Consider the following 57,671-nt stretch of genomic DNA (forward strand, 5'->3'; position numbering starts at 1 on the left):
GTTTTCAATTGCTTTATCAAAGTCTCCTTCAGCTTCTACCAAAGCTTTTTTACAGTCCATCATTCCTGCTCCTGTAATGTTTCTTAATTTCGCTACATCTGCAGCAACCGGTGTATACATATATTTATTTTTTTATATTAAAATTTTGATTAATTTAGCTTTTTTAGGGCGGTGCAAAGATAATAAATTTCACACAAACTAAAAAGAAGATTTACTCGTTCTAACTAAAATTGTATCCGCTAAAAAATCCTTGTTTTTATGTACAAATATTTATTCATTTTCGGCCTGTTTTTTTCTTCGTTAGCTTGTGCGCAATCTACCTATACTGCTGGACAAGTTGAAAAAAGTACAGATCCACAAGTTATCGCTAATTTCATTAAATTCAATCCAACCCATCCCAGAACTCCAGAATTTAAAAGAAAGTTATTGGCAGTAATCAATAATGATAAATCACCTGCTCAAAAGGCTGCAGTGGCAAAACCTACCGTGAAAGCCATTAATACAGAAAAATTGGAAAAGGCGGTTAACCGAGGCAATGCAAAAGGAGAATCTTCAGAAAAAAATAAAAGAACTGCCGAATTGCTTACGCATATTTTCAGTAACGATGTTTCCGGAACTACTGCGTATGTGCAGATTATCAATAAATCGAAGTGTAATTTGATCGTAAAAATCAGCGGAAAAAAATTCTACAATTTAGATGTTCCTGCTCGCAATCAGAACTTTGTTTTAGTTGATAAAGGAAATTATATTTTGACAACTTCCGTTTGCGATGCGAAATATTCTTCCAGCAAAAACATCAACAAAGATATTGTTGTAACCCTGAATCCTCCCAAATAAAAAGGATTTTTCTTATTTTGGAAAGTGATGAAAATCTTTGGTCAGTTCCAAATATTCCTCACTATAAACGCGGGGAGATTTTTCAATCGTAAATTCTTCTTCTAAAATCTCTTTTTGATCAAAACCAAATTCGAGAATTAACCGCTTAGGTGAAGAATTTTTGATGCCAAAAATCTGAACTTTTCGGGAAAGAAAGAGCTTGTTTTTGTGACAAATTTCAATAAATTCAACGCCAGATTCAGCTGGAATAATCACCGACAATTGGCCTTTTTTTGATAATTTTTCAGCAGATTTTTCAATTAAATTTTCAAAGGTAAGTTCAGTTTGTTGTCTTGCCAAAATATCTTTTCCCGAGGAATTTTCTTTAAAATAGGGCGGATTTGAAATAATTAGATCAAATTTGTTTCTTGATTGAAAGTTTTTGAAATCCTGCAATTTTGCCCCAAGTCGCTCATGAAAAGGAGATTTATTGAAATTTTCTTCTGCGAGATTCACGGCATCTTTGCTGATGTCTAAAGCAAGAATTGTTGCGGTGACATTTCTTTGAGCCAACATCATCGCCACTAAACCAGTTCCTGTTCCTACTTCCAGAATTTTTTGCGCGTTTTCTACCCTTGATAAAGCGCCCAGTAAAACACCATCAGTTCCTACACGGAAAACGAGTTGTGACTGATTGATGCTGAAGTTTTTAAACTGGAAAATTTTCATCTAGGAATTATACATTACAAATTGGTTGGAAGTAAAATCGTAAACGTTGTTCCATTTCCCACGACCGATTTTACTGAAATTTCACCTTTATAATCTTCAACCATTTTTCTCACCATCGTTAAACCAAGTCCTGTTCCGCTTGTTTTTGAGGTGAAATTAGGCTCAAAAATGCGATCATATAAATCCTCGGAAATTCCGATTCCATTGTCTTCAACAGTTATGATTATTCGTTTTTGGCGTTGTTCCAAATCAACATTTATGATGTTTTCACGGTCGTCGTGGCGTGCTTGTCTCGCGTTTGCAACAAGATTTGTAACAATTCGGGATAAATATATTTTATCCATTTTAATCATAATATTTTCAGCGTTTGCATGAAAATAAATTTTTTCGTCACTAAAAATATTGATGATGTTTTTTATTTCCCGGTTAAGATTGAAAACCTTGTTGTTTTTTTCGGGGAGCTGTGCAAACTGGGAAAAAGCGCTTGCAACTTTCGCAACCAAATCAATCTGATCTGCAATAGTTTTGCTCAAATGTTTTACTTTTTCTCTAATTTCGGGATCATTGGGATCAAATTTTCGCTCAAAATTTTGAATGGTCAATTTCATCGGTGTTAATGGGTTCTTCACTTCATGTGCGACCTGTTTTGCCATCTCGCGCCACGCTTCTTCTTTTTCCTTGAAACTGAGGCGCTCCTTCTGTTCTTTGATCTGAAGAATCATTTTGTTGTAGGCTTTCACCAATTGACTTAACTCATCACGCTCATAATAGCGAATTGCTTGTGGATCTTTATCGAAAAGAGTAATTCGGTTAATTAATTCTGAAAATTTGGTCACTGCTTTGGTTAAATTGTTAGAAATAATCCAACTTAACCAAATTGCAAATGCGATGATAAATAAATTGACGATTAAAATGTAATTCACATACTTGTTGAACACATTAAAATAGGATCCATCATTATGATAAAAAGGAAAATATACAATTGCAATGGGTTCCAGCATATTGTTTTTGAGAATCATGTAAGACGAGGTGATGTTCGCATCGGTCTTTTTATCGTATTTCTGAAAATCAACTCTTCGATCACTTGTGAGAACTTGATTGACAATAGAAAGCGGTATTTTTTTCTCCGCCAAAAGATGGCTGTCTTTGTTGGAAATTAAAAGGTTTCCGTTCAAATCATAAATCACGATATCCTGATTATTGGTATCAGCGATTTCGAAAATTTCATTGTTTAAAATAGTGGATAAATCTGCCGTTTCTACTTGAGTGTGGCTCACTCCATAATCCAATGCAGACATCATCGATTCCGAATTTTTCTGCATATCTGTGCGGCTTTGTTCTACCGCATTATTTTTTAAAATAAAGAAGGAAAGAATAGAAGAAGCTAAAATACTAAGCAGACAGATGAGCATAAACCCACCGAATACTTTGTTTCTTAAGCTATAACCTTTGTATTTAGAGAACGACATTTTTTTTCATCAATTTTGTTACATATTTACCAATGATGTCGAATTCGAGGTTAACCATTTCACCAATTTTTAAATTTTTCATATTGGTAAATTCCCATGTGTAGGGAATTATTGCAACTGCGAATTGACCTGTATTACTTTCGGCAACCGTCAAACTTATTCCATTTACCGTAATTGAACCTTGAGGAACGGTGGTAAATTCGTAATTTTCATCGTATTGAATGGTAATTAGATAACTGCCTTCCTTATCTTCAATATTTTTTACCGTGCCGGTTTTATCAACATGACCTTGAACAAGATGTCCGTCAAGTCTTCCATCGAACTTCAAACAACGTTCCAAATTCACTTCAGTTCCTATATTCCATTCCTTAAGGTTGGTTTTTTCTAAAGTTTCTGCAATGGCGGTTACGCTGTATTGATCATCTGAAATTTCAACGACAGTAAGGCAACAACCGCTGTGCGCTAAACTTTGATCAATTTTTAATTCTGCCGTAAATGGGCAGCTTAAGGTAATGTGAATGTTTTCTGCGCGTTTTTCAATTTTTTCAACGATAGCAGTAGCTTCAATAATTCCTGTGAACATAAAATAAAGTTTTTTGGTGAAAAATTGTAAGTTTAGAAATAAAATGACATAGTTATTTCTATTTTCCTAAATTTGTGAAATTCTATTAATTTTCAAAGATAATTAAAAATGAGTCCGAAACAGCATAAAGTAAGAGTGGGAATTTCAATTGGAGATTTCAATGGCATTGGTCCCGAAATCATCATGAAAGCTCTAAAAGATAAAACAATTACCGATTTTTTCACTCCAATTATTTTTGGTTCTGGCAAGTTGTTTACCTATCAGAAAAATATTTTTAAACTGAATCACAACTTTAATTATATCACCGAAACTTCGCAAGCGCAAAGTGATAAAATCAATATGGTGAATCTTTGGAAAGATAATGTGAACGTAGATTTGGGAAAACCGACGGAAGAATCTACCAAAATGGCAATCGATTCATTGGAAGCGGCAACAATGGCTCTCATCAATGGCGAAATTGATGTTTTGGTTACGGCGCCCATCAATAAAGAAGAAATGATGAAAAATGGTTTTGTTCACGCAGGACATACTGGTTATTTGGAAGAAAAATTTGGTAAAAAAGGATTAATGTTTTTGGTCACTGATGATTTAAAAGTTGCAGTATCTACCCATCATATTCCAATTGTTCAAGTCGCTGAAAATATTTCGAAGGAAAAAATAAAAAAACAAATCAAGATACTTAACCAATGTTTGATTGAGGATTTTCAAATAGAAAGGCCAAAAATAGCGGTTCTAGGTTTAAATCCGCATGCAGGAGACGGTGGTGCGATTGGGAACGAAGAAATTGAAATCATCGAGCCTGCAATTCGTGAATTGTTCGAGAACGGGATTTTAGCTTTCGGACCTTTTCCGGCAGATAGTTTTTTCCAGCCCAATAAGTATAAAAATTACGATGCGGTTTTAGCGATGTACCACGATCAGGGTTTGGCTCCATTTAAAACTTTGGCTTATGAAGAAGGGGTAAATTTCACTGCGGGATTACCATTTATCAGAACCTCACCCGATCACGGAGTTGCTTATGATATTGCGGGAAAAAATATTGCAGATGAACAAAGTTTTAGCGAGGCAATTTTCATGGCAATCAAAATTTTCAAAAACAGATTAGAGTATAACGATTTGATGAACAGCAGGATGCGACCAAGAAGAAACAATTCTTCGCATGTTGTAGACGAAGATTTACCACCCGAAAAGAATCATTAAAAATAAGAAAATAGTAATTCTGCAATATTTGTTTTGAAAATCATTTGTAATATTAAAAAATTTGCATATTTTTGCACACTCATTTTATGGACAGACTAAGAAACTACGATGTCGTGTTTTCGGGACTGAAAAACGGAAAACACCAATTCCAATTTGAGATAGATAAGAAGTTCTTTCAACTTTTCGATACGGAACAGGAATTTACAGAACCACAGATTGTTGCTGATGTTTTAATGGAAAAACACACAACTTTCTTAGAATTTTGGATTAAAACTGAAGGTACGGTTAATCTGATTTGTGATCTCACAAATGACCATTTTGATCATCCTTTAGAAAACGAAATGAAGGTTTTGGTAAAATTCGGAGAAGAATATGATGACAGTGAAATTTATGTAATTACAATTCCAAGCAAAGACCACGCATTCAATATAGCGCAGTTGATTTATGAAAATGTAATGTTATCGATACCAATGAAAAAAGTTTCTCCGCATATTTCTAAAGAAGATTTAGAAATATTAGAAAAATTCAGTCCGAAAGTAGAAATGGTAGAAGAACCGAAAAGCGACCCGAGATGGGAAGCATTGAAGCAATTAAAAGATAATAATAAATAGTTTAAAATGATGAGGATTGAGCAATCAACGACTCATCGCTCATCAAATTAAAAATATAAGAAATGGCACATCCTAAAAGAAGACAATCCTCAACAAGAAGAGATAAGAGAAGAACACACTACAAAGCAGTAGTTCCTCAATTGGCAAAAGACGCAACTTCAGGTGAAATGCACTTGTACCACAGAGCACATTGGTCTGATGGAAAAATGTATTACAGAGGCAAAGTTGTAATGGAAAAAACAGCAGAAGCTACAGAAGAAAACTAGGCCTAAAAATTAGATAAACTTCGGTTTTATACTAAAACCACTCGATTTTTTCAATTTTGAGTGGTTTTTTGTTGTTTTTTAGTATCTTTGGCATTATAAATAAATACCAATTATATGGACATTAAAGACATACAGAATCTTATTAAATTTGTGTCTAAAGCGGAAGTTTCCGAAGTAAAATACAAAACTAAAGATTTCGAAATCACCATTAAAACTCCACTTGGAGGAAACGAAATGACGTATATGCAGCAACCTGCTGTTTATCATTCTGCACCACAGCAACACGTTTCGCAGGCACCTGCTCAAGTTTCTGCACCGGTTGCAGATGCACCTGCAGCAGCAAATGTTTCTGATGATAGCAAATTCGTTACCATTAAATCTCCAATGATTGGGACTTTCTATAGAAAACCCGCTCCAGACAAGGACGTTTTTGTAAATGTTGGCGACGAAGTTTCTACTGGTAAAGTAGTTTGCGTTATCGAAGCAATGAAATTATTCAACCAAATCGAATCTGAAATTTCAGGAAAAATCGTGAAAATTTTGGTAGACGATATGACGCCTGTAGAATACGATCAGCCTTTATTCTTAGTAGATCCTTCTTAAAAAATTTTAAATTATAAATTGTAGATTTTAAGTGAAATTTCATTTAAAATAATTTAAAATTCAGAATTTAAAATTTAAAATATCAAAAAGATGTTCAAAAAAATATTAATAGCCAACCGCGGTGAAATTGCAATGCGGATTCTTCGTACCTGCAAAGAAATGGGCATTAAAACCGTTGCGGTTTATTCTACTGCTGATAAAGACAGTCTTCACGTACGTTTTGCAGATGAAGCAGTTTGTATCGGTCCTCCTGCGAGTAAAGATTCTTATCTGAAAATTTCAAATATTATTGCAGCTGCAGAGATTACCAATGCAGATGCGATTCATCCAGGATACGGATTTCTCTCAGAAAATTCAAATTTCTCCAGAATTTGCCAGGAAAACGGAATTAAATTTATTGGCGCAACTCCAGATCAAATCGATCGAATGGGAGACAAAGCCAATGCAAAAGCGACCATGAAAGAAGCCGGCGTTCCTTGTGTTCCCGGATCTGAAGGTTTGATCGATGGATATGAACAAGCTGCAGTTTTAGCTGCAGAAATGGGTTATCCTGTCATGATTAAAGCAACAGCAGGTGGTGGCGGAAAAGGAATGCGCGGTGTTTGGAAAGCGGAAGATCTTCATGAATTATGGGATTCTGCAGTTCAGGAAGCAACTGCTGCTTTTGGAAATGGCGGAATGTACATGGAAAAACTGATTGTGGAACCGCGACATATTGAAATTCAAATTGCGGGTGATCAATACGGAAAAGCTTGTCACTTATCGGAAAGAGATTGTTCTGTACAGCGTAGAAATCAAAAATTGACAGAAGAAACACCTTCACCATTTATGACGGATGAACTTCGTGAAAAAATGGGCGCTGCTGCAGTAAAAGCTGCAGAATATATCGCGTATGAAGGAGTAGGAACCATCGAGTTCTTAGTGGATAAAGACCGCAATTTCTATTTCATGGAAATGAATACCAGAATTCAGGTAGAACATCCGATCACAGAGCAGGTTGTTGATTATGATTTGATTCGCGAGCAGATTCTATTAGCTTCGGGAACCGCAATTTCAGGAATTAACTATTTGCCAAAACTTCATTCAATCGAATGTAGAATCAATGCAGAAGATCCTTTCAATGATTTCAGACCTTCACCAGGAAAAATTACAGAATTGAATATTCCCGGAGGACATGGAATTCGTGTAGATACTCATGTTTACTCAGGTTACACGATTCCGTCTAATTACGATTCGATGATTGCGAAGTTGATTACCACTGCACAAACACGTGAAGAGGCGATCGCAAAAATGAAACGTGCATTAGAAGAATTTTACATTGAAGGCGTGAAAACGACCATTCCTTTCCATAGACAATTAATGGAAAATCCTGATTATTTGGCAGGAAATTACACTACAAAATTCATGGAAGATTTTGTGATGGATAATAAATTTAATTATTAGAAGTTTTTTTACTTTATTTATAGATGCCTCTTTTTTGAGGCATTTTTTGTTTTATAAAATTTCGATTATTATCATTAAATTTGTAAAAAGTAAATTTATGTCAGAAATAGAAGTCTTAAAAAATTCTCAATATTATATTGATTTAGAAAATCAACACGGCGCTCATAACTATCATCCACTTCCCGTGGTTTTAGAAAAAGGAGAAGGTGTTTATGTTTGGGATGTCGAAGGAAAAAAATACTATGATTTTCTTTCCGCTTATTCTGCGGTGAATCAAGGTCATTCTCATCCAAAAATTTTGGCAGCATTAATTGCACAGGCGCAAACTTTAGCTTTAACTTCCCGTGCTTTTTACAATAATGTTTTAGGTCCTTACGAAAAATATGTTACTGAGTATTTTGGGTTTGATAAAGTTTTGCCCATGAATACTGGCGCCGAAGCTGTAGAAACCGCCATTAAATTATGTCGAAAATGGGCTTATGAAAAAAACGGCATTGAAGAAAATGAAGCAACAATTGTGGTTTGTAAAGGAAATTTTCATGGTAGAACAACCACCATTATTTCTTTTTCAGATGATGACAACGCTCGAGATAATTTCGGTCCATACACTGGTGGATTTGTAAGTATTCCTTACAATGATATCAAAGCTTTAGAAGAAGTAGCGAAAGATAAAAATGTCATCGGATTTTTGGTAGAACCTATCCAAGGTGAAGCCGGAGTTTACACACCAGATGAAGATTTTATTGCAAAAGCGCAAGAAATTTGTCATGCTAATAATATGTTATTTATCGCAGATGAAGTTCAAACCGGAATTGCCCGTACTGGAAGTTTATTGGCAGTTTGCGGAAATTGTTCTTGTGAAAATCAATGCGAACGACAATTGACCTATACCAAACCAGATATTTTGATTTTAGGAAAAGCACTTTCCGGCGGAGCTTATCCAGTTTCTGCAGTTTTAGCAGATGAACACATTATGGAGGTTATCAAACCTGGTCAACATGGTTCTACATTTGGGGGAAATCCTATTGCTGCGAAAGTAGCAGTTGCTGCGCTGGATGTAGTTGCGGAGGAGAATTTAATTCAAAATGCACGTCGATTAGGGAATTTATTCCGACAAGAAATGAATCGCATCATCGAAAAGACAGATTTAGTTGTAAAAGTTCGGGGGAAAGGTTTGTTAAACGCAATCATCATCAATGATACTCCAGAAAGCGAAACCGCTTGGAATCTTTGTGTAAAGTTGAAAGAAAACGGATTACTCGCAAAGCCAACACATGGAAATATCATTCGTCTTGCGCCACCTTTGGTTATTACAGAAGAGCAAATTTTAGAATGTGTAGCCATTATCGAGAAAACGATTATGGAATTTAAGAAGTAGATTTTTTTAAGATCGCTTCATAAAATTGTAGATAATTATTGGACATCACTTTATAATCATATTGTTTTGTCCAATTTTTTATTTTTAAGGATATTTCTTCTTTATTTTCCCCGTAAAATTTCATTTTATTTTTAAAGAATTCCGCCATTATTTGAGGCTCGAAATTTTCAAAATAAAAAGCAACATCACCACCAATTTCCGGAAGACTTGTAAAAGTCGACAGAAAAACCGGTTTCCCAAAAGCCATCGCTTCAATGGGAGGAATACCAAATCCTTCCGCAATGCTTGGGTGACACATCGCACTACAGTTTTGAATAAGCGCATATTTTTCCTCTTCAGAAACATTTTTTAGAAAATGAACTCTGTCTTGCAAATTCAACTCTTTTATTCTGTTTCGTAAATTTTCCGCGTACGGATTTCTTTCGTCTGAAGCGATCAATACCAAATCTTCATCAATGAAAGGAAGCATTTCTATTAAAGAAAGCTGATTTTTTTTATCGAACAAAACGCCAATATTCAGGATGTATTTTTTTTGATTAAAAAATGAAAATTTCTCCAAATCATACATTAGATCTTCGGGAAGTTCCACGCCATTATGAATGACGACGATCTCCTTTAATTTATTAAACGTAAGAAGGTGTTTGTTTTCCAGCACATCTTTTTTAGCATACTCTGAAATACAAACTAAATAATCTGTGTTTTTCAGATTATTGTTTACTTTTCGCAGCATTTTCCTTTTCTTCTTTTCTGAAAGATTTTCATGTAGAAAATTGAGATCGTGAAGGGTGACTACTTTAATTGATTTTTTATAATTCTTTTGAAAGTAAGATGACAATTGATGGCTTACGTGAATAATGTCGAAACTGGAACTAAAATTTTCATAAAATTTATACCAATTTTTCCACTCAATTTTATTGGAAAGTTTAAAGTCTAAGGCTGAAAAATCCCCAAAATAAGTAATGTCAAATTGTTTATTTTTATTCTCAGAACCTTTTGCCAGATTCCGGAAAACATTGGCAATCCCGGAATATGGATAGCGAAGACGTTCTAGATCGAGAAGTATTTTTTTCTTCATTTGAAAATTTTATTCATAAGAGCTTCCTCTAATTTTGGATCGTGATTATTCTGAAAATAGGAAATCGCTTCATTTTTTGTTCGATCGTAAAAAATTTGATCTGTTAATAGCCGATTAATATCTTCGGCGAAAATTTTCGGATCATCGCTGACTAAACATCCGTTTTCTTTTTTATTCACCAATCCGTCAACACCTCTTCTGTTCGTAACTACTGGAATTCCATAAGAAAGTGCTTCGATGACCTTGATTTTAATTCCTGTTCCGCTTAACATAGGACAAATTGCAACTCTGGAATTTCTATAAAAATCATCAAGATCATCAACCATTCCATATTTAACTACATTTTCGTAGTCGCCTATCTCGCTGCAGATCCTTCCAATAATATGAATTTTTACATCTCTTAAAAAAGGCAAAACTTCTTTCAGAAACCAATTGATTCCTGCAATATTATGTGGGTTTTTACTTGCAACGTAAATTACATCATAAGTTGCAGTCCTTTTTTCTTTATTAAAATTTAAAGGGAAAGAGACCGGAATTAAAGTCACTTTTTTATCGGTAAACTGTTCGAAAATATATTCCTCTTCCACTGAATAGGTCCAGATCTCATCAAATTTTCTTAGGATCTGTATCTCATTTTGAAAGAGTTTTCCAATTTTATCGGTTTTTTTTCTGCTTTGAGCTGTAATGAAATCATGGGTGTCAATAATTAGATAAGGACCTTTTGAAATGCCATCTATGACTTGTGCCCATGAAGCATAACTGATTATTATGATATCGTACTTTTCTTTATTAATAAAATTTTTAACCTTATTTCTTAAAATAGGATTTGTAATATCGATAGAAGTACCTTTTAATAATTTCGGAATAATATTAAGAAGTTTATATTGAAAAAATGCTTTTAATTTATTGGTTTTTGACCCTTTTCGATTAATAAGATGAAGATTGACGTTAGGGTATTGCGATACAAATTTTTCTTTATTGATCTCGTCCCAATCTCCCCAATCTCCGATAGAAAGAAAATCTACGTCATAATTTGATGATAGTCTTTGCAGATAGTGCAGCATTTGACTGGCTCTTGTTAGATTACCCGCTTTTCCCGAAACAGGATTGTCGGGCATGAAATATAAAATTTTCTTCTTCATATCGATTATTAACGTAAAGATAATAATTGGTTGATAGCTTCACAAATTTGTTTTTGAATTATATTATATTTGTCCTTTAAAACGATTCAAACTACCTCCCGAAAAATGTTTTCAAATGATTAAAGCCGGCTTTTTGATTGCCTACGATTACCATTTTATTTTTAATTCTTTACCTCAGATTTATCCTTTTGTTGACGAAATTGTTCTCGCCATTGATGTCGATCGGAAAACCTGGATGGGAAATGATTTCGAGGTTTCGGATGATTTTTTTGAAAGAATCGAAGACCTTGACGTGGATCATAAAATAAAAATTTATGAGGATCAGTTTTATATAAAAGGCGAAAAGCCCATGGATCTCGAAACTCGGGAGCGCAACATGCTTTCAGATTTTATGGGAGACGACTGCTGGAAAATGCAAATTGATTCAGATGAATATTGCTTAAATTTTCAGAAGGTTATTTCCTATTTAAAGAAAAATCAGTTTCTGTTAAAAAAATCAGCGCCTGAAGTTAATTTTTTGCCGGTTTGGATCACTTTGTTTAAGCAAAATGAAAGGGGATTTTTTATCATAAAACCCTGCACGGAAAACTTCAGCATGATTTTTAATCGACCAAAGTATAAATATGCAAGAAATTCTGAAGGATTGGATCTGAAGATTGACTATCAGGTTATTCATCAGTCATGGGCAAGAACTGAAGAGGAAATTCTTACAAAAATCCAAAATTGGGGGCACGCTCACGATTTTAATGTGGAATCTTTTTACGGAAAATGGGAAGCGCTCAATGAAAATAACTATAAAGAATATTTTGATTTCCATCCAATTTACAAAGGTTTTTGGGAAAAATTAGAATTTATAGAGGCGAAAAATATAACTGAACTTTTAGAAAAATTAGAGCAGACAACGAATTTGCAGCCAATTAAAGTGAGTTCAAAATTAAAAAAGCTACGGATGAAAAGCTTTCTAGGAATTTAATTTTTGGAACTCCCCTTCCAAAACTGCTTTTACCTGAGTGGTGAAAAAAGAGAAATTTTTTTTAGTATTTCCCTTAAATCCTAAAAATCTTTTCTGTGCTTCGTAAAGATAACTTTTAATCAAAGATTTGTGCGGGATTTGATAGAGTCTGCACATGTAAATTCGGTTTCTTGTCATATAAAACTGGTAAAAATCACCTTTATCACTCATTTCATGATAAGCTACAACATTGGTAAGAATTGCCTGTTTATACTTAGGATATTGTTTTAGACGGTAACACCATTCTGCCTCTTCAAAATACATGAAGAAATCTTCTCTCATTTTCCCGAGAATCTCAACTGTTTCTTTTTTGAACATGAGTGCGCTTCCATTTACATAGTCGATTCGATAGTTTTTTTCCGAAGAATTTACTTCTTCGACATTTCTTCCATAATGAAGATGATCAGATTCAAAACACTTTTCTGGCTTTAAAATTCCACCATCTGAAAAGATAATATTTCTATCGTATTTGTCACAAATTCTTGGGCCGACGAAAAGCAGTTCTTTTTCATTCGAAATAGTTTCGTACAAAGTGCTGATCGTTTTTAAAGGAATTTCAATGTCAGGATTTAGGATGAGAAAAACGATCTTTCCATCATTGATTGCATGGGCAATTGCGATGTTATTTCCTTTCGCATAGCCTCCATTTTCGGGAGATTTAATAAAATTAAGATTATTTTTTTGACTAAAATCTTCGAGGCTTTTTCGGTCTTCAATTTTAGAATGGTTATCTATTATATAAAATATTGATGAAGAAATTCCTTCAGCTATTAATTGAGTTACTTGGTTTGCTATTTTACCTGCTGTATTATAATTGAGTATAATGATCGCAAGATTTCCCAAGCTATTAGTTTCTTTCATAATCATTGTTAAATCTTTCAATATCGTCTTAAGTAAATTAAATTCCTGTTTGTACCTCGGAAAAACTAAAGGTTAAGTTTACTACTTAATTCGGAGTTTAATCAATTTACTAAATCAATGCAATCAATAGTGTTATAAAATTTTTTTACTGATTGTTTCCTATTGTTTTAAAGTATTTCTCCAGTACCAGTAACGAAGTTAAACGCTCAACGCCTTTATTAAAAAACTGCGCACAATGCTCATGAGCGTTCTGAATAATTTCAGCACATTTATCCGGATGTTGTAGAAAAAAATTAAGTTGTTCTTCTAAATTCGAAAAATCGTCTTTAATTTCGATGTAATGTTTTCCCGCAATCAATTTACCTTCCATAAACCAAGTCTCCATTGTGGGTTTGGGCATTACTGCTATTGAATTAGAAGACATGATCCATTTTAAATTTGTGGCAACATCGTTCCCTTGCAAACTTAAAATAAACTTATAATCAAGGTGTTCTTCTATTGATATTTTTGGTTTTTTCCATTCATTATTTTCATAATCATTGGTCTGACCTAAATTACATAATGCATGATTGAAATATTTGGTGTAGAAATCGATTCTGTTTTTTTGATTTCCAAAAATTGCTCCTCTTCCAATTAAGAAATCTTTTTTCTGCTTAAATTCTTTATCGTTTGAAACCCAGATAAAATGTCTGGCTTTATCAAGATTTAATAAAATACTGTTCTGATTATTGTCGGCAATTGGGCGACTTTTAACAATGCTTGGCGTTGAGGGAATGTCAGTAATATCACCAAACAAAAAATTAATTGGTTGTGATTTAGGGAAATGTTTTGCAAATTGATAAGTATCAAAATAATAAGATTTTGGTGTTTTGGGCTTTTCCAAATCCTTAATTGTTACTCCAGCTATAATCGTCCTTCTTTCATTTAATTTATTATAATAGGAAACCCGTTGGTCAACTTTGCTTAATTCCTCCGCTGTTAGTTTTTTCTTTAACTGATTAATTTTTTTAGAAAATTCTTGAACCGGAAATCGACTGATAATCAATCCTTCAATATAATATGAAAGTTTATTTTTTTTAAGAATTTTCAGCATTGTAATCTATCTTTCATAATCATCATCTAACCTCACAATATCATCTTCCCCAAAATATGTTCCGGTTTGGACTTCAATAAAAACCACGGGTTCCGAACTTCTATTTTCGATACGGTGTTTTGACCCCAAAGGAATATGAATACTTTCTCCATATTTCAATTGGTGTTCGATCTCATTTAGAACTACAACAGCTTCTCCTTCTATAATAGTCCAGAATTCCTGGCGATGATGGTGATACTGATAAGAAAGTCTTTGCCCTGGATTCACTTCAATTCTCTTTAATTTATAATTCGGCTCATCTGCCAAAACATAATATTTTCCCCAAGGTCTCTCGCCGATTTCTAACATAGTTGTATTATTTACCTGCAAAAATAAGTAATTTTATGCAATAGGAAGATTCGAATTTTCCGCCCGTTGAAAAAGATCAGGATGGGATTGCTTTCATTGGTTAAAACAATGGGATTTAAGAGATGAATGGAGGAATTTTTCTTTAAATTTGCAACTTAAAATTTTAAGGAAAATGAGCAAAGTAAGAGTGCGTTTTGCGCCAAGTCCAACCGGACCTTTACATTTAGGAGGAGTAAGAACTGCTTTATATGATTATCTTTTTGCGAAGAATCAAGGTGGTGATTTTGTATTGAGAATTGAAGATACCGATACCGCAAGATATGTAGAAGGTGCCGAAGATTACATTATGGAAGCCTTAGAATGGTGCGGAATTGTTCCGGATGAAAGTCCTAAACATGGTGGCAAATTTGCACCTTACCGACAAAGTGAAAGACGAGCTATTTACGACAAACATTTAGTCGAACTCCTAAAAAGCGATTACGCCTATTTGGCATTCGATACCACAGAAGAATTGGACGAAATCCGAAATGAATTCGAGAAAAAGGGAGATGTTTTTGCGTACAATTATATCACCCGAAATCGTTTGAAAAATTCGTTGACCCTTTCTAACGAAGAAGTACAAAAATTAATTGAAGAAAAAGTTCCCTATGTAGTGCGATTTAAAATGCCGGTTGACCGAATCTTAAATCTCGAAGATATCATTCGTGGTAAATCAGCGGTTAACACCAATACTTTAGATGATAAAGTTTTAGTAAAAAACGACGGAATGCCCACTTACCATTTTGCCAATATTGTAGATGATCACGAGATGGAAATTTCTCATGTTATTCGCGGCGAAGAATGGTTGCCTTCACTCGGATTGCATTACTTACTCTATGAAGCAATGGGTTGGGAACGACCAGAATTTGCTCATCTATCATTAATTTTAAAACCGGAAGGAAAAGGAAAACTCAGTAAAAGAGACGGCGATAAATTTGGTTTCCCTGTTTTTCCTTTAAATTTTAAAGATCCGGAAACGGGAAATATTTCCAAAGGATACCGAGAAGAAGGTTATTTACCGGAAGCTTTTATCAATATGGTTGCACTTCTGGGATGGAGTCCTGCAAACGACAGAGAGATTTTAACTTTGGATGAAATGACCAAAGAATTCGATTTAAATAAGGTTCATAAAGCGGGCGCAAGATTTAATAAAGAAAAAGCAGAATGGTTTAATCACGAATATTTGAAAGCGAAATCAGTAGAAGAGGTTTTGCCACTATTAAGAAATGCAGAAGGATTAGATTTGATCAACTGCAGCGACGAAAAATTACTGAAGGTAATCTCATTAATGCAGGAAAGAGCTACTTTCGCTACAGATATTTATAAAGAAGGAGTTTTCTTTTTCGAAGCACCTACGCAATACGACGAGAAAGCAGTGAAAAAAGCTTGGAATGAGACCGCAAGTGGCGTGATGAATGACTTTACGCTTCTATTAGAAAACGTAGATTTCGAGTCTGAAAAGTTGAAACAGAGTATTCATGATTTTGCAGAAAGCCAAGGATTGGGAATGGGAAAAGTAATGATGCCGTTGCGTTTATGTTTAGTCGGAGAGCTGAAAGGTCCCGATGTTCCAGATATCATGCAAATTCTTGGAAAAGAAGAGACTATTGCCAGAATAAAAAATGCAGTGAATAATATTCATTAATTTTCTATTATTTTTCCTAAATTTGAAAGATTAATTCTTAATTAAAAAAATGGAGTACTTAAATTTTGAACTTCCGATAAAAGAACTGATGGATCAGTATCAAACTTGTTCATTAGTAGGCGAAGAAAGTGGAGTAGATGTGAAGCTTGCTTGCTCGCAAATCGAAGATAAAATTATAGAAAAAAAGAAAGAAATATATCTTAATCTTACGCCTTGGCAAAGAGTACAGCTTTCTCGACACCCAGATCGTCCCTATACTTTAGATTTTATCAAGGGAATTACCGATAAAGATAGTTTCCTAGAATTACACGGTGATCGTAATTTTGCAGATGATCCAGCAATGATTGGTGGTTTAGCAACAATAGACGGACAAAGAGTAATGATTATTGGAACTCAAAAAGGTCGCACAACCAAAGAAAGACAACACCGTCGATTCGGTATGAGTAATCCAGAAGGATATAGAAAAGCGTTGCGTTTGATGAAGCTCGCAGAGAAATTTAAGATTCCTGTAATTTCTTTAATTGACACTCCAGGAGCTTATCCTGGTTTAGAAGCAGAAGAACGCGGACAAGGTGAAGCGATCGCTAGAAATATTTTTGAAATGACCATGCTCAAAACTCCCATTTTTGTTTATATTATCGGGGAAGGAGCAAGTGGTGGTGCTTTAGGAATTGGTGTTGGTAATAAAGTGTACATGCTTGAAAACACTTGGTATACCGTAATTGCGCCGGAAAGTTGTTCATCAATACTTTGGAGAAATTGGGAACATAAAGAAGATGCAGCAAATGCCCTAAAATTAACCCCTCAAGATGCATTAAATGAAAAGTTTATCGATGGAATTATCGAGGAACCACTTGGTGGAGCACAATATGAACCACAAGTTGCTTTCGAACATTTGAAAGTTTCTATTTTACAAAATATTAAAGCCTTTTCGAAATTTACTGGGAAAGAATTAGAAACCCAACGGCAAGATAAATTTATCGCAATGGGTCAATTTAAAGGGTAAGAATATTACTTTTTAGCGTAAAGAAAAATCCTGTAATTATAAGTTACAGGATTTTTTATGTTTGAAAATATATTTTTTAATTATTCAAAAAGTTCAGCAGTATCTAAAACCGTTACTTTTCCGTCTTCGCATCGAATTGCTTCCCCCGGAAAATTTTGAATCATGTGATAATCATGTGTTGCCATCACTACAGCCGAATTATTTTCGAAAGCCACTTGTTTCAAAAGTGTCATAATTTCATTTGAAGTTTCCGGGTCTAAGTTTCCTGTAGGTTCATCTGCCAAAATCACTTCTGGATGGTTCAATAATGCTCTTGCAATGGCAATACGCTGTTGTTCGCCCCCAGAAAGTTCATGCGGCATTTTGTGTTTTTTGGATTTCATTCCTACACTGCCGAGAACTTCATTGATCCGGTCGTCCATTTTTGTTTTATCTGTCCATCCTGTAGCCTCTAACACGAATCTCAGATTTTTTTCAACAGTTCTATCTGGTAATAACTGAAAGTCCTGAAAAACAATTCCTAATTTGCGTCTCAAATTGGGAACGTCAGAAGTTCTTAGTTTTTCCAAATCAAATCCAGCCACGCTTCCTTGGCCAGAACTTAATGGAATATGTCCGTAGAGTGTCTTCAATAAAGAGCTTTTACCAGAGCCTGTTTTGCCGATGAGGTAGCAAAATCTCCCTTTTTTTATATGAAGGTTAACTTCATTTAAAACAGTGAAGTTTTTCTGTGCGATTTTCGCATTGCTTAGATGTATTACATCTTGACCGTCTTGGGAAGAATGGGGCATATTTTTTTTCGATTGAAGTTGATTAAATGAAACGTTCTATAAAAACAGACCAAAAGTAGAGAAAACTTTCTTTTTCTGCTAAATATTGGCAAAATTTAACAAACAAAAAATGCCTGAAAAATTACTTTCAAGCATAATTGTATATGATAATTTGAGGAGATTATCTCTTAGCGCGCTGTGCACTTACAGTTAAACTCTTTCTGCCTTTTGCTCTTCTCGCTGCCAAAACTCTTCTACCGTTTGGTGTTGACATTCTTTCACGGAAACCGTGTTTATTTCTTTTCTTTCTTTCCGATGGTTGAAATGTTCTCTTGCTCATTGCTAATATTTTAAGTAAAAACTATATCTTATTTTTCAGATTGCAAATATAGGAAACTTTTTATTTTCTACAAACTATATCTTTTAATTTTATAAAGAAAAAGAGATTTACCCGTTACAAGTAAATCCCTTCCACAATTCAAAACCTTCGATCTTTATTTTTTTATGAACTTTGTCGTCATTTTATTTCCGTTTTTATCATTCATTTGAAGAAGATAATTCCCTTTTGGTAATCCTTCCACATTTATTTGATTTTCAGAAGTTTGTACTGGAACGAGTTTGCCACTTGAATCGTAAATTTTAGCCTCATTTGCTTTCATTCCATTTACAAAAAGTACTGTTTTGACTGGATTTGGGTAAATGGAAATACTTTTTCCTCCTGATTCTGCAGTTTTTAAAATACCTCCACAGTTTGATGAGAAGATATCAAGCGAATAATCTGCACTAAAAGTACTATTGGCAGTTGTTTCATTAATTACGATCACCATTGTTGAATTTGCGGGCATTGTAAGGTTCATTGTTGCCACGGTACTTCCAACACTGCTTGAACCTGAATCCCCCATATAATTTAGGGCGATATTCGCAGGGTTAAAATTACCAGTGTAGGCTACCAAATGAAGTTGATAGGTGGGATCGAGGTTGGTTAAATTTACGGTTACGCAATTGGTACTCGACATTGTATTTTGTATCGTATAAGATTTATAATGAAAAGCACCGGCAACCGCTGGACTCGGATAAGGTTTTGTGGTTCCGCATACGGAGGGATTTGCGTCTCTAAAAAGTCTTGTGTTTTCTGTAGCATCTGTATTGATAATTCTAGATACAAATGTTTTACAAGCAGCCGCGGCAACGTTAGATTCAGTACCATCAAGACTGAACTGAAGATCTTTTAGTTGACTTGGGATACAAACCGATCCACTGTTCCATACCGTGTTACAAGGTGTTCCAAAGCCGTTTCCTGGATTTGTCCATGCATAAGGTGAACCTAAAGTTGTGCTTGCAGTATAAGTTTCCCAATACCATTGTCCGCCACCTACAAAATCGAGTACTGCCTGTACAGAAACCCAATATTTTCCTGCCGCAAGTGTCAATGGAGAAGCAAGAGGTAAAGTGGGACTCATAGAGCCTGCCGCAAGAATCACATTTTCTGTCCGAATGATGGTTCCTGGCAAATTTGCTGCAGTGTTGGTGTAAAAAGTTATCTTGTAAGAGGTAGGATAAACAGGTGAAGCTGAAGATCCTCTAACAAAGACAGTACTTACTTGCCACATTTTTCCTGCAGGAACTGTAAAATCGTCTGCCGCATTTGAACTGTACTGAGTATTTGCAGCTTCAAACTGTTGCGAAGTAATGGTGTTTGTGGTGATAAGCGGAAATTGGCCGTATAAAAGTGGTTCAATAAGATTTTGCGCATTAAATGCGGCATTGTAAGCAGCCAAAGTTGCGTACGGTTTCGAAGGGGTGCTGTAAACAACTGGTGGTTGTTCTGCTGCTTTCTCGATATCTGAGATTCGGTTGGTTTGCGAATAAAAAAGCAAATTGCACGTTGTGAGCAAGAATAGCGTAATTTTTTTCATGACATTTATTTTTTTTGGTTAAGAAAATTTTATTAATACTGTTATATAAATTTTTGTCTTGAATGAATTATAAAAAAATGAAGTAGACTAAATACCAATGAATTGCGAAGTATTTTTTAGTCTTAGTTTGAGCCTCTTCGAATATTGGTATGTCAAAATTCCTGCTTTTTATTGAATATTTATACTGTGAAATCACCCTTTTTTGACCGGTAAAATCACCCTTTTTATTAGGGTGATTTCACCCAATTCCTCTACGAAAAAATTCCACGGAGGTAGAAAACAATCAATTACATAGAAAATATCGGCAGTATTTCTCTTTTGCACGATAGGAGATGATGCTGTGAATCTTTCCTATTTTTGAAGTTGTTTTTATCAAGTTTTAGGGAGCTTTTGAATTTGTAAGTTTTCCTAATCATATATGATAAGGAGTACTGTACGAAAGTTTGAAAATTAATCGCTTTTTCAATTTGTCAAAAACAAAGATTATCTTTGCGCGTCAAAAAAATGCAGTAAATGTTTAATCCTACAGAAATTTCCGAAATTCAAAAGCTTTTAACAGCAGAAAAAAAAATAGTAATTGTCACGCATTATAATCCCGATGGAGACGCAATTGGTTCCAGTTTGGGACTAAAGCATTTTCTAAAAGCTAAAGGTTTAGACGCTACTGTAATTGTTCCCAACGATTTTCCGAAATTTTTAAAATGGATGCCAGAATCCAAACAGATTGTTATTGCCGACTATAAAAGAAAGCAAGCGGGAGAAGCGCTGTACAACGCAGATGTTATTTTTATTTTAGATTTTAATGCGTCTCACAGAAGTGGAAATTTGGTCGGACCTTGGTTAGAGAAAGCAAAAGCCAAGAAGATATTAATCGATCATCATCAACAACCAGACGATTTTCATTATGTCTATTCCGATGTTACGATCCCTGCAACTTCGCAAATGATTTATCATTTTATTCAAGAATTAAAAGAAGAGAATTTAGTGAACAAGGATATTGCAGAATGTCTTTATACCGGAATTATGACTGATACAGGAGGTTTTCGTTTTCGATCAACCAGTGCAACAACACACCGAATTGTGGCAAATTTAATTGAAAATGGTGCAGATCCTGCAATGATTACCTCCAATACTTGGGATACGAATACGGTTTCAAGACTGCATCTTTTGGCCTTGATTTTGGGCAGAATCGAACTGGTGAAAGATGGAAAAGTCGCTATTCTATGGTTAAAAAGAGATGAATTAAAGGAATTTGGTTTTCAGAAGGGAGATACGGAAGGTTTTGTAAACTACGGTCTTAGTATTATGGGAACTCAAATGGCTGTTTTTTTTATGGAAGATTTATATGATGATTTTATCAAAATTTCTTTCAGATCCAAAGATGAGGTAGATGTGAATCAATTTTCAAGAAACCATTTTAACGGAGGTGGCCATATCAATGCGGCGGGTGGAAAATACATGAAAACCATCGAAGAAACGATTGTCGATTTCAAAGAGAAAATTGCGCTGGAAGATTTTTAGTGAGATTAAATTTTGATCAGATATTACTTCGCAAGTACAAATATCAAAGCCAGAATTGCAGGCATTGCCTGAACGAAAAAGATTTTCTTTGTGGCGGTAAATGCTCCGTAAATTCCCGCCACAATTACACAACCTAGAAAAAAAATCGCTACGTAATTAGACCACATTTCATCCGAAATCATCAAAGACCAAATTAATCCAGCGGATAAAAAACCATTGTATAATCCCTGATTTGCGGCTAATTTTTTTGTCGGAGTAAAAAGCTCATCTTTCAAGGCGCCTCTGAAGGTCTTTTTACCCAGTGTTTCCCACGCAAACATTTCCATGTATAAAATGTAAAGGTGTTCGAAAGCGACAAGCGCAATGAGTATTTTCGAGATAATTTCCATAAAATTTAAGTTTTTTTTAGACTAAAAAAGAAGATGTTTCGGGAGATGGTGTAGAAGTTCTGTATTGATGATTTCTGCACAAATGGCCGGTTTTTCCCAATGTCCGTTATGTCCACAATCTAAAATATACGATTTGATGTTGGTTTGATCGGGCAGATTTTCAATGGTTTTTTCTACATTGATCGCACGGTCATGTTTTCCTGCAATAACGAGTATTTTACCGTCAAAATTTTCCAGCACCAATTTTTTGTCGGTTCTTTCTATCATTCCTTTTACTGCTGCTAAAACCCCTTCGTTTTTGGTGGAAAGTGCTATTTTTTTCGCAAAATTCATTTTTCCTTCCAGCGTATCTTTTTCATTGGGATTAAATAAATTCGGAACTCCTGCGCTTACATACGTAGGAAAAGCTTCCTTGATGATTCGGAGACTTTTCTGCCGTTGTTCTTTTTTTTCATCATCATCTGCAAAGTAGGTGGAGAAAAACAAAGTCAAACTTTTCAGATCATCCGAAAACATTTCTGCAAACGCCAACGAAACGTAACCGCCCATCGAATGGCCAAGTAAATGAAAATTTTTCAATCCTAATTGATCGGTAACTTTTTTTACTTCTTCCGCCATCAATTCCATCGAATGTATTTCAGCATACATTTTTGATAAACCATGTCCTGGCAAATCAATCTTTATAAGCGTAAAATCGTTGGAAAGACGCGCTTCTAAATCTCCCCAAATCATTAGATTTTCCATAAAACCATGCAGCATGACAAGATTTTCTTTTCCTTTTCCGGATATTTCGTAATTTAACATAAGCGGTAATTATTAAAAGTAAATGTCGATATAATCAACAAATCCAGCATCATTAATTTTATTCTGCAAACGCCAAAATTTTCCTTTTCCTTCATCAAAAAAGGTTGTTTTTTTACTTCTTTTGTAAGTAGTTCCATTAATTTTCTGCGTGATAATACCCTCAAAATTAAGATGTTTTTCCGAGACTCTTTTTACGGAGCCTTTGATTTCTAAAGTGTTTTTTCCTGAATGGGCATTTCCGGTAAGGTCGTATAAATCTCGCCCTGTTTTTTCGAAGCTTGCTGTTCCCGAAAACGCAGATGTTTCATCAGAAGAAAATTTCAGCTGATGCCTTCCCGATAAATCCCCGAAATTATTTCGTTCATTGAGAATCGCAATACTGTCATTCATTTTTTTACGCACAATATTGATGGATTCAATTTTTTTAACTTCCGGAGAGAGAAGGTTTGCTTCTGAGTTTTCCTTTTTAGAACAGGATATTATTGTTATTACAGAGATTAAGAGGATAATCGTTCTCTTCATATTTATTAAAATTGGATTGCTTAAATTAATTAAAATACAAGTAGTATTAAAGTACAAAAAATTGCTTACACTTTCGTTTTAGAGTCCATCACAATGGTAACCGGTCCGTCATTCAGTAATGAAACTTTCATGTCGGCGCCGAAAATTCCACTTTCAATTTTCAAATTTGATTTTGCTATTTCGGTTTTGAAATGTTGAAATAAAGGGATTGCTTTTTCTGGTTTCGCGGCTTTTATGAAAGAAGGTCTATTTCCTTTTTTGTAATCCGCCATTAAAGTAAACTGACTGATGCAAAGAATTTCTCCGGAAATATCTAAAATGGACAGATTTAATTTGCCCTCTTGATCACTAAAAATTCTGAGATTCAAAATTTTTTGAACAAGCCAATTGGCGTCAGTTAAATCATCATCTTCATCAATGCCTATTAATAAAAGGAAACCTGCAGCAATTTCGCCCACAATTTCGCCTTCAACTTTTACTTTGGCTTCAGTAACTCTTTGAATAACTGCTTTCATTAAAAATAAGGTATAAAGAATAAATATTAATCAAAAATAGAAAGAATTCCGGAAGTCGAATCGAAATTATAGCGGTAAGTTTTGGGTGCGATTTGTGCAATGTTGGTAGGTTCTCCGGTAATGAGGATCCATGATGCATTGTCTTTCGGGCACACTATTTTGATATTGTTTTCTACCACCAAAGTCGTGTTGTTGTCTGGACAAATATGAGGTGCGTTTCTGTCATACACCTTAAAACCATTTGTTGTTTTGACCACGATTAAACCGCGCGTTCCACACTGTTGCTCATTCACATAAATATAGCCGTTTGTGCTTTGCAAATCATAATATGCGGGAAGATTTAGATTTAAAACGACGTTGATCGGAACGTTCGGAAAACAGCTAACTGTTTCTTCTCGACTGTTGCAGGAATGAATATTTAAGCTGCTGAAAATGAGTAATATTGGGAAAAGTAAGATGGAAATTTTTCTTTTCATTTAAAATAAATTTATATCTTTGTAAAACGATCAACAAAGAAAAACATTGTCCGACAAATGTCGGATTATTTTTTTATACTAACGCTAAATATAAGGATTTATGGCAAGTTATGTTACCAAAGATGGATTAGACAAAATGAAAGCTGAACTGGAACTTCTGGAAACCATCGAAAGACCAAAAATAACCCAGCAAATTGCTGAAGCTAGAGATAAAGGAGACTTGTCGGAAAACGCAGAATACGATGCTGCGAAAGAAGCACAGGGAATGCTAGAAATGAGAATTTCTAAACTAAAAAATTTAATTGCAGATGCAAAAGTAATCGATGAAACCAATTTGGACACGTCGAAAGTATCGATCTTAACCACGGTACGTTTGAAAAATATGGCCACTAAAGGAGAGCAGAAATTTACTTTGGTTCCCGACAATGAAAGCGATTTAAAAGCCGGAAAAATCTCTATCAATACTCCCATTGCAAAGGGACTTTTGGGTAAAGTAATTGGTGAAACCGCAGATATCGTTTTGCCGAATGGAAATAAACTGTCCTTTGAAGTGCTTGAAATTTCGATTTAATAGATTAGAAAATTTAAAAAAAATTTTTACGAATTCTTTAACAATCAGTTTTTTAATTAAATTGTAATTTTGCAAGGTCATAGAGACGCAAGTGGTCGAATAGTTAAATAGTTTCTAAATAACAATTACCAATACCGAAATCATGAGTTCAATATTTACAAAAATTATAAAAAACGAAATTCCGAGCTATAAAATTGCGGAAGAAGATAAACATTTGGCTTTTCTTGATGCGATGCCCTTGGTGAAAGGTCACACATTGGTCATACCAAAGCAGGAAACCGATTTTATTTTTGACCTGGAAAATGAAGAATTTAAAAACCTTTGGAGTTTTGCACAAACGGTTGCAAAAAAACTGCAGAAAACCTATCCCGACAAAAGAATTGCCGTCGCTGTAATCGGATTAGAGGTTCCACACGCGCATATTCATCTGATTCCCATTTCCAAAATGGAAGATATGAATTTTAAAAATGTCCGTTTGAAATTATCCGATGAAGAATATCAGGAGATTCAAAATGCAATTCTTCATTCCTAAAAATACAATTTTGTCAAAGTGTTTATGCTTTGACAAAATTTTTTAATTAAACGCTTAACTTATTATTATATATGAATTCAAACGAATGCTCTTTCTGTGGAAGAAAAAGAACTGAAGTACAAATGCTGGTTTCCGGAAACAACGGATTTATTTGCGAAAACTGTATCGAGCAAGCCCATGCAATTGTTAATGAAAGTTCCTCAGATTCTAAATCTTCCCCGGCAGAAACGATGGCTGATTTAAAAAAACCCAAAGAGATTAAAGAATTTCTTGATCTCTATGTTATTGGTCAGAATCAGGCAAAAAAGCAGCTTTCAATCGCGGTATATAATCATTACAAACGTATTTTGCATGCCAAAAATGAAAACCGTGAAGTGGAGATAGAGAAATCCAATATTATCATGATTGGTGAAACAGGAACCGGCAAAACGCTCTTGGCAAAAACAATTGCCAAAGAATTAAATGTTCCTTTCTGTATTGTTGATGCCACTATTCTTACCGAAGCAGGATATGTAGGTGAAGATGTAGAAAGCATCTTGTCTCGTTTATTAATGGTTGCAGATTACGATGTAGAAAAAGCCGAAAAAGGGATTGTTTTTATTGATGAGATTGACAAAATTGCCAGAAAATCCGATAATCCAAGTATAACGAGAGATGTTTCCGGTGAAGGAGTACAACAAGGTCTACTCAAATTATTAGAAGGAAGTATCGTGAATGTGCCGCCACAAGGTGGAAGAAAGCATCCTGATCAAAAATATATTCAGGTAAATACCCAAAACATCTTATTCATTGCAGGTGGAGCTTTCGATGGAATAAAAGAAATTATTGAAAGACGACTGAATAAACAAGCGATCGGTTTCAGCTTGGATAAAATGAATAAAATTGACGACGAAGATTATATATTACGTCAGCTTAATGCAATCGACTTGCGAAAATTTGGTTTAATACCTGAGCTTTTAGGGCGTTTCCCGATTGTAACTTATTTGGAAAAACTCGATAAGGAAACGATGATCAGAATTATGAAAGAACCAAAAAATTCTATTGTAAATCAATTTGTAGAATTATTTAAAATGGACGGTGTTTCGCTGAAATTTAGTGATGAATCTATAGATAAAATAGTGGAAGAAACGATGGATAAAGGTTTAGGAGCAAGAGGATTAAGAGGGACCACTGAAAAAGTTTTGGAAGATTTTATGTTTGATATTACCGCTAAAAAGAAGATTGTATTGAATAATGAAAATGTTAATTTTTAATATAAATTTTTTTATTTTTTTGAAATACAAAAAAAAATAATATCTTTGTAAAGATATATTTTATATAAAACACAAATTTATACTATAATGAAAAAAAATCTATTAACTGTGGCGCTTTTGGCGCTAAGCTGGACTGTTGGTGCGCAAGTCATCTGCAGTGTAAATAAAGATGCGGTTTTTTACATAGGAGAGAATGCTCTAGTTTATAATGGCGGTGGGTTTCAAACCGTAGACAATGGGTCTTATGATATTCATGGTAACGTTATGGTTGTTGGAACAACGACTGATAATTTTTTCACTTTAACGAAAACCAGTACAGATCCAGCGCCAGTAACGTACAGTACAAAAACTACAGGAGGAAATATAATTATTAGATTAAATGATCCTGCAAACTTTGGTACTTCTAGCTATGGTCAACTGTATATTAATGGTTTGGATCAATCAAAAGTTACAGCCATTGTTGACAAAGAATTCCGAACTCCTAAACACGGAACCTATCAGCAAATCGCGCTGCCTTTCTACAATAAAACAATTTCAAGTTTTTCTGGAACAGCATCTACCATAGGAACATTTGGTAAAAATTTTACTAATGTAAGATATTCGAAAAATGAAGTTCTAACATGGAATAATGCAACTGCAGTTTCAGATAATTTGAGTGTTAATTCTACTACACCTAAAAGTACTTCCTATTATATGCTTGGTTCTGCAGGGCTGAATACAAGTGCGCCACCTGCAACGATGGCTACAAATGCTCCAACTCCGACTGGATCGGTTTATACCTTAAGAGGAGTTCCAATTGCAAACATTGATGCAGCAAAATCAGTTAACGGAATTAGTGAGGTTATGCAAAATGCTGCAGACGGTGTTCAATTTGGTGCAGGAGGAAATGCTGTTAATTATTATAACGAAAAATATAATACTTACCTGCAAGATGATTGGGACGCATCTTTAATTCCAACAAATCCTTGGTCTGCAGGTACTTTTGGTAGAAATATTTACCAGTTTGGAAATCCATATTTTACGAATATAGATTTAAGTTTAATTGGAATTGCTGATGGAATTTCAAATGGCGATGGAAACGAAATTTCAACGATACAGGGAATCCGGTATGATCCAGGAACTGTAATTTCTGATGCAAATGGGAGTACGTATTCAAATGCATCTAGGTTTATTAACTTTACTACAGGTGTTCCGGGTACTGCATTTGGTCCCGTTCCAGTTGGTGATCTTGGTTTAATTATTAGACCAATGCAAACTTTTGTAATTAAACTTAGATCTAACGCAGCTCAGACTTTAAATTTTGATACTTTAAGGAGATTTAAAAATACAGTAAGAGCAAGTGGTGAAGATTATTCAGTAACTGCAAATAGATCAATGAACCAAAATGCAACAGTAAAACAGTTGGGAATCATCGGTTTAGATCAAAACGGTCAAGAACTCGCAAGAACATATTATGCAGTTTATCCTACTGCAATTACTGGACATACCTCTCAATCTACGGTACAATCTGTTTTGGGTAGCCAAAATATTATTGGGACTTATGAGGAAGATGTTAACGGAGGGTATGACATGAACTATATTAATTCTTATTGGCTCTATATTAATGAAGCAAATGAAACAGATTTTCTTGGTAAAGCTGTTCCTTTGGCTCTTTATAGTACTGGAATTAAATCATTGAAATTTGAAATTAGAGAAAACACAGAATTGATTCCAGATAATACCCATAATTTGTCGACAGGAATAGGATTCTACTATAAATCACCGGGTGGTACAATTTCTGAAATAGCACAAAATCAGATTATACCAGTTAATAGTGATGAATATAGTTTATATTATGGAAAAGCTCCAATTGTTTTAGGAACAGAGGGCACCGCTAAACCTTCCAGAACAAAAGTTGTTTACAAAGGTTCAGTTGATAAGTTTGTAGTACGTTTTGATCCTGAGTGGAAGAAATCAGATATTAATGTATACGATATGAGTGGAAAGTTAATTATTTCTCAAAAAGATGTTTCAGCAGATAAAGATTTTGAAATTAATCTTGCAAAATTAAATACAGCATATATCGTAACAGCAGTATCCGAAAAGGGTGAAAAAGTAAGTTCCAAAATTATCAGATAATATATAAAACACGAATTATGAAAATTATTAATAAAACTTTATTTTTTTTCCTCTTATTTATTGGAACTTTTTGCAAAGCTGGTGGACTTCCTGGTGATGTTCCATCTCCACCTCCCGGAGGCGGTGGCGGCGGAGGCGGCGGAGGTGTTGGTCCAGGTGCACCGGCATCACCAATTGATATGTATGTTTATGCATTGGCTCTAATTGGTTTTCTTTTAATTGTTTACTTTGCGAGAAAGCAGAGTAAAAGTATTGCTTAATTATATTTTCTAATAATATTTTAAACCCATCGAAAATTCGATGGGTTTTTTTATATTTACAGTATGAAGAAAATTTTTGCAATATTGAGTTTAGTCATGATGAACTCATTATCCGCTCAATTTAAAATTGAGATAGAAGCACCAGCAACTTACACTCCAAAAGAGGTGTATCTTTATACATTGAGTGGTTCGAAAGATCTGTTGGAGACCAAAGAAGTTAGAAAAGGAAATACGTGGCAAATTAATGTTACTAAACCTTATTCTGGAATGATGAAACTGTACTTTCCAGAACAAAACGTATCAATTAATTTTATTTCTGAGAATAAAGATATCAAGTTAAAGTTTGATGTTGAAAACTCAAAGGTTTCCAATATACAATATCTGGACGAAAGTAATTTTGTGATGAATAATTTGCAGGATGTGCAACAAAAAAAAGAATTTATCCTCCCAGCATTGTTTCAAATGAAAGAGTACTATAAAGATAATTCAGATTTTGGAAAAGCAATTGAAAACGAGATCGGCCGTTTGTCTAATAATTCTGAAACCAGTGCTAAATATCCGTTTGTTAGTTTCTACAAAACCAACTATGCTAAGTTTTTAGAAAAAAGTGCTGCAAAGAAACCTGTAACACACAAGGATATTATTGAATTTCTAACCAAATCCAATGACTTCTTAGAAACATCATCTCTTATGAGACCTATTTTAGTCTCTTATTTAAATATAGGTCCAAGTACGAACGTTTCAGCAGATATTGATCAATTATTGACTGCGGTAAATGTAGAAACACCTCGTGGTCAAACGGTCTTGTCTGAACTTATAGAAATTTTTGACCTTTATGAAATGAAGGATTTAAAAGATAAATACCTTACAAAAGCCACCAATTTGAAATGTACGATTAATGATAGGCTTTCGTCTACAATTGCTACAAATAAAAACACAGAGATTGGAGCGCAGTTTCCGGATCAAATTTTCAACGTAGCATCCAATACAAAAGCAAAATCAATTTATGGGGTGAAAGCTTCTAAGAAAATTATTATTTTTTGGGCTTCAACATGTTCACATTGTGAAGCAGAAATTCCGAAATTTGTAGAGAAATATAGTGCTTTGCAAGCTCAAAACATCCAAATAATTGGGCTTTCTTTGGATAGTGAAAAAGGAGCTTATGAAAATAAGGTGAAGAGTTTGCCTTGGATCAATGATTCAGAGCTGAAAGGTTGGTACAGTACATACACTGACAAATATAATGTTCATGCTACTCCGTCATACTTCATACTCGATTCAAATAACAAGATTATCGCAAAGCCTGACCACGCAAAAGACGTTCTTACGTATTTAAAATTAAATTAAATTAAATTTTTGCTACCTCGCAAAATATTTTTATATTTGCACCACCGAAAAAAAGGCGAGGTAGCTCAGTCGGTTAGAGCGCAGGATTCATAACCCTGAGGTCACGGGTTCAATTCCCGTCCTCGCTACTTAAAAAAAACCCAACAAGCGTTGGGTTTTTTGTTTTTATAAATTAGTCGGAACTTATCATCTATTTTTGGGCCTTACAAATCTTGCTCATTATGTAGCGCATAAGTACCATTAAGAGAATAATTTATAAAAGTTTATTGATTAAGCAGATATTTATTTTGAAAATATTTTTTAATTTTTGAAAAATATCATTGATAACTAAAAAAATAGTACTACTTTTACTGCGCTTAAGTAATGACGCAAGTTATCATCTAAGCGAATTTTTTTTCATCATTTGTGTTTTTAGAATCGCATTTCATTATGCGGTTCTTTTTTTGTTTTATAGTCATCTTATTCCTCGTTCGTAGCGAATCAACAAATCAACAAAATAAGAGTAGGTTACACTACCTTCTTGCTGGTTGCTTTTTAAGAAAAGATCATTGGTATATTCAAATATCATATCCAGAATTCCTTTATGTTTGTTTGCAAAAGCTTTATCAGCACTGCGGTCACGCTTCATTTCAGGGGAGTAATTCTGAATGACTAATTTTACAAATTCGGGATTTTTTTCCGACAGAGAATTAAGAAGCGATTTCAAAACAAAATATTCAGTACTGTATTTTAACTCTAGATTTGTAGCGTTTTTACCTATTAAATAAGCGGTAAAATTTGCCTCTTGTTCCCGCGCAAAACCTAATTGATGCATGCTTTCGTGCGCTAAGGTAAAAGGTAGGTAAGTAGAAGGTAATTCAGCGTTGTATTGCGCCTCTGCTGTAAATGGATTGTAATATCCCAGAATCCCGGAATAACTGATCACCCCTTCAAAAAGGCTTGGTTTAAAAGCATTAATATTTTCTCCTTTTTTGTGTCCTTCCAAAGTCTGTAGATTTTTTTGATTTTGAAGGATATCATTTTTCATCTTTTTTAAATCGGTCATCATGAAAACGCCATTTTTATCTTCTTTTACCAATTGGCGGGATTCCTTGCAAAGTACAAGATATTTTAATGTTAAAGCTTTGGTTTCGGCAAGAGTAATTGCTCCTTTCGGAAGATTTTCAATAAGTGGTTTTTGAAAATAAAGCATTCCCCAAAATAGCTGATAAGTGAAATACAGAATATTGACTACAATTAAAAGTCTTAAAAGGAAGATTTTTCTACTTTTCTTATTTGAAATTTTAAGTATAAAATAGAGCAGTACAATTCCCAATGCAATGTAAAAGACATCGCCGACTGAAAAAGGAACTTGTGAAAAAAGCATTTGATGGAAACCTTTCTGAAATTGAAAAAAATCACTGAAAAAATTCACAGCGAATTCAACTTTTGAGAGGCTGAAGAACAAAAGAAATTGGGCAAGTAAAATACCCGCCCAAAATCTTTTTGTTCTATAAGTAGATGTATTATTAATGTGCACCCTCACTTTTAATTTGATCTAATTCAATTCCTTGAGCTTTCAGAATTTTTGTTACTCTAATTGCATAAAATGCGAGATAAGCAAAACAAACAACCCCTACAATATAACTCACATGAATATTTGTCATATCTGCAAGTGTTCCCTGCAACCAAGAAATAATTCCACCGCCCATAATCATCATAATTAAATACCCAGATCCTTGGTTCGTATGTTTTCCTAAACCATTAATGGCTAATGCAAAAATACATGGCCATAACGTAGAGCAAAACAATCCAACACTGGTAAAGGCATAAACAGATGTCATTCCCGAAGTCATCATTCCAAATATTAAGGATATAATTCCCATACAGGAGAAAATCAAAAGCATTCTGGCCGGGTTTCCTTTACTTGCAATATCACATGCGATCATTACTAAAATAACTAAACCGTAAATATAGAAATGAGACAAATCATGCTTTGCAATAGCATTCACCATTAGGAAAACTCCAAAGGCTAAATAAGGTGCTAAAAATCTCAAAATTTTCTTAAATCCTGCGGTGATATCAAATGCGTCAACAGCACCTGTCCATCGTCCAATCATCAATGAAGCCCAATAAAGGGAGACATAAGGTGCGATATCCTTTGTTGTGAAGCCCAAAGATTTTTCCATATAAGCTGGTAAATTGCTCGCAGTAGAAACTTCGACACCTACGTAAACGAAAATGGCGATCATCCCTAAAACCAATTGTGGATATTTAAGGGCAGAATCTCTGTGTTCACCGGAAACTACGTCGTCTTGATTTTCTGAAATAGTGGGCGTAACTTGTGGCAAAGAAGAAAATTTCAGTAAGATTGCAACCAAAATAAATGCACCTCCTAAAACCATGTAAGGAATTTTCACAGACTCGATGCTTGCTTCTGTATTAGAAGCAGTCGCGGAGCCGAAAATTGCAAAAGCTACAATTAAAGGTCCAATTGTGGTACCAAGATTATTAATTCCACCCGCCATTGTCAATCGTTGGGAACCGGTTTCGGTTGGGCCAACTTCGATCGCCAATGGATTCGCTACAATTTGCTGTAAGGAAAATCCCAATCCTAAAATAAACAATCCGGAAATCATTAAGGGAAAAGAACCAAGATTTGCAGCCGGATAAAAAAGTAAAGTTCCGGAAGCCGAAATCAAAAGTCCTAAAATTAACCCATTTTTATAGCCTATTTTATTGACCAAATCTTGTTTGATCGCTTTTGAAATAAACATATAGATCAGTGAACCAACGGTATAAGCGACATAAAATGCAACGGATACCAATTGACTTTGACTTTGGGTAAGATCAAACGCTTTTTTGAAAACGGGTATTAAAATATCGTTGCTCGCTGCAACAAATCCCCAGAAGAAAAATACAGTGACCAATGGCACGAATTGGCCCCAATTGGTTTGTTTAGAATAGTTTGTAGACATTTGTTAATAATTTCTTAAAACAAATATAACTAAATTAAATTCTCAGTGTTCGTTTTCTAAAACTTTTTTAATTTCAGTGTATGCATTTGATTTCAAATCTGTCATAGAATGGTTGGGATTTAAGATGTCATTAAAATACACCTTTACTTTTCCAGGGTGACCTTTACCGTAATTGAAGGGAAACATCTCCTTTAGTCCCACAAAAGTGAAAACCAAAATAGGTGATTGATGTTTTGTTGCCAATATAAATGCACCATCTTTAAAATGGTCTAAAACGATCGATTCATCGTCGGGAACACCTCCTTCAGGGAAAAGTACGATGCTTTGTCCTTCTTCCATTCTTTCTTCGCAGCGGCGATAAACATCGGCTCGGCTTTTTGCAGAACTGCGGTCAACCATCACGCAAATTCTTTTATAAATAGTTCCAAAAATGGGAATTTTTACTAATTCTTTTTTTCCAACATAGCAAAGCGGATGATGAGGCATCAAAATACAGGGCAACATAATATCCATAATCGAAGTATGGTTGGATATAAAAACATATTGGGTGTTTTTATCAATTTTTTGATCCGTTAGCTTTATTAATTCATATCGAAAACCCATCCCGTAAAACATCCCGATTGCCCAGAATCGTATGAATTTGTAGGCGTAAGGATAATGCTCTTTTCTGATCGAAAATACCAATACAGGAATTCCCATAAGAATGGTGAGAACGGTGCCTAAAATCAGCATCCAACCCCGCCAAATATAATTGAGGATTTTTTTCATTTATTTTTTTTAAAAGTAAAAATGAACTTCAGGAATTTAACCATTAAAAATAATTTTCTTTTTAACCGTGTAGTTCAGTACAGAAACCAGAACAATCGCTGCAATCTTACTCAACATTTCCTGACTGAAAACGAAGAAACCAAGATCAAGATAATCCAAGAATACAAAACGGAAGAAAAGCTGGAAAAAACTTAAACTTACAATCGTCGATAAAAAAGAAATCCCCATGAAATAGGCAAATTCCTTATTTTTCGAATGTTTGCCCCGTTCGAAAACAAACCAAATACTCAAAAAATAATTGGTGACAATTCCGCAACTGGTCGAGAATATATTACTCAAAGGGAAGTGGATGCCATGAAAATTCGTTTCTTGCGAAAATACTTGTGGCAAATGAACGCTGAAAATCTTAAAAGTTCCGATTTCTACGATTGCACTCAATGCTCCTGCAAAAGCAAAAAGAAGAATCTGTTTCTGTTTTAGTAAAATTTCTTTCATTGTTATTAACTGCAAATTTAAAATTATATGTTAAACAATCAGAAAATCTTGTTAAAGTTTTTTTTTGTTTCATTTTATTGTTTATTTTTATTTCATCTTAAAGAAGAAGGTTATTATAATAATTTCATTTTCAAGTGGTTAAAAAGTGATTTTATTTATAAGTTTCCCGGAATAAATTTTATCAACGAAAACTTTACAATCAACAATCATGACAGCAAAAAGGCCATTTAGAAAGTTCAATCCGCAACAGAAAAAAATTGAAGAATTAGAAAAAAATAGTCCTAGATTCAAAAGAATTTATGACGAATACGAATCGATGTCAGACGAATTGTATTTCCATGAAAACAGCCATAACTCAACCATTCCCGATGATTTTATTGATGCTTTAAAAACGCAAACAGAATATTTGGAAGATGAGATTGGAGATTGGATTTTAAATAATTCCAAATCAGAAAGCGAAGCAAAATAAATAATTTTGCTCAATTGATATCTGATCATGTCACTTTATCTTAAACGAGAGGATTTTTCTAAAACAACTTCATTACAATCGTCCGCTGCAACAATTTGCGTTTGCAAAGATGATAAGTTCTCCTTTTCGATTTTAGTCACGATTCTCTTTTCCTTACCTTTGCAAAAAATTAGAACCTCGATCTTTTGATTGTGGCATTTCACCTTATGAATATCAATCTTACGCAAAATAAAAATTTCAAAACCTTTAAGATTTTTTCTGAAGTTGCGGCCAAAAATAACCAAACTCTTTTTATTGTCGGTGGGTACGTTCGTGATCTTTTGATGAAACGGCAAAGTCCGACCGATATTGATTTTGTTACCGAAGGAAATGGAATAGAGCTCGCAAAAGCGGCCGCAAATGAACTCCATCCAAAACTAAAGGTTTCTGTTTTCAAAAATTACGGAACAGCAATGTTTAAGCATGCAGGACTCGATTTAGAATTTGTAGGCGCACGGAAAGAAAGTTACAGTGAAGATTCACGAAAACCTTCCGTAGAAATTGGAACTTTAGAAGACGACCAAAAACGCCGTGATTTCACGATCAACGCTTTGGCAATTTCTCTAAATAAAGATACTTTTGGCGATTTGAGCGATCCTTTTGGTGGTATTAATGATCTCAAAAATAAAATTATTCGTACTCCTTTAGAACCAAGCCAAACTTATTCTGATGATCCTTTGCGAATGATGCGGGCAATTCGGTTTGCTTCAACATTAAATTTTAAGATTGAAGAAAATTCATTAAACGCCATAAAAAAAGAAAAGGAAAGAATAAAAATTGTCTCGCTCGAACGAATCATGGTTGAATTTAATAAAATCATGCTTTCTGCAAAACCGTCTTTAGGTTTACGATTAATGGAGGAAACTGGTTTGATGCAGATCATCATTCCGGAGTTAACTGCACTAAAGGGAATTGAAGAAGTTGAAGGGCAAACTCACAAAGACAATTTCTGGCACACCCTAGAAGTGGTAGATAATATTTCGAAAAACACCGATAATCTTTGGCTTCGATGGGCTGCATTGTTGCACGATATCGGAAAAGCGCCTACCAAAAAATTTGTTGACGGAATTGGCTGGACTTTTCACGGACACGAATTTCTGGGTTCTAAAATGGTAAAAAATCTTTTCTACCGTTTAAAATTACCGCTCGGTTCCGATATGAAATATGTGCAGAAACTCGTCAAACTTTCCTCACGACCAATTGCTTTAGTTGATGACGGAACATCTGATTCTGCATTACGACGACTTTTATTTGATGCAGGCGATGATTTGGAAGATTTGTTTATTTTGAATAAAGCCGATATCACCACCAAAAATTCTTCAAAGCAAGCCAAGTTCAAAAAGAATTTCGAAGATGTTGCCGTTAAAATTAAAGAAGTAGAAGAGAAAGATCAGATCAGAAATTTTCAACCCCCAATTTCTGGCGAAGAAATTATGGCCCTTTTTGGATTAAATCCTGGACGTGAAATCGGGATTTTAAAAGAAAAAGTTAAAGAAGCAATTCTGGAAGGTGAAATTGGAAATGACAAAGAGCAAGCGCGGGAATTTGTCATTAAAGAAGGAAAATTACTCGGATTGGAAATTGCAGACTCAGTATAATTGTGTGTTTCTTCTTTCATAGAAACAAAAAAACGCCTTTTTCCAAGCGTTTTTCCGTTTATTATAAGTTATTTTTTAATGATTTTTTGAGTGATCTTTCCTTTAGCGGTGATTATTTCTAAAAGATAATTTCCGGCAGGAAGATTTTTCAGATCAATTTTTTCATTTTCAGAAACGATTACTTTTTGTCCTGTGATAGAATATACATTGATGTTTTTAATTTCTTCTCTTGATTTAATTTGAACAAAATCACTGGTCGGATTTGGATAAATCTGGAAATCAGATCTTGATAAGTGTGCGGTTCCTAAAACCTCCGTAAATTCATTGATAACACCCACTGCATCGAGATCGAAACCTCCGGAAGCAAAATTTGTCGGGTAGGGATCGTTGACAATATTTCCAACACTGTCTACGGTTCCATATAGCGGATTGATGGTCCCCACCACATCAATAATTTTCACATGGGTGATCTTATCTTTATTCAGCAACGCATGGTCTGGAAGTTCAGAAATGTCGAAAGGGGTTCCATAATTTGCTTTGTATTTTCCTGCCAGATTATTAATTTTTGTTGCATCTACAGCGCCAAAAGTTCCCACCTGCGTTGCTGTAGAAGTAAGACTTGTTGCAGGGAATCTAAAAAAGTTAATCCCGTCTGAACTCGCTTCCACAAATGCCAGTTCCAAAAAAGTATCATTAAAAGAGTTCTCAAAGACCGCGAAATCTGCTCCGGAACCATTGGTAATTGGTTTGGCGAAAGTTAAAACCGCAGTCCCACCATCTCCCAAACTTACAATACCGCTTCCATCAGCAATTCCGGTAGCATTCACTGCAGTTCCCACCGAGGCTAAGACCACTGTACTTGCAGCAATATCTTGCGGTCCTCTAACTACGGACGCTTCTGTTGCCCAACTTTTAAAAAGTGGATCATTTTTAAAAATCGCTTTAGATCCGGCTTGACCTGCAGGTGGATCGAATTGAGCAAATAGAATCGATGGAAGTACAGTCAGTAATAAATGATAATTTTTTGTCATATTTTTTAAATTTAGATGTAGAATTTTAAGACCTGTGCTTTTTGGTCTTTTTTAAGGTGTAAAAGTTTAAGAAAAATCCGCCTCAACAAAAATTATTGAGGCGGAGGAAATAATTTTTAGTTCTGGAAAAAACCGTTGGTTCCTCGTCCGGCCTCAAAAGTTTTGATCACACTTCCTGTAGTGGAATAAACGGTTACTTTGCTGTCTGCCGTAAATCCATTTGCATCCGAAGTATAGATTTTTCCGTTGATCACATTAAATCCGTAAAGAGCAGAATACTGTCCTCCTGTTGCAGTTACAATGGGTGTTGTAGGCGTTACAGTAGCACTCATATCCATCGAATAAACTTTGTTTCCAGAGGAAAAATAGTATTTTCCACCGTCAATATCAAGATTAGTCGCATTGGAAATTCCCGTAAGTGTAGTCGTTTTTGTAATCGTTCCTGCAGCCGAGATTTGATAAATATAGGAATCTGTAGTTCCTGCAGCAATGGTATAAACGATTGAATTATTGGAAATGGTCTTATTAATATTTCCGTTTGGCAAAGTTACTACCGAAGCCACCTCGTTTGTTGCAGGATTTATTCTGGTCAGTGTATTTCCGAAACCAAAAGTTGCATTTTGTACGAAAATAGTTCCACCCGCTTCAACAATGCGTTCTGCCGTATCTGTGAATGCGATTTTTTTAACAAATGAAAGATCAGATAATTTGTAAATAGTCACAGATTTTGGACCTAAATATTCATCGTTCGTTATGTAAATAAAATTATTGGCAATTGAAATATAACGCGGCTGATTGATTTGAGCCGTGATTTCTCCTGTTTTTTTGAAGGTATACCGATTGACAACTGTGATTTTATTTGAATTATTTAAAACCAAATAAGCATTATCGCCATTGTAAGTAATCGTTTGCAATACATCACCCAGATCGGTTCCGTTATTTTTTTTGTAAACATCCTGTTCAATGGTTGCTAAATCGTTGGAAAGAAAAGTAACTGATGCACTTGGAGTTCCGAAATTCCCTTCATTAAGAACGAATATTCCGTTTTCATAAGCACCTTTTGGAAGTTCAATTGGTTCATCAGATTCAGATCTACAGGAAATGTTGAACAACAGAGTCAGTGCAAAAACCGACATTAGAATTTTAGAAAATTTCATACTATTTATTTTTAAAAGTTGATTAAGAGATTAGCTGCATAATTCCTTTTTGGCAAAGGAAAGTAGGCTGTAGTTTCATAGATTTGATCAAATAAATTATTCGCTTTGAAACCGATTTGATAGTGTTTTAAGATTTTTATATGGAGTCCTGCATTCATTACAAAATAACTTTTCAGGGCGGAACTCAATTTTTCATCTTCGCTGGTAAACGTTAAACCATTGAACATTCCCTGCGCAAAAATTTCGATGAAATCATAACGATAAGAAGCATTTCCGAAGATCTTATGTTGAGGAACGTATGATAAAAACCGATTGGTTTCTACATTTTTTGAATTTGTATAAATGTATCCAAGAGAGAATTTTGCATTGTTTTTTCCAAAATCTTTTACAAAATCAAGTTGAGATTCCAGTCCGTAACTTTCTACATTATTAATGTTGCTTGGCGACCAGATCCCGCCAGAATTCGGCAACCAACGAATCATGTTTTCGATGTTGATGTAAAATGGCGTTATATTTAATTTAAAATTTTTGTACTGAAAACGATTTCCCAGATCGGCCTGCAGCGAGGTTTCTGATTTCAGATCCAAATTTCCGCCCGGTTGCCAGTAAAGATCATTAAATGAGGGAAATCTGAAATTTTTTGAAGCATTAAAAATAAGGGAATACCAATTATTTACATTGACTTTTCCTGAAAACGAATAAAGAACTGGAGTTTCAATTGCTTCTACAAAATCTTTCTTTATTCCGGCTTCAAAATTGACTTTTTGCGAAGCATTCCATCTCACCAAACCTGCGATAGAACCTGCATTTCTTTCCACATTTGAGATTCCGGACTGAAAACCTTGTCCTTTGTTCAGTTGATATTCACCAATGAAATTAAATGCCAGTTTTTCATTAAAAATATAATTGAAATCATTTTTCGCCAAATAAATTTTCGCAGTTCCACCGCTGCTTTTTGCTTTGTTGATATTGCTGAAATATTGAAATTCATCTTCCAGATAGGCCAACCGAAAAATATTCTGCACTTTTTCTGTACGAAAATTCCAATTGACCAGACTTCGGAACGTATCTGAGATATATTTCGTTTTCGTCATCGACTCCGAGAAGATAGGGTAGTGTTGAACACCGTTATAGATTTGAGTTTGCCAGGAAATGGTATTTTTCGAATTGATCTTGTAAGCTGCTCCCAAATTGAAATTTCTGTTGTCGTATTCGCCGTTCAAATTGGTGTAGTTCTTTTCCGGAACATCATAATCATTGTCACTTTTTACAAAATTTCCAGAGACTTTTACCGACAAGTGATCGTTGCTGTAAGATGATTTTAGAAATGAATTAAAGGTGTTGTAAGAACCGCCTTCCGCAAAAAAGCTCGTCTTGAATCCTTTCTTAAATGATAATTCATTATTCAAATGCACTGTTCCGCCGATTGCGCCGCTTCCATAAATTACACTTCCGCCGCCGGATTTTATTTCGAGTTGATCGTAACCCAAAAGATTCAGATTGTTGATGTCGCCTTGACCTAAGAAGATGGAATTAATATTGATTCCGTTCCAAATAAATGCGGTTTGCTGTGCACTCGTTCCTCGGAAAGACGGTGAGGAAACCATTCCGCGACCATTTTCTTTGATGTAAACCGGCGATTGAAAACGCAGTACTTCTGAAAGATTTGTCGAGTTTTTTAATAGATCGGCTTCATCTAAATTTTCAATTTTATGAAATTTCTTAGAATTTTTCAACTGGCTGTCGAAAATGTAAACCGTGTCGATTGCTTCCTCTTGAGCAAAACCCAAGAAATAAAACAATAGAAAAACAGCCGAAAATTGGTATTTTTTAGTCATTATTGCAGCCTTTCCTCCGAAAGCATTTTATATGTTAATACTTTCAGTAAGGTCTCCTGACTTTCACAAAACTGCACCTTCCCGATTTCTCAGTGGTTGTATTGCAGTTTCAATGGTGGTGATTTACAGTTGCGGGGACAGTTTGTGATTTGCACACAATTCCCTTTTCTAAAAGCAATGCAAAGGTAATGGATTATCTTGTAGGAAACAAAGAAAACCGTTTTAAGGTTAAATTTCTGCGTTCTAGCCAGTCAAGACACCGTATTTATTTTAGATTCATCAGTTCTCCTGCTGTTTTATTTTTCAAATAATGATAGGTTTCGAGCTGTGACCGCCTTTTTATTTGATCACCTTCCACATAATGGTTGCTCAATTTTTTATCCAGAATCCTAGCTTTTACATTATCGCTCAACTGAAGGTCGAGCAAATCTTTAATTTCTTTTTTAAGGTTTTTTTGGGTGATTTTTGCGGCCGCTTCAATGCGGTAGTCTAGATTTCGCGTCATCCAATCGGCAGAAGAAATGTAGGTGTCCTCATTGCCTTTGTTATAAAAATACATGACTCTCGCATGTTCCAGATATTCATCAACAATACTGATCGCTGTGATTTTCTGTTTAAATTCTTTCTGATTAACAGCACAGTAAATGCCGCGTACAATCATTTTCACAAGAACTCCTGCGTTTGCAGCTTCGTATATTTTCTCGATTAATTCGCGGTCGCTCAGTGAATTTGTTTTGATAATCATGAGCGCTTTTCTTCCTGCATGAGCTTCTTCAATCTCTTTATCGATGTGTTGAATGATTTTTTCGCGCATAAATTGTGGACATACCAATAATTTTTTGCAGCCTTTCAATCCATGAATGATATCCTCTTTTGGTTTTTTCAGAACATTGAAAATCTTATTGATATCTGCCATAATTACACGGTCCGAAGTCATTAGCAGATGATCGCCATAAATTTTTGCGGTTTTTTCATTGAAATTTCCGGTACTTACGAAACCGTATTGCATTGTTTTATTGTTAACGCGCTTTTTGATGACACAAAGTTTTGCATGAACTTTTTTGTTCGGAATTCCCATCAAAACCTTTACTCCTTCTTGTTCTAGAATTTCTTTCCAGCCCAGATTGCTTTCTTCATCAAACCTTGCACGCAGTTCTAACATTACGGTTACTTCTTTTCCATTTCGTGCGGCATTAATCAACGCGTTGATTATTTTCGAGTTGCTCGCCAATCGATACGCGGTAACTTGAATCGATTTTACATCAGGATCCATTGCAGATTCCCGCAGCAAATCGATGACCGGAGTGTAATGGTGATAAGGAAAAGTTAGAAGGATATCGGTTTTTTGAATCACATCGGTGACTCTTTTTCCTACCAATTCGGGGTGATCGAAAGAGGTTCTTTCCACAGGTTTTTTATACGCTTTAAAAACGTCGGGAAAATCCATAAAATGGCGAAAATTATGAATTTTTCCACCTGGAATAATGCTGTCTTTTTTGGTTAAATGTAATTTTCTGATCAGGAATTCGATTAACGCTTTATCCATCGCTTTATCAAATACAAAACGGGTAGGTTTCCCTTTGCGGCGCGATTTGATGCCTTTCTCAATTTTTTGTGCAAGCGTTGTTTTGATATCATTGTCTAAATCGAATTCTGCGTCTTTGGTCACTTTAAAACAATGCGCTTCGAAATCATCGTAGCCGAAATACGAAAAAATGTGGGGCAAATTATAGGTGATGACATCTTCTAAAAGGATGACGTTTTTGCTTTCGTCCTCGGAAGGTAGTAATACAAAACGACCCAGAACTCGCGACGGAATTTCGATGATGGCATATTTGCATTCGTACTGAAATTGCTTTGTTCGCATTGCAATCCCTAAATAAAGCGACTTATCTCGGAGATAAGGCATCGGAGAATTCTCATTGAGCAAAATCGGAATCACATTGCTTTCTACCATCTCATCAAAATATTTTACCACAAATTCTTTCTGCGCATTGGTAAGGTCTTTCGAATTTTTGATGAAAACATTTTGATCAGCCATTTCTACCAGAATTTTTTTCCAGGTTTTATCGAAATCTTGCTGTTGTTTGATGACCACGTCGGTGATCTTTTGCAAAATTTTTGTCGGTGGTTGGTAAAAAGATTCGGAGATGTATTTTTCTTTAAAATCCATTGCACGTTTTAATCCCGCAACACGTACGCGAAAAAATTCATCTAAATTATTAGAAAAAATTCCCAGAAACCGAATGCGCAGATGAAGAGGAACTTCTACATCCATCGCCTCTTGCAAAACTCTTTCGTTAAAAGCGAGCCAGGTAATATCTCTTGGGTTAAATAAATTCGACATTTTAATAGAATTAGATTTTTCCCAAAAATAGGGAATTTTCCGCATTAGTTTGTGATCACAATCATAGGTGGAACAATAATTAATTGTTAAATTTGAATCAAATAAAATTATGTTTTCTAAAGAAATTTTGTTGCAAAATAAAATTCCGCTCCTCCATTTTAAGAAAAAGGACACGCTTTTTCGGGAAGATCAGAAAGCGGTTAATTTGTACTATTTGCTAGAAGGGGAGATTAAAATTTACAATACCGATTCTGAAGGTAAAGAGTTTTTGATCAGTACCGTATTAAATAATATGTTTTTGGGTGAACCTCCTTTTCTGTTGGGCGAAAGATATCCTGCAAATGCAATCATTACAAGCGATACAGCCAAAGTTTTCTGCTTTAATGAGGAGCAATTTCAGACCTTTATGCTTGATAACCCAACCTTACTTTTTAGTTTCACGAAAGAAATTGCGCGCAAAGCGTATGAAAAAACCATGAAGCTGAAATCCATTGTTCATTTAAATCCAAATGAAAGAATTCTTCAGTTTTTAAAAATTTATAAGAGAAATTTAGGATTGGATTCTGACGAAAAAATAATCATTGATGTTACCCGCAAAGAAATGGCTAATTCAACCGGGTTGGCTATAGAAACGGTAATTCGCGCAGTGAAAAAGATGGAAAGAGAAGAAAAGCTGCAATTGATCAATCATAAAATTTACTACTAATGCAAAGAAGTTTCTGGTTAAAATTTTCTGTTTTTAATTTTTTAATTGTCGCACTTTTAGGCGTAACCATGCGGTATAAAATTTTATACTCGATGCCGTTTTTGGATCAGAAACATTTGCAGGAAGCGCATTCGCATTTTGCTTTCTATGGCTGGATCACGAATGTGATTTATGTTTTGATTCTTAATTATATGCACAAAATAAATGCACAAATTGACCTCAAAAAATATGAGAAATTAATAGTTGTTAATCTCATTGCTTCGTTTACGATGCTCGGAGCTTTTCTTTATGGAGGTTATTTTTGGGCTTCGATTGCAGGATCGACGGTCGCATTGCTCTGTAGTTTTGTGTTCTTCTTTTTCTTTGTTCGGGATGCAAAAAAAATTCAAGATTCCTCGAAATTATGGTTTTTGGCAGGTTTGTTTTTTGCGGTTATTTCCTCGGTTGGTGTTTTCAATTTAGGATATATGATGATGTTTAAAACGGCAACGCAAGATCTTTATCTCGCCTCAGAATATTATTATCTGCATTTTCAATACAATGGTTTCTTCATTTTTTCCTGTATAGGTTTCCTTCTGTTTTCCATGAAGCAAGCCGGTTCTGGAATTTCCGAAAAGCAAAACAAGCTAATTTTCTGGCTCCTGTTTATAGGTTGTGTCATTGGTTATGGCCTTTCTGTTTTATGGATGAAAATGCCGGTTTCTATTTTTGCAGTGATTGTCGTGGCCACGATTATGCAAACGATTGGTGCGGTATTGTTGTTTGTTTTTATCAAGAAAAACTGGACCAACTTGGTGTTGAAATGGTCTGCAATGCACCGATTTGTCTTGCTGTATGCAGGTTTTGCTTTTGCGGTGAAAATTGCGCTTCAGTTGGGTTCTACGATTCCGGCGCTGAACCAGTTTGCTTTTGGTTTTAGAAATGTGGTCATCGCGTATTTACATTTGGTATTGTTGATGTGTATTGCGACATTTTTAGTCAATCAAATTTTAGCGACGCATTATTTTACCATTACGAATAAACTTTTGATGGGATTCAAATTACTCTTACTAGGAATCTTCTTGAATGAGCTGATTCTTGGATTAATGGGTGTTTTCTCTATCAAATATATTTCTATTCCATTTGCAAATGAGATGCTTTTGGGTGTTTCTGTACTGATGTTTGCTTCGATATTTTGGATCTTCCTTCATTTAAAAAGCTTTAAAAAATCTTAATTGAAAGCATTTAAGTTGATCGTTTTTTGTCTTGACAGAAGAATCGTAATTTATATTTAGCTACAAGAAAACGGCTTCCAAAATAATAGTGAAAGCCGTTCAAACAAACATTAAATTCAAAAACTCTGATTTTTATTTTCCTGGGAGCAGTACTTCATCGATTGCATACACAATACCGTTTGATGCGGGTACTGTTGCAACAATTTTTGCTTTTCCATTGATGACGGGTTTTCCATCAACAATTGTAATTGTTATATTTTTTCCGTTGACCATTCCGAGAGATTGTCCATCCGTCATTTGGTCTTCTTTGATAACGCCAACATAAGTATGATAACCCAAAACATCCGACAGATCATTTGCTTTATCTGGTTTTAACAATCCTTCGACAGTTCCTTTTGGCAGTTTATCAAACGCTGAGTTTAATGGTGCAAACACGGTGAAAGGACCGGCGTTGCTCAGTGAAGTTGCTAATCCTGCTGCTTGAACGGCGGTAACCAAAGTGGATAAATCTGGATTTTTCGCAGCCAATTGTACAACATTAGGATTCGATTCATCATCTTGCACTCCTTCCTGACCATGATCTACTGCTTCTGTAGCAGTTGCGGGATCTGCAGCGGTTACGGTTTCGCTTTTTTTGCAGGAAACAAGGGATAATCCGATGATTCCCAAAACTAGAATTGACTTTTTCATTTTGCTTTAATTTTATATAAATGTACGGCAGAACAAAGAATAAATGTATGATTGCAATCATATCAAAAGGAAGCGGTCAAGTGATTTTTATCAGTTGAAGAACAGCGAGTTAACCAAGTTTTTGGATTGTTTTTTCCTTTTTTGAAGGTGATGCGTTTAATAGAATCAGTAGGTTTAAAGATCTTTTTTATTGAATTTAATTAAAGAAAGTACAAATGGGATTGTTGCCCAAATAAAAAGTACGATCATCGAAATTCCCATTCCGCCACCGGAACCGAAAACTTTTTGAAAAACGGCACCAGAATATCCCAACATTGCAGAAATATTCAGTTGCAGCAAGACGAAAATTCGAGATAAACCAACAGGATTTAAACCCGCTAAAGTAGCCATGATTCCTTCAATAGGATAGTCTGAAAATTGGAACATCAAAACCAAAAGAATTCCATCGTAAATCACACTGAAAAAGAGCCAGATAAAAATTGAAATCCCAATTCCTTTGGCGCGGTCACGACTCAAAATCGCCGAAAGCATTGCAAAAGAAGTGAAAATAACAGAAAGCAAAGTTCCGATTATTAAAAGGGAAAAACCCGTTTCTATAGAAGCGTAAAGTAAGATTGGAATACCGCAACCAATTAGAAATGCGAAAACCAAAGCTGTGGAAAGTCCCAGAAATATATTGAACCAAACTTTCACTCGTGGAACAGGTTGGCTCAAAAGCAATTCGATAAACTGACTGCTGTTGTACACATAAATCGTGGAAAATATAATGCTTACCAACGGAACAACCAATAAAACAACATTGAGCAAACTCAAAGTTGCTTTCGTGTAATTGCCTTCTAAACCAAGAACAGACCAGGAAATAATGAAAAGCAAAAGCGTGTAAAAGATAACAATTTTGTTTTTTAAAATATCGAAAAGGATAAAGCGTGCTATTTTGTTCATGATTTCAGTTTTTGACAATCCTTTAAAGAAAGTCTGTTCAAAATGGATTTTTTATTGAGCGTTGTTTTTCATCTCCTTGAGAATACTTACAATCGATTCCGAAATTTTTTCAGATTTTCTTTCTGTCATTAAATCTGTTACGGATTGTTGAACGATAACTTTCCCTTCATTGATGAATACAATTTCGCTCACCATATCGTCGAGTTCACTCAATAGGTGAGAAGTAATGATGATGAGTTTGCCTTTGTTTTTTTCTTTGATGATCTTTTCCTTTAAAATCTCGGAAGATAGAGGATCGAGTCCTGCAGTAGGTTCATCGAGAATGATAATTTTCGGATCGAACATAAAAGCCAGTACTGCACTCACTTTTTGGGTAGTTCCACCGGAAAGATTGCCCATTTTCTTCTCAAACATTTTTTCGAGCTCGAAAGATTCCAGGAGTTCTGTGTCTAGATGGGTTTCCGAAATTTTCCGGGTATCTTTGATCATTTTGATGGTTTGTCCGATCGTCATGTTTTCAGGATACCGCCCAATTTGAGGCATATAACCAATTTCTCGGCGGTAGAGATAATCGTCTTTTACACTTTTGCCATCCACTAAAATATCGCCTGTTTCAATGACATTTAGTCCTAAAATGCATTTGATTAAGGTGGTTTTTCCACAACCATTGGGACCGATTAAGGCAATCGACTTCCCATCGGTAAAGGATAAATTTAAATTTTCTAAAGCCGTAAAGCGATCAAATTTTTTCGTTAAGTTTTGTACTTCTATCATAGCATTTAAGAGATGAAAAATAGGATAAAGCCGAGTGTACGGTTTTAAATTGTTCCATCTTCAGCTTTTTTTAGATGGTTATTTTCTTCATTAATGGTTCTTGGTCTATAAAATTCTCCGGCGTTAAACTCGGGATAATTTTCTCCGTTTTATCGAGAAGATCTACGAAGAACGTGCGGAACAAAAGCATTACCGACGGATTGCTTTCTACCAGAACTGCGTATAAACTCAAGGGGTGAAAAGGAACGTCGCCAATTTTATTTTTGTCGAGGTCGTATCCTTCATATTTGTCCCAGTAATTTTTTCGAAAGTCGTTCATATTCATTGTTCCACTGGTTCCTACATCGAAAACGTTGTTGATGAAATTATTATGAATCACCTTATTTTCCATACAATTGGAACTGATTTTCATTCCCCAACCATTGTTTTCAAAGTCGTTGCTGAAGAGATCAATTTTTGTTGCTCCATCCAGATAAATTGCAGTCGTGTTGTTGTGAAAACGGTTGTGTTTGATCTTGCTGAAACTAATGTCTTTTAAGAGCAATCCATAATTTGCATCGCCCCAATTGTTGATGAAATTATTGCCGACCATTCCGATGTTATTGCTGTACATTACGGCAACTCCTGCATTATTGTTATCAAACGTATTGTTCACATATACGTTTTCATCTGCGAACATGAAATGCAGTCCATATCTCAGATTTTTTACAGAATAGTTGTGGTAGATGTACGATTTGATGACTTTTTCCAGATAAATTCCATCTTTGTGGCCTTCAATATAATTATTTTTAATCCAAAGCTCCTCGCTTACCCACGCATGAATTCCGTCACCGCTTCCTTCTTGGGAACTTGCACGGTGAGAAATTATTCTGTTGTTTTGAATGAGACAGCGGAATCCTCGTTGAACATAAATGCCGAAATAATTATTTTCGAAAATATTATTTTCAATGGTAGAAAATTGACTGTCGTACAAGCGAACTGCTCCAATATTGGCAATTTCATCTTCCCCGGAATTGATGATTTTGAACCCTTTCATCAAAATATGATTGGCTCGGAAAGAGATGATTTCGTATTTCATTTCACCATCTAAAATCGGTAATCCGATGCCGATTAATGACAATGATTTGGTGATATTGATGTTGCCTTCTTTGTAAATACCACGGTAAACCAAAATACTGTCGCCACTTTTTGCGGCGGAAACCGCTTGTTTGATCGTGGTAAATTGTTCGTTTTTGCCAACTTTTAAAACAGTTGAAAAAACAAAAATGGGAAAAACTAAAAGCAATAATTTGAACATGCAGTATTTAATTAATTAATGTAGCTCCCAAAGTTGCTGCAGCTTTCTGCGCTTCTTCCTTGTTTGCAAATGCTTCCGTATTTCCGCCCATCGGGGATTTTATGCTTCCTCCTTTGATGAGGATTGCTTTTGGTAATTCTAAAAATTTACCAGTTGAAGCTTCGATCACATATTTTTTTGCATTCTTTACTTTGTCGGTTTCGGAGCCTTCATACATGGTCATGCAACTGATATCATCGAATTTGTAAACGCGGCCTTTTTCTGTAATCAGTTCGGTGGCATATTTTAAGTCGGTGATTGTCATTTTGCAATTATCGCATTGGTCTTTTTCCAGCAGAAAATCTTTAGGTCCGCTGTTGGAACACGATAATAAGGCTAAAAATGGAAGTCCTAATAAGATGTTTTTTGGGAATTTCATAGGATTGAAAGTTGAGAAGTGAATAATTTTTTGTTGGTGAACTTAAACCGTTTTTGGCTTGCGAAACTCTATAAATGCTAAGATAGCCAAAATAAATGCAACACCTATCATAATTCCGCCACCAATATTGGGATAAGAATAGGCACCAAAATTAAGCAATTGTTTAAAACCAATGAGTGGAGGTTGATAAGACATTCCTGGAACAACAATCGCTGCATGAGGATCAAGATGGTGACCGTAATTGTATTCCCACATATAAAAATCGACCATAAATGCGACTCCAAAAATGAGAAATAAAATAGTAGTCATGTAAAGCGCTATTTTTCTGTTTAAGAAGGCGGTTATAAAGCATAAAACCGCAAAAAATCCTAAAGCATAAGGTAGAATTTTGAACTCCCAGAAATCTTCTTCATGAATGGTTTTCATGCCGATGTAGTGATTCAGTCCATTAATTATTTCATAATCTCCTGTGATTTTATTGGACCATAAAAACATTGATAATCCTTCTGGATATTGAGGAGCTTGAAGATAGATCGACCACATTGGAACAAAAATAGAAATCACAAGACTAATACCGAGAATTGCAAGAACGATTCTAGACCATTTGTTTAACGTTTTTGAGTTCATTTTTTTAAATTTTAAAGTGCTTAATTGAGATGAGTTCTGCAGTAGATTTCGCTACTTATATTAATTTATAAGGTAATGATTGTTACTAATAGCTCATCATCATCAAAAAGAAAAAGGGCAGTTTAATCTGCCCTTTTGTAATAATTTCTATTTGGTTACGCCTTGTTTTACAGGGCTTTGAGCATTATCTTTTTTATTATTCAAAGAATAGGTGAGTGGAGTACTGCTTCCAGCGGGCGAAACTCTCACGTATCCTTGCATCTCTTGGTGCAATGCACTACAGAAGTCCGTGCAATACATCGGATACATTCCGGCTTTTTTCGGAACCCATTTCAAAGTACAGGTTTCTCCAGGCATGATCAGAAGTTCAGCATTCTCGTTGCCTTTAATGGCGAAACCGTGAGGAACATCCCAATCCTGTTCAAGATTGGTGACGTGGAAATATACTTCGTCTCCAACTTTTATACCTTCAATATTATCTGGAGCAAAGTGAGATCGGATGGATGTCATATAAACGTGGATTTTATTTCCTTCTCGTACAACTTTGCTTTCCGCTTCCCCTTTGGTTACATAAGCATGTTTGTTGTCATCAATTTTGAAGAATTTCACTTGGTTTTTAGAAATCAATGCAGCAGGTAAAGCTTGAGCATAATGCGGTTCACCAAAGGTTGGGAAATCGAGGAGGAGTTTCATTTTATCTCCAGTAATGTCGAAGAGTTGTGCAGATTGCGCCAATTCCGGACCAGTTGGAAGGTATCGGTCTTTTGTGATTTTATTATAGGCAACTACATATTTACCAAAAGGTTTTTTAGAATCTCCACCAGGAATCATAAGGTGACCAGTAGAGTAATACGTAGGAACTCTATCGATTACTTTTAAATCTTTAATATTCCATCTTACTAATTCTGATGATACAAACATGGAGGTAATTGCATTTCCTTGGCCATCAAATTCGGTATGAAGTGGACCTAAACCAGGTTTTTGAACTTCGCCATAAAGTGCTGCTTCATATTTAATCACTTTTACGCCATCATATTCGCCGCTAAATGCTTTGTCAGCAATTGCTTTCTGAATTTTAGTAAAACTAAAAACAGGAATTAGTGCGGCCAATTTACCAGATCCTACGATATATTCACCAGTTGGATCAACGTCGCATCCGTGTGGAGATTTAGGACAAGGAATGAAATACATGGCGTCTTTCATATCTTCAACAGACAGAACCAAAACTTCTTTTTTTACGGTAGAAGTTGCGGAGTGTGTACTTTCGTTCCATTTGTTATGCACATATTCGGTTGCTACTTTTCTGCCTTTTCCGGATTTTGCTAATTCTGCAGCTTTTTTCCAGTTGACGGCCATGATGAAATCTTTGTCGTTTTGCGATGCATTCACTTCCAGTAAAGTGTTGGCTTTTTCTGAATTATAGCAAGAGAAGAAGAACCAGTCTCCAGATTTTCCTTTTCCAGCGTGTGAAAGGTCAAAGTTAATTCCCGGTGCTTCGATTTGGAATGAAATATCCATGTCTCCACTCTCTTTATTAACGCCGATGAAAGAAATTACGCCTTTGAAGTTTTCTTTAAAAGTATTAATAGGAACGTCACCGTTTTTATCATCCGTTGGTACGGCAAATCGGGTTCCGGCAACTACAAACTCGGTATTTTCAGTTAAGAAAGGAGAAGAGTGATTTCCGGCAGAATTGGGTAACTCTATAATTTCTGCGGTTTTAAATGTTTTCAAATCTAATCTTGCAACACGCGGCGTATTGTTGGCATTCGCAAATAACCATCTTCCGTCTACTTCTCCATTGGTTTGCGAGAGAGCAAGGTGATGTTGATCATCCCAAGGAATAAAACCATGAGAAGTTTGCAACATTGGTTTAGTCTCTTCGCTAAAGCCATAACCGTTTTCTGGATTTACCGCAAATACAGGAAGTACTTTGAGTAATCTTCCGCTTGGTAATCCGTATACATTTACTTGTCCGTTAAAACCTCCGCTGACAAAATTGTAAAATTCATCATATTTTCCGGGAGCAACGTACACTTTTTCTGCGGCATCACCACTTACTGCGGTTTCAGTGCCTTTTGGTTTACAACCAGTTAGCGCGCTTAAGGCAATAACCGTTGAGAGTCCGAATAGTTTTAGACTTTTCATATTGATATTTGATTAAATTTTTTTTTGCTAGAGAATATTACTTTGCTCCGTCGATTTCTCGCATGTATTCGAGAATTTCTCGTGCTTCAGTATCATTCAAACTTTGATTGGGCATTCTAACCAAACAGAGTTCTAGTTGTTTTTGTAATTCAGGATCTACATCAATCATTGGATCAGGATTTGAAATAAAGTTCATGATCCATTCAGGAGTTTGTTTTTGGGTAACTCCTTTCCATCCTGGACCAACCAATTTTTCTTCTGTTGGTTTGTGGCAAGATGTACATTTAACTTCGGCAACCTTTTTACCAGATGCAGCCATTGCAGCATCGAATTTACTGACATCTATTTTTTCATGTTTTCCTAGACCTCTTTTGGGATCATATTTATTGGCATCTGGAGAACTTTCTGCTGCAACTGCAGGAGTTTCAGAGGCTGTTCCTGTAGTTGATGAACTTGGGATTGAGTCTGTTTTCTTGTCGCCTCCGCATGAGAATAATGCAAGAGTTAGCACGGTAAGTGCAATTGTTTTTAAGGTATTCATAACTTATATATTTATTACTCAAATGTACCTACTATTGCTTGTATTCAAGTATGATCTGAGTCATACGGTTTATATGATATTTATCGCGACTTTTGCTATAGAAATTTTCTAGTTTTGTAATAAACAAAATAAAATAAAATGAAAAAATACTTAATGATTTGCGCAATGATCGCCGCTGTTTCTTGTTCCGAAAAAGTGCCGGTGAATAAAGAAAGCAATGTGATGTTACCTGAACCCACCATTAAAGTAGTAGATTCGGCATCAGCAGGAAAACATGAAGGTTTAGCGCTGATTGAAGGTGCAGACTGCTTAACTTGTCACAAAATGGATACGAAATTAGTAGGTCCCTCTTATCAGGACGTTGCAGGTAAATATACCGAAGCAGATGTTGATCTACTAGCAACCAAAATTATTGAGGGTGGAAAAGGAGTTTGGGGAGAAATTCCGATGACACCACATGCGGGAATGAGTCCTGAAAATGCAAAAAAAATGGTAGAATATATACTTACCCTGAAAAAATAATTGAATTCTAATTGTTTTTAAAAGTCATCTTCTATTTTTAAGATGGCTTTTTTTTGATGTTTTATGAAGTGAATTTAATAAAATGTCAGTTTCAATTGCTGAAAAATAGTTTACCTCTTCAATTTTGTAGCCGATTAATGCAGTAATGTTCCTTCCTACGCACTTGTTTGTGAAGATTTCTGTCAATTTGTCATAATTCTTAACTTGGTATATTTTTAGAGAAAGAGATATCAAACAAGTTTAAAATTTAAAAATATACATACTATGAGTAAAATAATTGGAATCGATTTAGGAACAACAAACTCATGCGTTGCCGTAATGGAAGGTAAAGATCCTGTTGTAATCCCAAATTCAGAAGGTAAAAGAACAACTCCTTCAATCGTTGCATTCACCGAAGATGGTGAAAGAAAAGTAGGTGATCCTGCAAAAAGACAAGCAGTTACGAATCCTACGAAAACTGTTTATTCAATCAAAAGATTTATTGGTACCCATTTTAAAGATGATGCGAAAGAAATTTCGAGAGTTCCTTATAAAGTAGTGAGTGGTCCAAATGATACCATCAAAGTAAAAATTGATGACAGAGAATATACCCCACAAGAAATTTCTGCAATGATTCTTCAGAAAATGAAGAAAACTGCAGAAGATTATTTGGGACAAGAAGTAACAAGAGCGGTTATCACTGTTCCAGCTTACTTTAATGACGCTCAAAGACAAGCTACTAAAGAAGCGGGTGAAATCGCTGGTTTAACGGTAGAAAGAATCATCAATGAGCCTACTGCAGCAGCTTTGGCTTATGGAATGGATAAAGCACACAAAGACCAAAAAATTGCAGTTTACGATTTAGGTGGTGGAACATTCGACGTTTCAATCCTTGATTTAGGAGATGGAGTTTTCGAAGTTTTATCAACCAATGGAGATACGCATTTAGGAGGTGATGATTTTGATGATGTCATCATTAATTGGATGGCAGATGAATTTAAAGCAGAAGAAGGAGTAGATTTAAAATCAGATCCTATCGCTTTGCAAAGATTGAAAGAAGCAGCAGAAAAAGCAAAAATTGAATTGTCTTCTGCACCTCAAACAGAAATCAACTTGCCGTATATTACTGCAACAGCAACAGGTCCAAAACACTTGGTGAAAACATTGACCAAAGCGAAATTCGAACAATTGTCAGCTGATTTGGTAAGACGTTCCATGGAGCCTTGTAAAAAAGCGCTTTCTGATGCAGGTCTTTCTATTTCAGATATCGATGAGGTAATTTTGGTTGGTGGTTCTACAAGAATCCCAATCATCCAGGAAGAAGTAGAAAAATTCTTCGGTAAAAAACCTTCGAAAGGAGTTAATCCAGATGAGGTTGTTGCGATTGGAGCAGCGATTCAAGGTGGAGTTTTAACAGGTGATGTAAAAGACGTTCTTTTATTAGATGTTACACCACTTTCTTTAGGAATTGAAACAATGGGTTCAGTTTTCACTAAATTAATTGAATCGAATACGACGATCCCAACTAAAAAATCTGAAGTATTCTCTACAGCGTCTGATAATCAGCCTGCAGTAAGCATCAGAGTAGGACAAGGTGAAAGACCAATGTTCAACGATAACAAAGAAATCGGTAGATTCGACCTTACAGATATTCCACCGGCTCAAAGAGGAGTTCCACAAATTGAAGTAACTTTCGATATTGATGCCAACGGAATCTTGAGTGTTTCTGCAAAAGATAAAGGAACCGGAAAAGAACAATCCATCAAAATTCAGGCAAGTTCAGGACTTTCAGATGATGAAATCCAAAGAATGAAACGTGAAGCTGAAGAAAACGCTTCTTCTGATGCGAAAAGAAAAGAAGAAGTAGAAATTTTCAACAAAGCAGACGGATTGATTTTCCAAACTGAAAAGCAACTGAAAGAATTTGGTGATAAATTATCTGCAGACAAAAAAGCTGCAATCGAAACTGCTCATGCAGAATTGAAAACCGCTTTCGAAGCAAAAGATATGGACAGCGTAAAAACCAAAACCGAAGCACTAGATGCAGCTTGGATGGCGGCTTCAGAAGAAATGTACGCACAAGGACAAGGTGCTGAAGCAGGCGCTCAACAAACTCAAGGTCAAGCAAACGGAGCAGAAGATGTTCAGGATGCTGATTTTGAAGAAGTCAAGTAAGTAGCAATTATCATCGATTAATATCGATTGAAATAAATTAGTAAATCGCTGTAAACGTAATGTTTATGGCGATTTTTTTTATTTTTACATTTTTCAATAATAGTTGATTTTAATCGATTTTTGTTGTAATTTTGTATCTTACTTGTACCGCGTCTTAATAGCAGACAATCTGCTTCTTATTATGTCTTATTTAGGCTAATTTGATTTTTATTTTTTTAAAATAGTGGAATTATGGGCTTTAGTAATCTTAGGATACCAAAACTTTGTGAATTTTGTGAGAAACCATTTGAAGCAAAAACAGTTACTACAAGATTTTGTAGCAAACTTTGTTCGGAAAAATCTATAAAAAGACAAAAAAGACTAGTTCAGGAAGTAGAAGCGAAACAAGTTTTATTGGAAAAATCAATAAATAAAATTGCGGAAATTCAAACTCGACCTTATATTTCTGTGGGTGAAGCTGCTATACTATTTGGAATGTCGAAGGATACAATTTATAGATTAATCAAAAGCAATAGAATTTCAGCACATAATTTTGGTGAAAGATTAACCCGAGTTTGTAAGTCGGATTTGGAATCAATGTTTACTGTGGTAAAAATTGCGCCGGAAAAAGAAAAGATTGAGGAAAAACAAGTTTTTGAAATAGGTACTTGCTATACAATTTCCGAAATTAGTGCAAAATACCATGCTGATCCTGGAACCGTAAATAGTGTAATTAAGAGAAACAAAATCCCCACTAAAAAGGTGGGAAGTTTTGTGTATGCACCTAAGAATTTAATTGATAAAATTTTTGACGGAAAATGAAAGAATTATTAAAAACCAAAGTTACAGTTAGGTTGCGAAAAGCAGAGTTCCGAAAAGAATGGTTCATTTATTTGGAAAGTTATCCAGTGATGATTTCAGGTAAAAATGATCCTCAAAGAATTCGTGAATATTTGAACCGAAGTGTCACAACAGTAGAGTTTGACAAGAAAAGACCTGCGAGAACTACGGAAAATTCAGTTTCATTCAAACCAAAAAGAGATGATAATGGAATTATCGTTTGCAAAAGTGAAAATGACCGCGAGACAATGTTTTACGCAGATTCATTACGGAAATTAAGACAGAGAGAATACGATAACATTGAACTTTACAACGAACTTGATATAATTCAGCAGGAGGAAAAAGAAAGATCTCAGGAGAATTTTATTAGATATTTTGATTTGCTTGTCAATAAAAGGCATAAAAATAATTCCGAATCTATTCAAGTCAATTGGTATCGCTCGATAGAATTTCTAAAAGATTTCGGAGGTGAAAAAATTATGTTTTCACAGATTAGCACAAAATTCTGTGAAAATTTCAAATCGTATTTGTTGACTGCAAAAAGTGGTAGCAATAAAGAAGCGATAATTTCTCAAAATACAGCTTCCACCTATTTTTCTGTTTTCAAGGCTGCATTGAAAGAAGCTTTCATTGACGGATATTTTACAACTGATATTTCTGCCAAAATAAAATCAATTCCGCATGAAGAATCGAGAAGAGAATATTTAACGCTAGAAGAACTCAATACTTTAGTTGAAACACCTTGCGAACTTGATGTTCTAAAACGTGCAGCACTTTTTTCTGCTTTGACAGGTTTGCGGCATTCCGATATTCAAAAATTAACGTGGAATGAAATTAAGATTGAAAACGATCAGGCAAGAATAAACTTCACTCAAAAAAAGACCAAAGGTGTTGAATATATGCCGATGTCTAAACAAGCTTTACAACTTTGCGGGGAAGTAGGTTCTTCGAATGAATTGGTGTTTAAAGATTTAACAAACCCAGCTTGGATTTCCCGACCAATTAAAAAATGGATTGAAAGCGCAGGTATAACCAAGAAAATAACTTTTCATAACTTCCGTCATACTTTTGCTACATTACAACTTTCCAGTGGAACTGATATTTACACCGTCAGTAAAATGCTTGGTCATACGAACGTAAAAACTACGCAGGTTTATGCAAAGGTTGTTGATGAAAAGAAAAACAAAGCTTCGACGGCTATTCATTTAAAAAATTTATAAAATGAATTTGAAATATTTTGAATATATTGTTATTTACCTTTCGGTCCTGGTGGTATGTGTAGTCGTGGGGGCGTTAGCAAGAATCTCTTTTATTGGTAAAGGTGGTGATGAGTATACCGCAAATATTGTATTTTGGTCAATTACAGCATTAAGTATTTTATTTTATGCGATTATCATTTTGTTTCTTGATGTCATAATTGTTGGATTTAGAAAAATATTTAGCAAAAAGAATAATTCCAAAAATTCTACTGTAGATTTTATTCCAACTAAAAATCATGAGAATATTACAATTGAGCAAAAAGAAATAATTGATGACAATACAGCAAATCAGTTAATTGAGGATTCAAAGGAAAATATTGAGGATCAAACTATGGAAAAGGTACATCTTGAGTCTATAAGAAAAACCCAACTTCAGCAAAAGCAACAAATCGAAAGGGAGAAATTGCAAGTCGCTGTAGATTATACTCGAAATCAATTTGCATTATATTTAAAGGATGAAGATCTTGATGCACTTTGCGACGCCGTAAATTTATATTCAGTAAAAGAAAATATTCTTAATAATATTTCTGTTTACACAGAGGACTTAA

Annotated in this window: 59 protein-coding genes, 1 tRNA gene and 1 riboswitch (2 of these 61 running past the window's edge); of the genes, 27 read left to right on the plus strand and 33 right to left on the minus strand. The window is 35.0% G+C overall.

Annotation, left to right across the window (positions count from 1 at the left end; genetic code table 11):
* Positions 1-120, minus strand: the 5' portion of a protein-coding gene (gene tsf / locus BW932_RS03155; protein WP_076385271.1) for a translation elongation factor Ts. The gene continues 705 nt to the left of window position 1, outside the view; 120 of the gene's 825 nt are visible here — the first part of the coding sequence; the start codon lies at positions 118-120; its stop codon lies off the left edge, out of view.
* 138 nt (positions 121-258) lie between these two features.
* On the opposite strand from tsf, the gene BW932_RS03160 reads away from it, so the two are divergent.
* Positions 259-837, plus strand: coding sequence for a DUF6759 domain-containing protein (locus BW932_RS03160; RefSeq protein ID WP_076385273.1), 579 nt, complete (start codon positions 259-261; stop codon positions 835-837).
* Positions 838-849: 12 nt separating this feature from the next.
* On the opposite strand, the gene BW932_RS03165 is transcribed toward BW932_RS03160, so the two are convergent.
* Genes BW932_RS03165 through BW932_RS03175 form a run of 3 tightly spaced genes read right to left on the minus strand, consistent with a single transcriptional unit; the run spans position 850 to position 3,597 of the window.
* Entirely contained in the window at positions 850-1,545 is a 696-nt protein-coding gene (locus BW932_RS03165) for a tRNA1(Val) (adenine(37)-N6)-methyltransferase (protein WP_076385275.1), read from the minus strand.
* 14 nt (positions 1,546-1,559) lie between these two features.
* Positions 1,560-3,014, minus strand: coding sequence for a sensor histidine kinase (locus BW932_RS03170; RefSeq protein WP_076385277.1), 1,455 nt, complete (start codon positions 3,012-3,014; stop codon positions 1,560-1,562).
* Positions 3,001-3,597 carry a riboflavin synthase gene (locus tag BW932_RS03175; protein WP_076385279.1) on the minus strand — a complete coding sequence of 199 codons (597 nt, stop codon included), beginning with the start codon at positions 3,595-3,597 and terminating at the stop codon, positions 3,001-3,003. Before BW932_RS03175 ends, BW932_RS03170 begins: the two co-directional genes overlap by 14 nt.
* A 108-nt stretch (positions 3,598-3,705) precedes the next feature.
* Between BW932_RS03175 and pdxA the strand changes: the two genes are divergently transcribed.
* The 6 genes from pdxA (at position 3,706) to rocD (ending at position 9,098) form a co-directional block, all read left to right on the plus strand.
* On the plus strand, positions 3,706-4,797 hold the full coding sequence (gene pdxA, locus BW932_RS03180) for a 4-hydroxythreonine-4-phosphate dehydrogenase PdxA (protein ID WP_076385281.1): 1,092 nt from the start codon (positions 3,706-3,708) through the stop codon (positions 4,795-4,797).
* A gap of 86 nt (positions 4,798-4,883) precedes the next feature.
* The gene (locus tag BW932_RS03185; RefSeq protein WP_076385283.1) at positions 4,884-5,408 is read left to right on the plus strand and encodes a YceD family protein; all 525 of its coding nucleotides are present in this window, start codon (positions 4,884-4,886) and stop codon (positions 5,406-5,408) included.
* A 62-nt stretch (positions 5,409-5,470) separates the two neighbouring features.
* Positions 5,471-5,674, plus strand: a complete 204-nt coding sequence (rpmF, locus tag BW932_RS03190) for a 50S ribosomal protein L32 (RefSeq protein ID WP_076385285.1) — start codon at positions 5,471-5,473, stop codon at positions 5,672-5,674.
* 114 nt (positions 5,675-5,788) lie between these two features.
* Positions 5,789-6,277 carry an acetyl-CoA carboxylase biotin carboxyl carrier protein gene (gene accB / locus BW932_RS03195; protein WP_076385287.1) on the plus strand — a complete coding sequence of 163 codons (489 nt, stop codon included), beginning with the start codon at positions 5,789-5,791 and terminating at the stop codon, positions 6,275-6,277.
* 90 nt (positions 6,278-6,367) lie between these two features.
* Positions 6,368-7,720 (plus strand): acetyl-CoA carboxylase biotin carboxylase subunit, encoded by a 1,353-nt coding sequence (gene accC, locus BW932_RS03200; RefSeq protein WP_076385289.1) that lies wholly within the window; start codon positions 6,368-6,370, stop codon positions 7,718-7,720.
* Positions 7,721-7,817: 97 nt separating this feature from the next.
* Positions 7,818-9,098: an ornithine--oxo-acid transaminase gene (gene rocD, locus BW932_RS03205; protein ID WP_076385291.1), complete on the plus strand. Its 1,281-nt coding sequence runs from the start codon at positions 7,818-7,820 to the stop codon at positions 9,096-9,098.
* Here the strand turns inward: rocD and BW932_RS03210 are convergent.
* Entirely contained in the window at positions 9,088-10,173 is a 1,086-nt protein-coding gene (locus tag BW932_RS03210; protein ID WP_076385293.1) for a glycosyltransferase family 4 protein, read from the minus strand. The genes rocD and BW932_RS03210 overlap by 11 nt on opposite strands.
* Positions 10,170-11,315 carry a glycosyltransferase gene (locus tag BW932_RS03215; protein WP_076385295.1) on the minus strand — a complete coding sequence of 382 codons (1,146 nt, stop codon included), beginning with the start codon at positions 11,313-11,315 and terminating at the stop codon, positions 10,170-10,172. Before BW932_RS03215 ends, BW932_RS03210 begins: the two co-directional genes overlap by 4 nt.
* A gap of 115 nt (positions 11,316-11,430) precedes the next feature.
* Between BW932_RS03215 and BW932_RS03220 the strand changes: the two genes are divergently transcribed.
* Entirely contained in the window at positions 11,431-12,288 is an 858-nt protein-coding gene (locus BW932_RS03220) for a hypothetical protein (RefSeq protein WP_076385297.1), read from the plus strand.
* Here BW932_RS03220 and BW932_RS03225 read toward each other — a convergent pair.
* From BW932_RS03225 to BW932_RS03235, 3 genes are all read right to left on the minus strand, one after another.
* Positions 12,277-13,194: a glycosyltransferase gene (locus BW932_RS03225; protein ID WP_084566422.1), complete on the minus strand. Its 918-nt coding sequence runs from the start codon at positions 13,192-13,194 to the stop codon at positions 12,277-12,279. The genes BW932_RS03220 and BW932_RS03225 overlap by 12 nt on opposite strands.
* A gap of 139 nt (positions 13,195-13,333) precedes the next feature.
* Positions 13,334-14,278 (minus strand): glycosyl transferase family 90, encoded by a 945-nt coding sequence (locus BW932_RS03230; RefSeq protein ID WP_076385476.1) that lies wholly within the window; start codon positions 14,276-14,278, stop codon positions 13,334-13,336.
* Between the two features lie 9 nt (positions 14,279-14,287).
* A complete protein-coding gene (locus BW932_RS03235; RefSeq protein WP_076385299.1) occupies positions 14,288-14,629 on the minus strand; it encodes a phosphomannose isomerase type II C-terminal cupin domain in 342 nt (113 codons plus the stop codon).
* Positions 14,630-14,801: 172 nt separating this feature from the next.
* Between BW932_RS03235 and gltX the strand changes: the two genes are divergently transcribed.
* Positions 14,802-16,313 carry a glutamate--tRNA ligase gene (gene gltX, locus BW932_RS03240; RefSeq protein WP_076385301.1) on the plus strand — a complete coding sequence of 504 codons (1,512 nt, stop codon included), beginning with the start codon at positions 14,802-14,804 and terminating at the stop codon, positions 16,311-16,313.
* Between the two features lie 49 nt (positions 16,314-16,362).
* A complete protein-coding gene (locus tag BW932_RS03245) occupies positions 16,363-17,319 on the plus strand; it encodes an acetyl-CoA carboxylase carboxyltransferase subunit alpha (RefSeq protein WP_076385303.1) in 957 nt (318 codons plus the stop codon).
* Positions 17,320-17,399: 80 nt separating this feature from the next.
* On the opposite strand, the gene BW932_RS03250 is transcribed toward BW932_RS03245, so the two are convergent.
* The 3 genes from BW932_RS03250 to BW932_RS03260 all read right to left on the minus strand — a co-directional run bounded on the left by BW932_RS03250 (position 17,400) and on the right by BW932_RS03260 (position 20,005).
* Positions 17,400-18,110, minus strand: a complete 711-nt coding sequence (locus BW932_RS03250; protein ID WP_076385305.1) for a cell division ATP-binding protein FtsE — start codon at positions 18,108-18,110, stop codon at positions 17,400-17,402.
* Between the two features lie 160 nt (positions 18,111-18,270).
* On the minus strand, positions 18,271-18,429 hold the full coding sequence (gene rpmH / locus BW932_RS03255) for a 50S ribosomal protein L34 (protein WP_076385307.1): 159 nt from the start codon (positions 18,427-18,429) through the stop codon (positions 18,271-18,273).
* Between the two features lie 154 nt (positions 18,430-18,583).
* Positions 18,584-20,005 (minus strand): T9SS type A sorting domain-containing protein, encoded by a 1,422-nt coding sequence (locus BW932_RS03260; RefSeq protein WP_076385309.1) that lies wholly within the window; start codon positions 20,003-20,005, stop codon positions 18,584-18,586.
* 513 nt (positions 20,006-20,518) lie between these two features.
* Between BW932_RS03260 and BW932_RS03265 the strand changes: the two genes are divergently transcribed.
* A complete protein-coding gene (locus tag BW932_RS03265; protein WP_076385311.1) occupies positions 20,519-21,526 on the plus strand; it encodes a DHH family phosphoesterase in 1,008 nt (335 codons plus the stop codon).
* 23 nt (positions 21,527-21,549) lie between these two features.
* Here the strand turns inward: BW932_RS03265 and BW932_RS03270 are convergent, their stop codons facing one another.
* From BW932_RS03270 to BW932_RS03290, 5 genes are all read right to left on the minus strand, one after another.
* Complete coding sequence (locus BW932_RS03270) at positions 21,550-21,915, minus strand: DUF1304 domain-containing protein (protein ID WP_076385313.1); 366 nt, start codon at positions 21,913-21,915, stop codon at positions 21,550-21,552.
* A 21-nt stretch (positions 21,916-21,936) separates the two neighbouring features.
* On the minus strand, positions 21,937-22,719 hold the full coding sequence (locus tag BW932_RS03275; protein ID WP_076385315.1) for an alpha/beta fold hydrolase: 783 nt from the start codon (positions 22,717-22,719) through the stop codon (positions 21,937-21,939).
* A 12-nt stretch (positions 22,720-22,731) separates the two neighbouring features.
* Complete coding sequence (locus BW932_RS03280) at positions 22,732-23,241, minus strand: hypothetical protein (protein WP_076385317.1); 510 nt, start codon at positions 23,239-23,241, stop codon at positions 22,732-22,734.
* A 65-nt stretch (positions 23,242-23,306) separates the two neighbouring features.
* The gene (gene dtd, locus BW932_RS03285) at positions 23,307-23,756 is read right to left on the minus strand and encodes a D-aminoacyl-tRNA deacylase (RefSeq protein WP_076385319.1); all 450 of its coding nucleotides are present in this window, start codon (positions 23,754-23,756) and stop codon (positions 23,307-23,309) included.
* 26 nt (positions 23,757-23,782) lie between these two features.
* Entirely contained in the window at positions 23,783-24,232 is a 450-nt protein-coding gene (locus tag BW932_RS03290) for a hypothetical protein (RefSeq protein ID WP_076385321.1), read from the minus strand.
* A 100-nt stretch (positions 24,233-24,332) separates the two neighbouring features.
* On the opposite strand from BW932_RS03290, the gene greA reads away from it, so the two are divergent.
* The 7 genes from greA (at position 24,333) to BW932_RS03325 (ending at position 30,441) form a co-directional block, all read left to right on the plus strand.
* On the plus strand, positions 24,333-24,803 hold the full coding sequence (gene greA / locus BW932_RS03295) for a transcription elongation factor GreA (protein ID WP_076385323.1): 471 nt from the start codon (positions 24,333-24,335) through the stop codon (positions 24,801-24,803).
* 142 nt (positions 24,804-24,945) lie between these two features.
* Complete coding sequence (locus BW932_RS03300) at positions 24,946-25,335, plus strand: HIT family protein (protein ID WP_076385325.1); 390 nt, start codon at positions 24,946-24,948, stop codon at positions 25,333-25,335.
* Positions 25,336-25,406: 71 nt separating this feature from the next.
* Positions 25,407-26,588: an ATP-dependent Clp protease ATP-binding subunit ClpX gene (gene clpX, locus BW932_RS03305; RefSeq protein WP_076385327.1), complete on the plus strand. Its 1,182-nt coding sequence runs from the start codon at positions 25,407-25,409 to the stop codon at positions 26,586-26,588.
* An 87-nt stretch (positions 26,589-26,675) separates the two neighbouring features.
* Positions 26,676-28,706, plus strand: coding sequence for a T9SS type A sorting domain-containing protein (locus BW932_RS03310; protein WP_084566423.1), 2,031 nt, complete (start codon positions 26,676-26,678; stop codon positions 28,704-28,706).
* A 17-nt stretch (positions 28,707-28,723) separates the two neighbouring features.
* Positions 28,724-28,966, plus strand: coding sequence for a hypothetical protein (locus BW932_RS03315; RefSeq protein ID WP_076385329.1), 243 nt, complete (start codon positions 28,724-28,726; stop codon positions 28,964-28,966).
* Between the two features lie 63 nt (positions 28,967-29,029).
* A complete protein-coding gene (locus tag BW932_RS03320) occupies positions 29,030-30,313 on the plus strand; it encodes a peroxiredoxin family protein (protein ID WP_076385331.1) in 1,284 nt (427 codons plus the stop codon).
* Between the two features lie 54 nt (positions 30,314-30,367).
* Positions 30,368-30,441, plus strand: a tRNA-Met gene (locus BW932_RS03325).
* 326 nt (positions 30,442-30,767) lie between these two features.
* Here BW932_RS03325 and BW932_RS03330 read toward each other — a convergent pair.
* From BW932_RS03330 to BW932_RS03345, 4 genes are read right to left on the minus strand one after another with little or no spacing between them, the layout of a single operon-like run.
* On the minus strand, positions 30,768-31,838 hold the full coding sequence (locus BW932_RS03330; protein ID WP_317043730.1) for a DUF3810 domain-containing protein: 1,071 nt from the start codon (positions 31,836-31,838) through the stop codon (positions 30,768-30,770).
* Complete coding sequence (locus tag BW932_RS03335; RefSeq protein WP_076385333.1) at positions 31,822-33,270, minus strand: MFS transporter; 1,449 nt, start codon at positions 33,268-33,270, stop codon at positions 31,822-31,824. Before BW932_RS03335 ends, BW932_RS03330 begins: the two co-directional genes overlap by 17 nt.
* Positions 33,271-33,312: 42 nt before the next feature.
* A complete protein-coding gene (locus tag BW932_RS03340; RefSeq protein WP_084566424.1) occupies positions 33,313-34,038 on the minus strand; it encodes a lysophospholipid acyltransferase family protein in 726 nt (241 codons plus the stop codon).
* A 36-nt stretch (positions 34,039-34,074) separates the two neighbouring features.
* On the minus strand, positions 34,075-34,533 hold the full coding sequence (locus BW932_RS03345; RefSeq protein ID WP_076385335.1) for a GtrA family protein: 459 nt from the start codon (positions 34,531-34,533) through the stop codon (positions 34,075-34,077).
* Positions 34,534-34,741: 208 nt separating this feature from the next.
* Between BW932_RS03345 and BW932_RS03355 the strand changes: the two genes are divergently transcribed.
* Complete coding sequence (locus BW932_RS03355; protein ID WP_076385339.1) at positions 34,742-35,002, plus strand: hypothetical protein; 261 nt, start codon at positions 34,742-34,744, stop codon at positions 35,000-35,002.
* A 206-nt stretch (positions 35,003-35,208) separates the two neighbouring features.
* Entirely contained in the window at positions 35,209-36,639 is a 1,431-nt protein-coding gene (locus BW932_RS03365) for a CCA tRNA nucleotidyltransferase (protein WP_076385343.1), read from the plus strand.
* Positions 36,640-36,707: 68 nt separating this feature from the next.
* Here the strand turns inward: BW932_RS03365 and BW932_RS03370 are convergent, their stop codons facing one another.
* The 4 genes from BW932_RS03370 to ppk1 all read right to left on the minus strand — a co-directional run bounded on the left by BW932_RS03370 (position 36,708) and on the right by ppk1 (position 43,012).
* Complete coding sequence (locus tag BW932_RS03370) at positions 36,708-37,670, minus strand: T9SS type A sorting domain-containing protein (RefSeq protein ID WP_076385345.1); 963 nt, start codon at positions 37,668-37,670, stop codon at positions 36,708-36,710.
* 116 nt (positions 37,671-37,786) lie between these two features.
* Positions 37,787-38,827: a DUF5074 domain-containing protein gene (locus BW932_RS03375; protein WP_076385347.1), complete on the minus strand. Its 1,041-nt coding sequence runs from the start codon at positions 38,825-38,827 to the stop codon at positions 37,787-37,789.
* Positions 38,828-38,838: 11 nt separating this feature from the next.
* Positions 38,839-40,665, minus strand: coding sequence for a TonB-dependent receptor plug domain-containing protein (locus BW932_RS03380; RefSeq protein WP_076385349.1), 1,827 nt, complete (start codon positions 40,663-40,665; stop codon positions 38,839-38,841).
* Between the two features lie 34 nt (positions 40,666-40,699).
* Positions 40,700-40,881: riboswitch (cobalamin riboswitch) on the minus strand.
* A 49-nt stretch (positions 40,882-40,930) separates the two neighbouring features.
* Positions 40,931-43,012, minus strand: a complete 2,082-nt coding sequence (ppk1, locus tag BW932_RS03385; RefSeq protein ID WP_076385484.1) for a polyphosphate kinase 1 — start codon at positions 43,010-43,012, stop codon at positions 40,931-40,933.
* 109 nt (positions 43,013-43,121) lie between these two features.
* Between ppk1 and BW932_RS03390 the strand changes: the two genes are divergently transcribed.
* Together BW932_RS03390 and BW932_RS14310 are read left to right on the plus strand one after the other, a co-directional pair.
* A complete protein-coding gene (locus tag BW932_RS03390; protein ID WP_076385351.1) occupies positions 43,122-43,718 on the plus strand; it encodes a Crp/Fnr family transcriptional regulator in 597 nt (198 codons plus the stop codon).
* Positions 43,718-44,932, plus strand: coding sequence for a hypothetical protein (locus tag BW932_RS14310; RefSeq protein WP_076385353.1), 1,215 nt, complete (start codon positions 43,718-43,720; stop codon positions 44,930-44,932). The genes BW932_RS03390 and BW932_RS14310 overlap by 1 nt, the downstream gene beginning before the upstream one ends.
* Before the next feature lie 132 nt (positions 44,933-45,064).
* Here the strand turns inward: BW932_RS14310 and BW932_RS03400 are convergent, their stop codons facing one another.
* From BW932_RS03400 to BW932_RS03435, 8 genes are all read right to left on the minus strand, one after another.
* Positions 45,065-45,622, minus strand: a complete 558-nt coding sequence (locus BW932_RS03400; RefSeq protein WP_076385355.1) for a fasciclin domain-containing protein — start codon at positions 45,620-45,622, stop codon at positions 45,065-45,067.
* Between the two features lie 174 nt (positions 45,623-45,796).
* Complete coding sequence (locus BW932_RS03405) at positions 45,797-46,564, minus strand: ABC transporter permease subunit (RefSeq protein WP_076385486.1); 768 nt, start codon at positions 46,562-46,564, stop codon at positions 45,797-45,799.
* 51 nt (positions 46,565-46,615) lie between these two features.
* Positions 46,616-47,338 (minus strand): ABC transporter ATP-binding protein, encoded by a 723-nt coding sequence (locus BW932_RS03410; protein ID WP_076385357.1) that lies wholly within the window; start codon positions 47,336-47,338, stop codon positions 46,616-46,618.
* A 70-nt stretch (positions 47,339-47,408) separates the two neighbouring features.
* Positions 47,409-48,635 (minus strand): nitrous oxide reductase family maturation protein NosD, encoded by a 1,227-nt coding sequence (locus tag BW932_RS03415; RefSeq protein ID WP_076385359.1) that lies wholly within the window; start codon positions 48,633-48,635, stop codon positions 47,409-47,411.
* A gap of 7 nt (positions 48,636-48,642) precedes the next feature.
* Positions 48,643-49,053, minus strand: a complete 411-nt coding sequence (locus tag BW932_RS03420) for a nitrous oxide reductase accessory protein NosL (protein ID WP_076385361.1) — start codon at positions 49,051-49,053, stop codon at positions 48,643-48,645.
* 42 nt (positions 49,054-49,095) lie between these two features.
* Positions 49,096-49,680 (minus strand): hypothetical protein, encoded by a 585-nt coding sequence (locus tag BW932_RS03425; protein ID WP_076385363.1) that lies wholly within the window; start codon positions 49,678-49,680, stop codon positions 49,096-49,098.
* 147 nt (positions 49,681-49,827) lie between these two features.
* Complete coding sequence (nosZ, locus tag BW932_RS03430) at positions 49,828-51,828, minus strand: Sec-dependent nitrous-oxide reductase (RefSeq protein WP_076385365.1); 2,001 nt, start codon at positions 51,826-51,828, stop codon at positions 49,828-49,830.
* Positions 51,829-51,865: 37 nt separating this feature from the next.
* On the minus strand, positions 51,866-52,369 hold the full coding sequence (locus BW932_RS03435) for a c-type cytochrome (protein ID WP_076385367.1): 504 nt from the start codon (positions 52,367-52,369) through the stop codon (positions 51,866-51,868).
* Between the two features lie 138 nt (positions 52,370-52,507).
* Between BW932_RS03435 and BW932_RS03440 the strand changes: the two genes are divergently transcribed.
* The 5 genes from BW932_RS03440 to BW932_RS03460 all read left to right on the plus strand — a co-directional run.
* A complete protein-coding gene (locus tag BW932_RS03440; RefSeq protein ID WP_076385369.1) occupies positions 52,508-52,891 on the plus strand; it encodes a c-type cytochrome in 384 nt (127 codons plus the stop codon).
* Between the two features lie 264 nt (positions 52,892-53,155).
* Positions 53,156-55,045 (plus strand): molecular chaperone DnaK, encoded by a 1,890-nt coding sequence (gene dnaK, locus BW932_RS03445; RefSeq protein WP_076385371.1) that lies wholly within the window; start codon positions 53,156-53,158, stop codon positions 55,043-55,045.
* Positions 55,046-55,276: 231 nt separating this feature from the next.
* A complete protein-coding gene (locus BW932_RS03450; protein WP_076385373.1) occupies positions 55,277-55,846 on the plus strand; it encodes a helix-turn-helix domain-containing protein in 570 nt (189 codons plus the stop codon).
* Positions 55,843-57,084: a site-specific integrase gene (locus tag BW932_RS03455; protein WP_076385375.1), complete on the plus strand. Its 1,242-nt coding sequence runs from the start codon at positions 55,843-55,845 to the stop codon at positions 57,082-57,084. Before BW932_RS03450 ends, BW932_RS03455 begins: the two co-directional genes overlap by 4 nt.
* Before the next feature lies 1 nt (position 57,085).
* A protein-coding gene (locus BW932_RS03460) for a hypothetical protein (protein WP_076385377.1) crosses the window boundary here: on the plus strand, positions 57,086-57,671 show its 5' portion. It continues 206 nt past the right edge of the window; only the first 586 of its 792 coding nucleotides appear in the window; it begins with the start codon at positions 57,086-57,088; its stop codon lies beyond the right edge, outside the window.

This window comes from Kaistella chaponensis (assembly GCF_900156725.1).
GTDB classification, from domain to species: domain Bacteria; phylum Bacteroidota; class Bacteroidia; order Flavobacteriales; family Weeksellaceae; genus Kaistella; species Kaistella chaponensis.

What these genes read in the sequence shown, in the direction of transcription:
- BW932_RS03375 (WP_076385347.1), bottom strand. Translation starts at nt 38,827, where the DNA reads ATGAAATTTTCTAAAATTCTAATGTCGGTTTTTGCACTGACTCTGTTG.
- BW932_RS03415 (WP_076385359.1), bottom strand. Translation starts at nt 48,635, where the DNA reads ATGTTCAAATTATTGCTTTTAGTTTTTCCCATTTTTGTTTTTTCAACT.
- BW932_RS03290 (WP_076385321.1), bottom strand. Translation starts at nt 24,232, where the DNA reads ATGAAAAGAAAAATTTCCATCTTACTTTTCCCAATATTACTCATTTTC.
- gltX (WP_076385301.1), top strand. Translation starts at nt 14,802, where the DNA reads ATGAGCAAAGTAAGAGTGCGTTTTGCGCCAAGTCCAACCGGACCTTTA.
- nosZ (WP_076385365.1), bottom strand. Translation starts at nt 51,828, where the DNA reads ATGAAAAGTCTAAAACTATTCGGACTCTCAACGGTTATTGCCTTAAGC.
- rpmH (WP_076385307.1), bottom strand. Translation starts at nt 18,429, where the DNA reads ATGAGCAAGAGAACATTTCAACCATCGGAAAGAAAGAAAAGAAATAAA.
- BW932_RS03260 (WP_076385309.1), bottom strand. Translation starts at nt 20,005, where the DNA reads ATGAAAAAAATTACGCTATTCTTGCTCACAACGTGCAATTTGCTTTTT.
- BW932_RS03450 (WP_076385373.1), top strand. Translation starts at nt 55,277, where the DNA reads ATGGGCTTTAGTAATCTTAGGATACCAAAACTTTGTGAATTTTGTGAG.
- rpmF (WP_076385285.1), top strand. Translation starts at nt 5,471, where the DNA reads ATGGCACATCCTAAAAGAAGACAATCCTCAACAAGAAGAGATAAGAGA.
- BW932_RS03390 (WP_076385351.1), top strand. Translation starts at nt 43,122, where the DNA reads ATGTTTTCTAAAGAAATTTTGTTGCAAAATAAAATTCCGCTCCTCCAT.
- BW932_RS14310 (WP_076385353.1), top strand. Translation starts at nt 43,718, where the DNA reads ATGCAAAGAAGTTTCTGGTTAAAATTTTCTGTTTTTAATTTTTTAATT.
- BW932_RS03215 (WP_076385295.1), bottom strand. Translation starts at nt 11,315, where the DNA reads ATGAAGAAGAAAATTTTATATTTCATGCCCGACAATCCTGTTTCGGGA.
- BW932_RS03275 (WP_076385315.1), bottom strand. Translation starts at nt 22,719, where the DNA reads ATGTTAAATTACGAAATATCCGGAAAAGGAAAAGAAAATCTTGTCATG.
- BW932_RS03280 (WP_076385317.1), bottom strand. Translation starts at nt 23,241, where the DNA reads ATGAAGAGAACGATTATCCTCTTAATCTCTGTAATAACAATAATATCC.
- BW932_RS03365 (WP_076385343.1), top strand. Translation starts at nt 35,209, where the DNA reads ATGAATATCAATCTTACGCAAAATAAAAATTTCAAAACCTTTAAGATT.
- BW932_RS03225 (WP_084566422.1), bottom strand. Translation starts at nt 13,194, where the DNA reads ATGATTATGAAAGAAACTAATAGCTTGGGAAATCTTGCGATCATTATA.
- BW932_RS03310 (WP_084566423.1), top strand. Translation starts at nt 26,676, where the DNA reads ATGAAAAAAAATCTATTAACTGTGGCGCTTTTGGCGCTAAGCTGGACT.
- BW932_RS03210 (WP_076385293.1), bottom strand. Translation starts at nt 10,173, where the DNA reads ATGAAGAAAAAAATACTTCTCGATCTAGAACGTCTTCGCTATCCATAT.
- BW932_RS03455 (WP_076385375.1), top strand. Translation starts at nt 55,843, where the DNA reads ATGAAAGAATTATTAAAAACCAAAGTTACAGTTAGGTTGCGAAAAGCA.
- BW932_RS03250 (WP_076385305.1), bottom strand. Translation starts at nt 18,110, where the DNA reads ATGCCCCATTCTTCCCAAGACGGTCAAGATGTAATACATCTAAGCAAT.
- BW932_RS03370 (WP_076385345.1), bottom strand. Translation starts at nt 37,670, where the DNA reads ATGACAAAAAATTATCATTTATTACTGACTGTACTTCCATCGATTCTA.
- BW932_RS03270 (WP_076385313.1), bottom strand. Translation starts at nt 21,915, where the DNA reads ATGGAAATTATCTCGAAAATACTCATTGCGCTTGTCGCTTTCGAACAC.
- BW932_RS03380 (WP_076385349.1), bottom strand. Translation starts at nt 40,665, where the DNA reads ATGACTAAAAAATACCAATTTTCGGCTGTTTTTCTATTGTTTTATTTC.
- dtd (WP_076385319.1), bottom strand. Translation starts at nt 23,756, where the DNA reads ATGAAAGCAGTTATTCAAAGAGTTACTGAAGCCAAAGTAAAAGTTGAA.
- clpX (WP_076385327.1), top strand. Translation starts at nt 25,407, where the DNA reads ATGAATTCAAACGAATGCTCTTTCTGTGGAAGAAAAAGAACTGAAGTA.
- BW932_RS03165 (WP_076385275.1), bottom strand. Translation starts at nt 1,545, where the DNA reads ATGAAAATTTTCCAGTTTAAAAACTTCAGCATCAATCAGTCACAACTC.
- ppk1 (WP_076385484.1), bottom strand. Translation starts at nt 43,012, where the DNA reads ATGTCGAATTTATTTAACCCAAGAGATATTACCTGGCTCGCTTTTAAC.
- BW932_RS03175 (WP_076385279.1), bottom strand. Translation starts at nt 3,597, where the DNA reads ATGTTCACAGGAATTATTGAAGCTACTGCTATCGTTGAAAAAATTGAA.
- BW932_RS03170 (WP_076385277.1), bottom strand. Translation starts at nt 3,014, where the DNA reads ATGTCGTTCTCTAAATACAAAGGTTATAGCTTAAGAAACAAAGTATTC.
- greA (WP_076385323.1), top strand. Translation starts at nt 24,333, where the DNA reads ATGGCAAGTTATGTTACCAAAGATGGATTAGACAAAATGAAAGCTGAA.
- BW932_RS03340 (WP_084566424.1), bottom strand. Translation starts at nt 34,038, where the DNA reads ATGAAAAAAATCCTCAATTATATTTGGCGGGGTTGGATGCTGATTTTA.
- accC (WP_076385289.1), top strand. Translation starts at nt 6,368, where the DNA reads ATGTTCAAAAAAATATTAATAGCCAACCGCGGTGAAATTGCAATGCGG.
- BW932_RS03320 (WP_076385331.1), top strand. Translation starts at nt 29,030, where the DNA reads ATGAAGAAAATTTTTGCAATATTGAGTTTAGTCATGATGAACTCATTA.
- rocD (WP_076385291.1), top strand. Translation starts at nt 7,818, where the DNA reads ATGTCAGAAATAGAAGTCTTAAAAAATTCTCAATATTATATTGATTTA.
- BW932_RS03335 (WP_076385333.1), bottom strand. Translation starts at nt 33,270, where the DNA reads ATGTCTACAAACTATTCTAAACAAACCAATTGGGGCCAATTCGTGCCA.
- BW932_RS03300 (WP_076385325.1), top strand. Translation starts at nt 24,946, where the DNA reads ATGAGTTCAATATTTACAAAAATTATAAAAAACGAAATTCCGAGCTAT.
- BW932_RS03425 (WP_076385363.1), bottom strand. Translation starts at nt 49,680, where the DNA reads ATGAACTCAAAAACGTTAAACAAATGGTCTAGAATCGTTCTTGCAATT.
- BW932_RS03440 (WP_076385369.1), top strand. Translation starts at nt 52,508, where the DNA reads ATGAAAAAATACTTAATGATTTGCGCAATGATCGCCGCTGTTTCTTGT.
- BW932_RS03220 (WP_076385297.1), top strand. Translation starts at nt 11,431, where the DNA reads ATGATTAAAGCCGGCTTTTTGATTGCCTACGATTACCATTTTATTTTT.
- BW932_RS03410 (WP_076385357.1), bottom strand. Translation starts at nt 47,338, where the DNA reads ATGATAGAAGTACAAAACTTAACGAAAAAATTTGATCGCTTTACGGCT.
- pdxA (WP_076385281.1), top strand. Translation starts at nt 3,706, where the DNA reads ATGAGTCCGAAACAGCATAAAGTAAGAGTGGGAATTTCAATTGGAGAT.
- accB (WP_076385287.1), top strand. Translation starts at nt 5,789, where the DNA reads ATGGACATTAAAGACATACAGAATCTTATTAAATTTGTGTCTAAAGCG.
- BW932_RS03435 (WP_076385367.1), bottom strand. Translation starts at nt 52,369, where the DNA reads ATGAATACCTTAAAAACAATTGCACTTACCGTGCTAACTCTTGCATTA.
- BW932_RS03345 (WP_076385335.1), bottom strand. Translation starts at nt 34,533, where the DNA reads ATGAAAGAAATTTTACTAAAACAGAAACAGATTCTTCTTTTTGCTTTT.
- dnaK (WP_076385371.1), top strand. Translation starts at nt 53,156, where the DNA reads ATGAGTAAAATAATTGGAATCGATTTAGGAACAACAAACTCATGCGTT.
- BW932_RS03420 (WP_076385361.1), bottom strand. Translation starts at nt 49,053, where the DNA reads ATGAAATTCCCAAAAAACATCTTATTAGGACTTCCATTTTTAGCCTTA.
- BW932_RS03235 (WP_076385299.1), bottom strand. Translation starts at nt 14,629, where the DNA reads ATGTTAGAAATCGGCGAGAGACCTTGGGGAAAATATTATGTTTTGGCA.
- BW932_RS03355 (WP_076385339.1), top strand. Translation starts at nt 34,742, where the DNA reads ATGACAGCAAAAAGGCCATTTAGAAAGTTCAATCCGCAACAGAAAAAA.
- BW932_RS03245 (WP_076385303.1), top strand. Translation starts at nt 16,363, where the DNA reads ATGGAGTACTTAAATTTTGAACTTCCGATAAAAGAACTGATGGATCAG.
- BW932_RS03400 (WP_076385355.1), bottom strand. Translation starts at nt 45,622, where the DNA reads ATGAAAAAGTCAATTCTAGTTTTGGGAATCATCGGATTATCCCTTGTT.
- BW932_RS03185 (WP_076385283.1), top strand. Translation starts at nt 4,884, where the DNA reads ATGGACAGACTAAGAAACTACGATGTCGTGTTTTCGGGACTGAAAAAC.
- BW932_RS03405 (WP_076385486.1), bottom strand. Translation starts at nt 46,564, where the DNA reads ATGAACAAAATAGCACGCTTTATCCTTTTCGATATTTTAAAAAACAAA.
- BW932_RS03160 (WP_076385273.1), top strand. Translation starts at nt 259, where the DNA reads ATGTACAAATATTTATTCATTTTCGGCCTGTTTTTTTCTTCGTTAGCT.
- BW932_RS03265 (WP_076385311.1), top strand. Translation starts at nt 20,519, where the DNA reads ATGTTTAATCCTACAGAAATTTCCGAAATTCAAAAGCTTTTAACAGCA.
- BW932_RS03315 (WP_076385329.1), top strand. Translation starts at nt 28,724, where the DNA reads ATGAAAATTATTAATAAAACTTTATTTTTTTTCCTCTTATTTATTGGA.